General features: G+C 59.7%; 46 protein-coding genes (1 of these 46 only partly in view). 26 read left to right on the top strand and 20 right to left on the bottom strand.

The features are described from left to right. Nucleotides 1-48: 48 nt before the first annotated feature. The 3 genes from feaR to paaY all read right to left on the bottom strand — a co-directional run bounded on the left by feaR (nucleotide 49) and on the right by paaY (nucleotide 2,735). Entirely contained in the window at nucleotides 49-963 is a 915-nt protein-coding gene (feaR, locus tag KGB25_RS14250; RefSeq protein WP_008038301.1) for a transcriptional regulator FeaR, read from the bottom strand. 86 nt (nucleotides 964-1,049) lie between these two features. Next, on the bottom strand, nucleotides 1,050-1,973 hold the full coding sequence (gene paaX, locus KGB25_RS14245) for a phenylacetic acid degradation operon negative regulatory protein PaaX (RefSeq protein WP_008025283.1): 924 nt from the start codon (nucleotides 1,971-1,973) through the stop codon (nucleotides 1,050-1,052). Between the two features lie 165 nt (nucleotides 1,974-2,138). After that, nucleotides 2,139-2,735 carry a phenylacetic acid degradation protein PaaY gene (paaY, locus tag KGB25_RS14240; protein WP_192228906.1) on the bottom strand — a complete coding sequence of 199 codons (597 nt, stop codon included), beginning with the start codon at nucleotides 2,733-2,735 and terminating at the stop codon, nucleotides 2,139-2,141. Between the two features lie 360 nt (nucleotides 2,736-3,095). On the opposite strand from paaY, the gene paaF reads away from it, so the two are divergent. The 6 genes from paaF (at nucleotide 3,096) to paaK (ending at nucleotide 9,303) form a co-directional block, all read left to right on the top strand. Further along, nucleotides 3,096-3,869 (top strand): 2,3-dehydroadipyl-CoA hydratase PaaF, encoded by a 774-nt coding sequence (paaF, locus tag KGB25_RS14235; RefSeq protein WP_223435374.1) that lies wholly within the window; start codon nucleotides 3,096-3,098, stop codon nucleotides 3,867-3,869. Nucleotides 3,870-3,919: 50 nt separating this feature from the next. Continuing rightward, the gene (gene paaG, locus KGB25_RS14230) at nucleotides 3,920-4,711 is read left to right on the top strand and encodes a 2-(1,2-epoxy-1,2-dihydrophenyl)acetyl-CoA isomerase PaaG (RefSeq protein ID WP_008038297.1); all 792 of its coding nucleotides are present in this window, start codon (nucleotides 3,920-3,922) and stop codon (nucleotides 4,709-4,711) included. Between the two features lie 3 nt (nucleotides 4,712-4,714). Next, a complete protein-coding gene (paaH, locus tag KGB25_RS14225) occupies nucleotides 4,715-6,232 on the top strand; it encodes a 3-hydroxyacyl-CoA dehydrogenase PaaH (RefSeq protein WP_223435372.1) in 1,518 nt (505 codons plus the stop codon). Beyond that, a complete protein-coding gene (paaI, locus tag KGB25_RS14220) occupies nucleotides 6,225-6,674 on the top strand; it encodes a hydroxyphenylacetyl-CoA thioesterase PaaI (protein WP_008025274.1) in 450 nt (149 codons plus the stop codon). The genes paaH and paaI overlap by 8 nt, the downstream gene beginning before the upstream one ends. After that, the gene (gene pcaF, locus KGB25_RS14215) at nucleotides 6,667-7,878 is read left to right on the top strand and encodes a 3-oxoadipyl-CoA thiolase (RefSeq protein WP_192228902.1); all 1,212 of its coding nucleotides are present in this window, start codon (nucleotides 6,667-6,669) and stop codon (nucleotides 7,876-7,878) included. The genes paaI and pcaF overlap by 8 nt, the downstream gene beginning before the upstream one ends. Nucleotides 7,879-7,977: 99 nt before the next feature. Further along, a complete protein-coding gene (gene paaK, locus KGB25_RS14210; protein WP_008025272.1) occupies nucleotides 7,978-9,303 on the top strand; it encodes a phenylacetate--CoA ligase PaaK in 1,326 nt (441 codons plus the stop codon). A gap of 610 nt (nucleotides 9,304-9,913) precedes the next feature. Here paaK and KGB25_RS14205 read toward each other — a convergent pair. After that, nucleotides 9,914-10,450, bottom strand: a complete 537-nt coding sequence (locus KGB25_RS14205) for a hypothetical protein (RefSeq protein WP_223435367.1) — start codon at nucleotides 10,448-10,450, stop codon at nucleotides 9,914-9,916. A gap of 221 nt (nucleotides 10,451-10,671) precedes the next feature. Between KGB25_RS14205 and paaA the strand changes: the two genes are divergently transcribed. The 11 genes from paaA (at nucleotide 10,672) to KGB25_RS14150 (ending at nucleotide 24,047) form a co-directional block, all read left to right on the top strand. After that, entirely contained in the window at nucleotides 10,672-11,661 is a 990-nt protein-coding gene (gene paaA, locus KGB25_RS14200; RefSeq protein ID WP_008032385.1) for a 1,2-phenylacetyl-CoA epoxidase subunit PaaA, read from the top strand. Between the two features lie 28 nt (nucleotides 11,662-11,689). Beyond that, nucleotides 11,690-11,971 (top strand): 1,2-phenylacetyl-CoA epoxidase subunit PaaB, encoded by a 282-nt coding sequence (gene paaB / locus KGB25_RS14195; RefSeq protein ID WP_007943393.1) that lies wholly within the window; start codon nucleotides 11,690-11,692, stop codon nucleotides 11,969-11,971. Nucleotides 11,972-11,979: 8 nt separating this feature from the next. Continuing rightward, complete coding sequence (paaC, locus tag KGB25_RS14190; protein ID WP_008032384.1) at nucleotides 11,980-12,741, top strand: 1,2-phenylacetyl-CoA epoxidase subunit PaaC; 762 nt, start codon at nucleotides 11,980-11,982, stop codon at nucleotides 12,739-12,741. After that, a complete protein-coding gene (gene paaD / locus KGB25_RS14185; RefSeq protein ID WP_008032381.1) occupies nucleotides 12,728-13,261 on the top strand; it encodes a 1,2-phenylacetyl-CoA epoxidase subunit PaaD in 534 nt (177 codons plus the stop codon). The genes paaC and paaD overlap by 14 nt, the downstream gene beginning before the upstream one ends. Before the next feature lie 33 nt (nucleotides 13,262-13,294). Then, nucleotides 13,295-14,371: a 1,2-phenylacetyl-CoA epoxidase subunit PaaE gene (gene paaE, locus KGB25_RS14180; RefSeq protein ID WP_008032379.1), complete on the top strand. Its 1,077-nt coding sequence runs from the start codon at nucleotides 13,295-13,297 to the stop codon at nucleotides 14,369-14,371. Between the two features lie 177 nt (nucleotides 14,372-14,548). After that, entirely contained in the window at nucleotides 14,549-14,857 is a 309-nt protein-coding gene (locus tag KGB25_RS14175) for a DUF485 domain-containing protein (protein ID WP_008032377.1), read from the top strand. After that, nucleotides 14,854-16,500 carry a cation acetate symporter gene (locus tag KGB25_RS14170; protein WP_008032374.1) on the top strand — a complete coding sequence of 549 codons (1,647 nt, stop codon included), beginning with the start codon at nucleotides 14,854-14,856 and terminating at the stop codon, nucleotides 16,498-16,500. Before KGB25_RS14175 ends, KGB25_RS14170 begins: the two co-directional genes overlap by 4 nt. A gap of 32 nt (nucleotides 16,501-16,532) precedes the next feature. Then, on the top strand, nucleotides 16,533-17,786 hold the full coding sequence (locus tag KGB25_RS14165; RefSeq protein ID WP_008044140.1) for an OprD family porin: 1,254 nt from the start codon (nucleotides 16,533-16,535) through the stop codon (nucleotides 17,784-17,786). 58 nt (nucleotides 17,787-17,844) lie between these two features. Beyond that, a complete protein-coding gene (paaZ, locus tag KGB25_RS14160; protein ID WP_223435364.1) occupies nucleotides 17,845-19,899 on the top strand; it encodes a phenylacetic acid degradation bifunctional protein PaaZ in 2,055 nt (684 codons plus the stop codon). 1,437 nt (nucleotides 19,900-21,336) lie between these two features. Continuing rightward, nucleotides 21,337-22,458 carry an HlyD family secretion protein gene (locus KGB25_RS14155; protein WP_223435359.1) on the top strand — a complete coding sequence of 374 codons (1,122 nt, stop codon included), beginning with the start codon at nucleotides 21,337-21,339 and terminating at the stop codon, nucleotides 22,456-22,458. Continuing rightward, complete coding sequence (locus tag KGB25_RS14150) at nucleotides 22,455-24,047, top strand: DHA2 family efflux MFS transporter permease subunit (protein WP_223435358.1); 1,593 nt, start codon at nucleotides 22,455-22,457, stop codon at nucleotides 24,045-24,047. Before KGB25_RS14155 ends, KGB25_RS14150 begins: the two co-directional genes overlap by 4 nt. Here the strand turns inward: KGB25_RS14150 and KGB25_RS14145 are convergent, their stop codons facing one another. Continuing rightward, entirely contained in the window at nucleotides 24,048-24,488 is a 441-nt protein-coding gene (locus tag KGB25_RS14145; RefSeq protein WP_223435355.1) for a carboxymuconolactone decarboxylase family protein, read from the bottom strand. It abuts the gene before it with no gap. 303 nt (nucleotides 24,489-24,791) lie between these two features. On the opposite strand from KGB25_RS14145, the gene KGB25_RS14140 reads away from it, so the two are divergent. The 3 genes from KGB25_RS14140 to KGB25_RS14130 all read left to right on the top strand — a co-directional run bounded on the left by KGB25_RS14140 (nucleotide 24,792) and on the right by KGB25_RS14130 (nucleotide 28,788). Then, entirely contained in the window at nucleotides 24,792-25,298 is a 507-nt protein-coding gene (locus KGB25_RS14140; RefSeq protein ID WP_008040017.1) for a sigma-70 family RNA polymerase sigma factor, read from the top strand. Beyond that, nucleotides 25,298-26,257, top strand: a complete 960-nt coding sequence (locus KGB25_RS14135) for a FecR domain-containing protein (protein ID WP_223435353.1) — start codon at nucleotides 25,298-25,300, stop codon at nucleotides 26,255-26,257. The genes KGB25_RS14140 and KGB25_RS14135 overlap by 1 nt, the downstream gene beginning before the upstream one ends. A 101-nt stretch (nucleotides 26,258-26,358) precedes the next feature. Further along, complete coding sequence (locus KGB25_RS14130) at nucleotides 26,359-28,788, top strand: TonB-dependent receptor (RefSeq protein WP_223435348.1); 2,430 nt, start codon at nucleotides 26,359-26,361, stop codon at nucleotides 28,786-28,788. Nucleotides 28,789-28,909: 121 nt separating this feature from the next. Here KGB25_RS14130 and KGB25_RS14125 read toward each other — a convergent pair whose 3' ends face one another. The 8 genes from KGB25_RS14125 to KGB25_RS14090 all read right to left on the bottom strand — a co-directional run bounded on the left by KGB25_RS14125 (nucleotide 28,910) and on the right by KGB25_RS14090 (nucleotide 37,054). Continuing rightward, nucleotides 28,910-29,212: a cyclic nucleotide-binding domain-containing protein gene (locus KGB25_RS14125; protein ID WP_263286215.1), complete on the bottom strand. Its 303-nt coding sequence runs from the start codon at nucleotides 29,210-29,212 to the stop codon at nucleotides 28,910-28,912. A gap of 133 nt (nucleotides 29,213-29,345) precedes the next feature. Then, entirely contained in the window at nucleotides 29,346-29,810 is a 465-nt protein-coding gene (locus KGB25_RS14120; RefSeq protein WP_223435338.1) for a hypothetical protein, read from the bottom strand. Between the two features lie 31 nt (nucleotides 29,811-29,841). Continuing rightward, a complete protein-coding gene (locus KGB25_RS14115; protein ID WP_223435337.1) occupies nucleotides 29,842-31,209 on the bottom strand; it encodes a hypothetical protein in 1,368 nt (455 codons plus the stop codon). A gap of 1 nt (nucleotide 31,210) precedes the next feature. Beyond that, the gene (locus tag KGB25_RS14110) at nucleotides 31,211-32,326 is read right to left on the bottom strand and encodes an AAA family ATPase (RefSeq protein ID WP_223435335.1); all 1,116 of its coding nucleotides are present in this window, start codon (nucleotides 32,324-32,326) and stop codon (nucleotides 31,211-31,213) included. 13 nt (nucleotides 32,327-32,339) lie between these two features. Further along, complete coding sequence (locus KGB25_RS14105) at nucleotides 32,340-33,665, bottom strand: serine/threonine protein kinase (RefSeq protein ID WP_223435327.1); 1,326 nt, start codon at nucleotides 33,663-33,665, stop codon at nucleotides 32,340-32,342. A 145-nt stretch (nucleotides 33,666-33,810) separates the two neighbouring features. Then, the gene (locus tag KGB25_RS14100) at nucleotides 33,811-35,253 is read right to left on the bottom strand and encodes a mechanosensitive ion channel domain-containing protein (RefSeq protein ID WP_192228888.1); all 1,443 of its coding nucleotides are present in this window, start codon (nucleotides 35,251-35,253) and stop codon (nucleotides 33,811-33,813) included. Nucleotides 35,254-35,434: 181 nt separating this feature from the next. Then, on the bottom strand, nucleotides 35,435-36,061 hold the full coding sequence (ycaC, locus tag KGB25_RS14095) for an isochorismate family cysteine hydrolase YcaC (protein WP_008032356.1): 627 nt from the start codon (nucleotides 36,059-36,061) through the stop codon (nucleotides 35,435-35,437). Nucleotides 36,062-36,187: 126 nt separating this feature from the next. Further along, nucleotides 36,188-37,054: a pirin family protein gene (locus KGB25_RS14090; protein ID WP_192228887.1), complete on the bottom strand. Its 867-nt coding sequence runs from the start codon at nucleotides 37,052-37,054 to the stop codon at nucleotides 36,188-36,190. A 105-nt stretch (nucleotides 37,055-37,159) separates the two neighbouring features. Between KGB25_RS14090 and KGB25_RS14085 the strand changes: the two genes are divergently transcribed. The 3 genes from KGB25_RS14085 to dkgB all read left to right on the top strand — a co-directional run bounded on the left by KGB25_RS14085 (nucleotide 37,160) and on the right by dkgB (nucleotide 39,871). Beyond that, nucleotides 37,160-38,068, top strand: a complete 909-nt coding sequence (locus KGB25_RS14085) for a LysR substrate-binding domain-containing protein (protein WP_008032353.1) — start codon at nucleotides 37,160-37,162, stop codon at nucleotides 38,066-38,068. A gap of 223 nt (nucleotides 38,069-38,291) precedes the next feature. Beyond that, on the top strand, nucleotides 38,292-38,831 hold the full coding sequence (locus tag KGB25_RS14080; RefSeq protein WP_008032351.1) for a PaaI family thioesterase: 540 nt from the start codon (nucleotides 38,292-38,294) through the stop codon (nucleotides 38,829-38,831). 236 nt (nucleotides 38,832-39,067) lie between these two features. Next, complete coding sequence (dkgB, locus tag KGB25_RS14075) at nucleotides 39,068-39,871, top strand: 2,5-didehydrogluconate reductase DkgB (protein WP_207286037.1); 804 nt, start codon at nucleotides 39,068-39,070, stop codon at nucleotides 39,869-39,871. Nucleotides 39,872-39,874: 3 nt separating this feature from the next. Here the strand turns inward: dkgB and KGB25_RS14070 are convergent, their stop codons facing one another. From KGB25_RS14070 to KGB25_RS14040, 7 genes are all read right to left on the bottom strand, one after another. Next, nucleotides 39,875-43,117, bottom strand: a complete 3,243-nt coding sequence (locus KGB25_RS14070; protein ID WP_223435321.1) for a transporter substrate-binding domain-containing protein — start codon at nucleotides 43,115-43,117, stop codon at nucleotides 39,875-39,877. Further along, nucleotides 43,118-43,744: a response regulator transcription factor gene (locus KGB25_RS14065; RefSeq protein WP_008039990.1), complete on the bottom strand. Its 627-nt coding sequence runs from the start codon at nucleotides 43,742-43,744 to the stop codon at nucleotides 43,118-43,120. A 110-nt stretch (nucleotides 43,745-43,854) separates the two neighbouring features. Beyond that, nucleotides 43,855-44,253, bottom strand: coding sequence for a chemotaxis protein CheY (locus KGB25_RS14060; protein WP_223435318.1), 399 nt, complete (start codon nucleotides 44,251-44,253; stop codon nucleotides 43,855-43,857). A gap of 123 nt (nucleotides 44,254-44,376) precedes the next feature. Then, complete coding sequence (locus tag KGB25_RS14055) at nucleotides 44,377-45,093, bottom strand: MgtC/SapB family protein (RefSeq protein WP_008032341.1); 717 nt, start codon at nucleotides 45,091-45,093, stop codon at nucleotides 44,377-44,379. 152 nt (nucleotides 45,094-45,245) lie between these two features. Beyond that, the gene (mgtA, locus tag KGB25_RS14050; protein ID WP_223414210.1) at nucleotides 45,246-47,948 is read right to left on the bottom strand and encodes a magnesium-translocating P-type ATPase; all 2,703 of its coding nucleotides are present in this window, start codon (nucleotides 47,946-47,948) and stop codon (nucleotides 45,246-45,248) included. A 491-nt stretch (nucleotides 47,949-48,439) separates the two neighbouring features. Then, entirely contained in the window at nucleotides 48,440-49,777 is a 1,338-nt protein-coding gene (locus KGB25_RS14045) for a lysine N(6)-hydroxylase/L-ornithine N(5)-oxygenase family protein (protein WP_008039987.1), read from the bottom strand. 149 nt (nucleotides 49,778-49,926) lie between these two features. Continuing rightward, nucleotides 49,927-50,406 (bottom strand): sigma-70 family RNA polymerase sigma factor, encoded by a 480-nt coding sequence (locus tag KGB25_RS14040; protein WP_223435317.1) that lies wholly within the window; start codon nucleotides 50,404-50,406, stop codon nucleotides 49,927-49,929. A 428-nt stretch (nucleotides 50,407-50,834) separates the two neighbouring features. Here KGB25_RS14040 and KGB25_RS14035 point away from each other — a divergent pair, with 428 nt between their 5' ends. The 3 genes in view from KGB25_RS14035 to KGB25_RS14025 are tightly spaced (at most 7 nt apart) and all read left to right on the top strand, a layout consistent with a single transcriptional unit that may run on beyond the window. After that, nucleotides 50,835-52,007 (top strand): efflux RND transporter periplasmic adaptor subunit, encoded by a 1,173-nt coding sequence (locus KGB25_RS14035; protein WP_223435315.1) that lies wholly within the window; start codon nucleotides 50,835-50,837, stop codon nucleotides 52,005-52,007. Beyond that, entirely contained in the window at nucleotides 52,008-53,981 is a 1,974-nt protein-coding gene (locus KGB25_RS14030) for a MacB family efflux pump subunit (protein WP_223435311.1), read from the top strand. 7 nt (nucleotides 53,982-53,988) lie between these two features. Further along, nucleotides 53,989-54,446, top strand: partial view of an efflux transporter outer membrane subunit gene (locus KGB25_RS14025; RefSeq protein WP_223435307.1) — the start only. Its footprint extends 937 nt past the window's final position; 458 of the gene's 1,395 nt are visible here — the first part of the coding sequence; it begins with the start codon at nucleotides 53,989-53,991; the stop codon falls past the right edge of the window.

Genomic DNA, 54,446 nt, shown 5'->3' with positions numbered 1-54,446 from the left:
TCATAGCCGCCATCGCCGGCAAGCCGGGCTCCTACAAAAGCAATTCGGTCAGGCGTGTTTTTTGCGGTACTCACCGGGCGAAATGCCGAAGCGCGATTTGAACGCGGTGGAGAAGTAGCTCGAATCAGAAAAGCCCCACGAATACCCCAGCACCGACAACTTCTGCTCGGTACGCGTTTGGCGCAGGGACTCCGCGCACAAATCCAGCCGCCGATTCTTGATGTACCGCGCCACCACCAATCCCTTCTTGGCAAACATCCGGTACAAACCACGCGTCGACATTCCCACCTCGCGCGCCAGCCATTCGGGGCAGAGGTCTTCCGAGCGGATGTGCTCATCGATGAAGCCCAGGGTCTTGCGAAAGAGGCGCTCATGCACGTCCGCGCATGCTTCGCTGTGGCTGATGGCCGGGCGCAGCAGGCTGACAATCGCCTCCAGCGTCGCTTCGCTTTCTGCCCGACTCAGGCATTGCTGGTGCGTGGCGTCCAGAATCAGGCGGTGCGAGAGCATCGCGATGGGGGATGTCGCGGCGATCCGGTGACCGCACTGGACCGGATTGAAGCGCAGGGTTTGCTCGACCAGTTGCGACGGCAGAATCAATGACAGCTGCCGGGAGTTTTCACTGTAGGTAAAGTCGCTGGGGCGCGAGGCGTCGATCAGCGTGATATCCCCGGCCGACAGCAACACCTTGCTGTCGCCCTGAGCCATGCCGGCGCTGCCATCGAGCTGAAACACCGCAAAGTATTTACCGTCCTCGCCCGCCGCCACTTCGTGAGGCGTGCGGTACAGCCGTGCCTGGCGGGCATCGACAAAACTGAGCTTCAGCGCGCCGTCCTGGTGCTCGCGGATCTGTCCGGCAAACTCATCACCCAGAGGTTGCGCATTGAAGGCGCCACAGATCTGGTTGATCTGATGAATCCACTGATCGAAGCCATCACGGCGCTGTGCAATTGAAGAAATCATGTCGGGCCTCACGCAGGCTTGTTTTTATTATCTACGCCAATCCACGGGTTCTCCTGAACAGTGCCGCTCCTACGCAAACAGACGGGTTATTTAAGCCCGCCAAAGCGCCGATAAAAGCTTTCGCCCACGTCCGGCAACGGACCATCGGCGGTTTCCAGTGCAGTGTTCAACCACTCTTCGGCCTTGGCGTAGATCAGCCGGTAAATGTTGCGGCACAACTGGCGGGCGGCGCGTCCTTCCCAATCGCCGGGCAACAACTCGTCCGGCAATTGCGGGTCACGCAGCAGCAGTTTGCGGTACTCGTGAATAAGCAGGACCCGTGCCAGGAAGCAGTCCGACGGTTGCAGGTTTTCCTGCTCGCGAAGCGCTTGCCAGAGCGGTCGGAACAGTTGGATGAACTCGCTGTAATGGGCCGCCAGCTCCTCGATGTTCCAGCTCTCGCGCACCTGCAAACGCAGGGCCTTTGAGGCAAGCACGTCTTGTGCGGTGGTTTCGAAGACGATGGTGTCTTCCTGGGCACCCAGGTCGAGCAAGGTCGCGTTGACGTCGGCCCGATCACTGCGCGGGCAGGCCAGCACGGCGGGCGAGATCGCACCAAAACCTTGCCACTCCAGTTCTTCGCGCACTTGTTTGCGCTTGTCCTGGGTCAGTTGCGTGAGCATCACCAGGCACCACGAACCGTCCCAGGCCGGAACGGTGGAGCTGTAGACCCGCTTGAAAGCTTTGTCGAAACGCCGACGGCCGGCGCCGGTCAGGCTGTAGTAGCTGCGACGCCCGACTTTTTCGGCGGTCAGCCAGCCTTCCTTGGTCAGGCGAAAAATCGAGGTGCGGATCAGCCGTTCATTGATGCCGATGGGCTCGAGCAACTGAATCAGGCTGCCCAGCCACACCGTGCCGCCGTGGGGTTCGATGGCATCCCCGTACAGCGTGATGATCAAGGAACTGGCGCGGATCGGCGTCTGCTCCTGGAAGCGGGTAATCAGATGGTTCAAGGGTGTCAGGGACGACATGGGCGTACCGAGCTGAAAAAAGAAAAGGAATATACCGAATGTCCGCCGGTTAATTGCAAATCCTGTAGGAGCCAGCTTGCTGGCGATGGCGGAGTATCAGTCGACATTAATGTTTCTGATATACCGCCATCGCCAGCAAGCTGGCTCCTACAGGGGGTTGCGTGTTCATGAAGAACTGCCTTTTGGCCGCAGGCCGCTGTCGCTGATACGCGGGCGGTCGGGCTCCGGTTCGGTCAGCGGCTCGCAGACTTGCATCTGCTCAAGGCAACGCTTGGCCAGTTGCTGATACTCGCGAGTGCCCGCCTGCTTCCACGACACCTCTTCATCGCTGAGGCTGCGCTTGACGCTGGCCGGCGCGCCCATGATCAGCGACTGCTCGGGGCCTTCGAAACCGGCCTTGACGAAGGCCGCCGCCGAGACGAATGAGCGAGCACCGATGCGCGCATTATCCATCACCACCGCATTCATCCCCACCAACGCGTCGGCACCAATCCGGCAGCCGTGCAACACCGCGCCATGGCCGATGTGGCCGTTGCGCTCGACCACGGTGTCGCTGTCCGGGAAACCGTGCATCACGCAGGTGTCCTGCAGATTGGCGCCCTCCTCCAGCACGATCCGGCCGAAGTCACCACGCAGACTCGCCAGCGGACCGACGTAGCAATGGGGACCGATGATCACGTCGCCGATCAGCACGGCGGACGGATGAACGTAAGCGCTGGGGTCAACCACCGGAGTCAGGCCATCGAGGCTGTAGCAAGTCATGGGGCGTTTCCTTATTAGAGCATTCACAAAGCGATGCCGATGTAGACTCATTTTGTATCACATCACTTTTACATTAACAAAGCACAAAAACCGTATCACTTACAAAGCCACTGGCCCGCCGCGTCTATTTAGACGACAAAACCCCGGCTAAAACCAATAAAACAGGCGCATCCAGCGCTTGATCAAAGCCATTCAAACCACAACCATAAAACCACAAACCCGACGATAGGACACATTAAATCTATTTTTGTATTGCATTTACGTATCACGTTATAGGTATACTCCGGCAAAACCGGCCTACGCGCCGATCCAATAATGAGCCGGCATTACAGCCGAGCGTGCACCGTGAGGGCATCCGCCATGCCTCTAACCCTTGCTGTCGAATTCCTCGAACCGGGCGTCCGCCTGATTACCTTGCAGCGTCCGCAAGCGCTGAATGCCCTGACCACCCAATTGCTGGGTGAACTGGCGGACGAACTGACGGCCGCGCAAGCCGATGCCGAGACTCGCGTCGTGGTCCTGACCGGTAGCCGCAAAGCCTTCGCGGCCGGTGCCGACATCAAGGAAATGGCCGAGCGCAATCTGGTCGGCATCCTCGACGACCCGCGCCAGGCGTCGTGGCAAACCATCACCCGCTTCAACAAACCGCTGATCGCCGCCGTCAACGGCTTCGCCCTCGGCGGTGGCTGCGAACTGGCGATGCACGCCGACATCATCATCGCCGGCGAGGACGCACGTTTCGGCCAGCCGGAAATCAACCTCGGGATCATGCCCGGTGCCGGCGGCACTCAACGTTTGCTGCGCGCCGTCGGCAAATCCATGGCCATGCAGATGGTCCTGACCGGTGAGCCGATCGACGCCCGCCAGGCCCAGCGCGCCGGGCTGGTCAGCGAAGTCACCCAACCGGAATTCACCGTCGAGCGTGCACTGCAGATCGCCCGCAGCATTGCCACGAAAGCACCGCTGGCGGTGCGCCTGGCCAAGGAAGCGCTGCTCAAGGCGATGGACACCGACCTCGCCAGCGGCCTGCGTTTCGAGCGCCACGCCTTCACCGTGCTGGCCGGCACCCGCGACCGCGACGAAGGCATAGCGGCCTTTCAGCAAAAGCGCACGCCGACCTTCACTGGCCAGTAATCCGGCCATCGATAACGAATTCGAACGACCTCCCAGAGAACGCCAAGACCATGAACTTCGAACACATCCTGTTTTCCATCGAGGCCGGCGTTGCCCTGCTGAGCCTCAATCGCCCGGACCAACTCAACAGCTTCAACACGCAGATGCACGGCGAAGTGAAGGAAGCGCTCAAGCAGGTTCGGCAGAACCCGGACGTGCGCGTACTGCTGCTGACCGGTGAAGGTCGCGGTTTCTGCGCCGGGCAAGACCTCAGCGACCGCAATGTCGCGCCGGGCAGCGCCGTGCCGGATCTGGGTGAGTCCATCGAGAAGTTCTACAACCCGCTGATCCGCCAATTGCGCGACCTGCCGCTGCCGGTGATCTGCGCGGTCAACGGCGTGGCGGCCGGCGCTGGCGCCAACATTCCACTGGCTTGCGACCTGGTATTGGCAGCGCGTTCGGCGAGCTTCATCCAGGCCTTCTGCAAGATCGGTTTGATCCCGGATTCCGGCGGCACCTGGACCTTGCCGCGCCTGGTCGGCATGGCCCGCGCCAAGGCGCTGGCCTTGCTCGGTAATCGCCTGAGCGCCGAGCAAGCCGAGCAATGGGGGCTGATCTACCGCGTGGTGGATGACGCCGAATTGCGCAATGAAGCCCTGACCCTCGCCCGCCATCTGGCCACGCAACCGACGTACGGCCTGGCGCTGATCAAGCGCAGCCTCAACGCCAGCCTGAGCAACACCTTCGACGAACAACTGGAGCTGGAAAAAGACCTGCAACGCCTGGCCGGGCGCAGCGAGGATTACCGTGAAGGCGTCAGCGCTTTCATGGAAAAACGCAGCCCAAGCTTCAAGGGGCGCTGAGTCATGACCGCACTGAACACTAACGCGCGCATCGCGGTGATCGGCGCCGGGGCCATGGGCGCAGGCATTGCCCAGGTCGCGGCGCAGGCCGGTCATCCGGTGTTGCTGCTGGACAATCGCCCCGGCGCTGCGGCCCAGGCCATTGAAGGCATTGATCGACAACTGGGCAAACGGGTCGAGAACGGCAAACTGTCCGCCGAGTCGCGCAGCGCAACGATTGCGCGCCTGCACGCCGTGGAAGCCATCGAAGCGCTGGCCGAGTGCGAGTTGATCATCGAAGCCATCGTCGAAAACCTTGAGGTCAAACGCGCGCTCTTCCGCCAGCTGGAAGGCATCTGTGGTGAGCACTGCATTCTGGCGAGCAACACCTCGTCGCTGTCGATCACCAGCATCGCCGCGCAGCTGAACCATCCGCAACGCTTGCTCGGCTTGCACTTCTTCAACCCGGCGCCGGTCATGGCGCTGGTGGAAATCGTTTCCGGGCTGGCCAGCGATCCGGCATTGGCCGAGTGCCTGTACGACACCGCCAAAGCCTGGGGCAAAAAACCCGTACACACCCGCTCTACGCCAGGCTTTATCGTCAACCGCGTCGCCCGTCCGTTCTACGCCGAAAGCCTGCGCCTGCTGCAGGAAGGCGCGGCGGATTGCCCGACGCTGGATGCGCTGATGCGCGAGGCCGGTGGTTTTGCGATGGGCGCCTTCGAACTGACCGACCTGATCGGCCATGACGTCAACTATGCCGTGACCTGTTCGGTGTTTGATGCCTATTACGGTGACACACGTTTTCTGCCTTCGCTGATTCAGAAGGAATTGGTCGACGCCGGGCGCCTGGGTCGCAAAAGCGGCCATGGTTTCTACCGTTATGGCGAGGATGCCTCGCGACCACAGCCGACCTCTATCAGCAGCGATCACCCGGTTGAAACCTGCGTCGTGGAAGGTGATCTCGGCATCGCCAACGCGTTGATTGCGCGCCTGCGCGAACATCAGATCAACGTCATTCAGCGCGATGGCCAAGGCCTGTTGAAAGTCGGCGATGCCGTGCTGGCGCTTAGCGACGGGCGCATGGCCTGTCAGCGGGCGAAAGAAGACGGGCTGCGCAATCTGATCCTGCTGGACCTGGCCTTCGACTACGGCAAGGCCAGCCGCATCGCCATCAGTTGCTCGGCAGACATCACCCCTTCGGCACTCGAACACGGCGTCGCACTGCTGCAACGCGCTGGATTCACCGTCAGCCAACTCAGCGACAGCCCCGCACTCGCGGTGTTGCGCACGGTGGCGATGCTCGCCAACGAAGCCGCCGACGCCGTGCTGCAAGGCGTGGCCTCGGCCGCCGACATCGATCTGGCGATGCGCGCCGGGGTCAATTACCCGCAAGGCCCGCTGGCCTGGGCCGACGCCATTGGCCTTGCGCACATCCTCAACGTGCTGGAAAACCTGCAAACGAGCTACGGCGAACAACGCTATCGACCGTCGCTGCTGTTGCGCCGCCGCGTCGCTGAAGGGAGGACGTTCCATGACTAATCACGAAGCAATGAACCTGGCCAGCAACTGCGCACAAACGATGTTCAAGCGCGACGCCGCGAGCCAGGCCATGGGCATGCGTCTGCTCTCGGCGGCACCGGGCTGCGCCCGCGTCGGCATGAGCGTGCGCGCCGACATGATTCAGGGCCACGGCACTTGCCACGGCGGTTACCTGTTCGCCCTCGCCGACTCGGCGTTTGCCTTTGCCTGCAACAGCTACAACGAAGCCACCGTGGCCATCGGTTGCAGCATCGACTACATCGCCCCGGCACGCCTGGGCGACACCTTGACCGCCGATTGCACCGAGCAGAGCCGCTCCGGTCGCACCGGCAACTACGACGTGCGGATTGAAAACCAACTGGGCCAGCTGATCGCGCTGTTCCATGGCAAATCCTACAAAGTGCGCGGCGCTGTGCTCGCGCAGGAGACCCCGAATGAATGACGCCTTGATCATCGACGCCGTGCGGACCCCGATCGGCCGCTACGCCGGTGCCTTGAGCAGCGTACGCGCCGACGACCTCGGTGCAGTGCCGTTGCGCGAACTGCTGCGCCGCCACCCGCAGGTCAACTGGAATGCCGTGGATGATGTGATCTACGGCTGCGCCAACCAGGCCGGCGAAGACAACCGCAACGTCGCGCGCATGTCGGCGCTGTTGGCCGGGTTGCCGGTCAGCGTGCCGGGCACCACGCTCAACCGCTTGTGCGGTTCCGGGCTGGATGCCATCGGCACCGCAGCGCGGGCGATTCGTTGCGGCGAAGCCGGGCTGATGCTGGTCGGCGGCGTCGAATCGATGTCCCGCGCGCCGTTGGTCATGGGCAAGGCCGAACAGGCCTTCTCCCGGGATGCGCAGGTCTACGACACCACCATCGGCTGGCGCTTCGTCAATCCGCTGATGAAAAAAACCTACGGCATCGACTCGATGCCGGAAACCGCCGAGAACGTCGCCGAGCAGTTCAACATCTCCCGCGCCGACCAGGATGCCTTTGCCCTGCGCAGCCAGCAACGTGCCGGCGCGGCCCAGGCCAGTGGGCGTCTGGCCAAGGAAATCGTCGCGGTGGAAATCCCGCAGCGCAAAGGCCCGGCCAAAGTCGTCGAGCATGACGAACACCCACGCGGCGACACCACGCTTGAGCAGTTGCAGAAACTCGGCACGCCGTTTCGCGAAGGTGGCAGCGTCACCGCCGGCAATGCCTCCGGGGTCAATGACGGCGCTTGCGCGCTGTTGCTGGCCAGTCCGGCGGTCGCCAAACGCCACGGCCTGAAGGCTCGCGGCCGGGTTGTGGCCATGGCCACTGCCGGCGTCGAGCCGCGCATCATGGGCATCGGCCCGGTGCCAGCGACGCGCAAAGTGCTGGAACTGGCCAACCTGAGCCTCGCCGACATGGACGTGATCGAACTCAATGAAGCCTTCGCCGCGCAAGGCCTGGCGGTGTTGCGTGAACTGGGTTTGAGCGACACCGACCCGCGGGTCAACCCGAATGGCGGCGCCATCGCCCTCGGCCACCCATTGGGCATGAGCGGTGCACGGCTGGTGACCACCGCCCTGCACGAACTGGAAGAACGTCAGGGCCGCTACGCGTTGTGCACCATGTGCATCGGCGTCGGCCAGGGCATTGCGCTGATCATTGAGCGCTTGTCCGACTAAAGAATCGCGATTCCCGGGGAGCCTAGAGGTATCCTTGGGGCATGCACTCAAAGCCCGGCTGCGGCCGGGCTGAAACACAAAAATAATTCGAGTGAAGTTATGAACATGCCAATTGCCAAAGCCGTGCTTGATCCCGTGCTGGACCCGCTGGAAACCGCCAGCATTGACGAACTCCGTCAGCACCAGCTGGAACGCCTGCGCTGGAGCCTCAACCACGCCTACAAAAACGTGCCGCTGTACCGTCAGCGTTTCGATGCACTGGGCGTGCACCCGGATGACATCAAGTCCCTGGAAGACCTGGCGAAGTTTCCGTTCACCACCAAATCCGACCTGCGCGACAACTACCCCTATGGCATGTTTGCCGTGCCGATGCAGGACGTGGTGCGCCTGCACGCATCCAGCGGCACCACTGGCAAACCGACCGTCGTCGGTTACACGCAGAACGACATCGACACCTGGGCCAACGTGGTCGCGCGCTCGATCCGCGCAGCCGGTGGCCGACGTGGCGACAAAGTGCACATTTCCTATGGCTACGGCCTGTTCACCGGCGGTCTCGGCGCGCACTACGGCGCCGAACGCCTGGGTTGCACGGTGATTCCGATGTCCGGCGGCCAGACTGAAAAGCAAGTGCAACTGATCAAGGATTTCCAGCCGGACATCATCATGGTCACGCCGTCGTACATGCTCAACATCGCCGATGAAATCGAGCGCCAGGGCATCGACCCGCACAAACTGGCCCTGCGCCTGGGCATCTTCGGTGCCGAGCCGTGGACCGGCGAACTGCGCAGCGCCATCGAGAACCGTTTGGGCATCACCGCACTGGACATCTACGGACTCTCGGAAATCATGGGGCCGGGCGTCGCCATGGAATGCGCCGAAACCAAGGACGGGCCGACGATCTGGGAAGACCACTTCTACCCGGAAATCATCGACCCGGTCACCGGTGAAGTGCTGCCGGACGGGCAGATGGGCGAACTGGTGTTCACGTCCCTGAGCAAGGAAGCCTTGCCGATGATCCGCTACCGCACCCGCGACCTGACGCGCCTGCTGCCGGGCACTGCGCGGCCGATGCGGCGGATCGACAAGATCACCGGGCGTAGCGATGACATGTTGATCATTCGCGGGGTTAACGTGTTTCCGACGCAGATCGAGGAGCAGGTGCTGAAAATCAAACAGCTTTCAGAGTGTTATGAGATTCATCTGTATCGCAACGGGAACCTGGACAGCGTGGATGTGCATGTCGAGTTGAAGGCTGAGCACCAGCATTTGAGCGATGAGCAGCAGAGGGCTGTTTGTGGCGAGTTGAGCAAGCACATCAAGACGTATATCGGGATCAGTTCGCGGATTGTTTTGCAGCCTCTGCATTCGATCAAGCGCTCTGAGGGCAAGGCTTGTCACGTAATGGACAAACGCCCGAAAGCATGACTGCTGCACCCTTTAAGCCCCGCTTTTGCGGGGCTTTTTTTTGGTGTGCGCGCACGAATCCTGTGGGAGCGAGCCTGCTCGCGAAGGCTTTATAGGCAGCCCGATTCTCGCGGATGTACACGGTCCTTGTAGGAGCCGGCTTGCCGGCGATGGCTATATGAGGGTGTACATATCCATTCCTGCGGTAACGGCCGCTAATGGTTTCGCCCTTACGGCGAGTCACTTGGAGAAGCGCCAAGTAACCAAGCGCTCTTGCCCCTGTCGTTCGGTGCCTCGCTCCGGTCCTGCTCCGTGGGCCCGCCGCCATCGGCCATCCATGGCCGGGGGCGGCTAACCCGGCATCCATGCCGGGTTGCCCACTGCGCAGAACCTGCGCTCGGCCTCTCGAGGGGGCGCTCAGATCAAGAGCTGAAGGCGAGCTAACGCTCGGCCTGATGAGTGGTGGAAATCAAAAGCGTATGGGATTCCCTGTAGGAGCCGGCTTGCCGGCGAAAAGCGTCCGGACGACGCGTTCATTCAGACAGCACGCGTAATCGTTGACGACCATCGCTGCGATGCGGCGACCCGACAAGCCAGCTCCTACAGGGTCATGTGAACCACAACGAACGAGTCAGAGATTACGCGAGAGCGCTCTTGTGACGACGCGTCTGGCAGTGGCGCGCCTGTCCAGCATGTAGATGTGGTTATCCAGCTCAGGCACCAGTCGTGCTTTGCGCTTGTCGTCGAACTTTCCCACTGTCATTAAATAGATCATCGGCAGCACGATCCCTCCCCACCACTGGCCGGACAGCAAAAAGATGAAGGGCCACGGGATCAACAGAACCGCCAAAATCCACCCGTTGGCGCGCATAGTCGGGATCAATTCCTGGTAGAGAAAATCACTCGATTCCAAGTCGAAACTGAGGGAAAGATTGTGATTGCGCAGAAGCACGGGGTACATGTCTTCCTTGTGTGAACTTCCGGCGTAGATCACGTAAACCTTATGACCTTTGCGTAAATGGAAATCTTCAAAAGCATATTCCAGACGGAGCTCATCGCCTCCCTTCGTTCTGATCCATACCACACGACGGCTCGGCGTATTGCTGATCACCACCCCATGCTCGATGTGAAAATGAATCCTGACCTTACCGAAGGTGAAATCCTGCATGCCCACTCCTTGAAATTCCGTCACCGACGGCGAGTCGCCCAGTCGGTAAGCGGCGGATGCTACTAAGGCGCCATCAGACTGTCCAGAAACCGGACTTGCTCCGTACGTCGAAAGCGATACAAAAAAACATACGACACGATATTTTGTGTTTGATATTAAATTCTGTATCGCTTATAAAGTTCTCCATGCCCTCGATCAGATTCAAGGCGGGAGACCCCCCAATGTACGCACAGCTCGTAGAAACCGGCGTTAAGCGCATCAAGGACCTGTCGGAAATGTCCGAACAGGAACGCGCCTTCCAGGAAAAAATCGATTCAGAAATCAAGATCGAAGCGAAAAACTGGATGCCTGATGCCTATCGCCAGACCCTGATCCGGCAGATCTCGCAGCACGCCCACTCGGAAATCGTCGGCATGCTGCCCGAAGGCAACTGGGTCACCCGCGCACCATCGCTCAAACGCAAACTGCAATTGATGGCCAAGATTCAGGACGAAGCCGGCCACGGCCTGTACCTGTACAGCGCCATGGAAACCCTCGGCGCCGACCGCGACGAAGAAATCGCCAAGCTGCACAGCGGCAAGGCCAAGTACTCGAGCATCTTCAACTACCCAACCCTGAACTGGGCCGACATGGGCGCAGTGGGCTGGCTGGTTGACGGCGCCGCGATCGTCAATCAGGTGGTGTTGCAACGCACCTCATACGGTCCCTACTCCCGGGCCATGGTGCGCATCTGCAAAGAAGAAAGTTTCCACCAGCGCCAAGGCTACGAAATCCTTCTGACCATGATGCGCCACGGCAATCAGGCGCAAAAAGACATGGTCCAGGACGCGATCAACCGCCTGTGGTGGCCGTCGCTGATGATGTTCGGCCCGAGCGACGAGCACTCGCCGAACAGCGCCCAGTCCATGGCCTGGAAAATCAAACGCCAGAGCAACGACGAACTACGCCAGCGCTTCATCGACCAGACCATCCCGCAACTCGAATTGCTCGGTTGCACCTGCCCCGATCCGGACCTGAAGTGGAACGCCGAACGCGGCCATTACGACTTCGGTGAAATCCAGTGGAGCGAGTTCTACGAAGTGCTCAAGGGCAACGGCCCGTGCAACCAGGAACGCGTCGCCACTCGCCGCAAAGCCATTGAAGACGGCGCCTGGGTCCGCGAAGCCGCAGTTGCCCACGCCCGCAAAAAACAAAACAAGAACGCCGCCTGATTCGGCCACCTGATCTGGAGACACCGCCATGTCCGAATGGACCCTTTTCGAAGTCTTCGTGCGCAGCAAGCACGGCCTCAACCACAAGCACGTCGGCAGCGTGCATGCCGCCGACACCACCATGGCCATCGAGAACGCGCGTGAGTTGTACACCCGTCGCAGCGAAGGCGTGAGCCTGTGGGTCGTGCCGTCGGCACTGATCACCGCCTCGTCGCCGGATGAAAAAGACCCGCTGTTCGACCCGTCGGACGACAAGGTTTATCGCCATGCCAGCTTCTACGAGCTGCCGGCCGAAGTCGGGCACATGTGAGGTCGACCATGAATAACAACACCGATCTGATCGAATACCTGCTGCGCCTCGGCGACAGCGCCCTGATCCAGGGCCAGCGCCTGTGCCAATGGTGCGGCAAGGCGCCTGCGCTGGAAGAAGAACTGGCGCTGATGAACGTCGGCCTCGACCTCGTCGGCCAGGCGCGCAACTGGCTGGAATACGCCGCTGAACTGCTGGGCGACGATCGCGATGCCGATCACCTGGCGTTCCGTCGCGATGAGCGCGCCTATCGCAACCTGCTGCTGGTGGAACAACCCAACGGCGATTACGCGGTGACCATCCTCAAGCAGTTCCTGTATGACGCCTGGCACCTGGAAGTGCTTAAAGGTCTGAGCCAGTCCAGCGATGAGCGCATCGCCGGGATCGCTGCCAAAGCCGTAAAGGAAGTCACCTATCACCTGCGCCGCTCCAGCGAGTGGGTCGAGCGTCTGGGCGACGGCACCGAGGAAAGCCACAAGCGCATGCTCGCAGCGATCCCTGAGGTCTGGCGCTTTACCGTGGAACTGATCGCCGCCGATGACAGCGAACAGCGTCTGTGCGAAGCCGGCATCACCCCGGACATCGCCACCGTCGCCGCCGCGTGGCAAGCCAGGGTCAACGAGATTTTCGCCAGCGCCACCCTGCCCGTGCCTGCCGCGCCGAGCTATTTCTACCTGAATGCGCGCAAGGGTCTGCACACCGAACACCTCGGCATCCTGTTGGCGGAGATGCAATTCCTGCCACGAGCGTACCCCGATGCAACCTGGTGAGCTGATCGCCAGCGACCTCGGCGCCCGGCCGGCCCAACCGACCGACTTGGCCGCCGCGTGGGCGACCCTGGCGCAGGTCATGGACCCGGAAGTGCCGGTGGTCAGCGTGGTCGACCTCGGCATCGTGCGCGATCTCGACTGGCAAGCCGGCCACTTGCACGTGGTGGTCACGCCGACCTACTCCGGCTGCCCCGCCACCGAGGTGATTGAAAGCGACATCCGCGATGCGCTGGAGCTTGCCGGCTTCAGGGCACCGCAACTGGAACGCAAATTGACCCCGGCGTGGACCACCGACTGGATCACCGACATCGGCCGCGAACGCCTGCGCGCTTATGGCATCGCACCGCCCGACGGCAGCACCAGCAAACGCAGCCTGCTCGGCGAAAGCCCGGTGATCGTCTGCCCGCAATGCGGCAGTGCGCACACCGAAGTGCTCAGCGAGTTCGGTTCCACCGCGTGCAAGGCGTTGTACCGCTGCGTCGATTGCCGCGAGCCGTTCGACTATTTCAAGTGCATCTGAGCGGCGATCGGCCGTCCCAGCTGGAGAACAATAATGAGCAAATTTCACAGCCTGACCATCAAGGACGTGCGCGCCGAAACCCGTGACGCGGTGTCCATCGCCTTCGATATTCCGCAGCACCTGCAAGACAGTTTTCACTTCACCCAGGGCCAGCACCTGGTGATGCGCACACAGATGGATGGCGAAGAAGTGCGTCGTTCGTATTCGATCTGCACCGGCGTCAATGACGGCGAACTGCGCGTCGCGATCAAGCGTGTGGCCGGCGGGCGTTTCTCCGCATTCGCCAATGAGCAGCTCAAGGCCGGGCATAGCCTGGAAGTGATGCCGCCGGCCGGGCACTTCTGCGTCGAGCTCGACCCACAACGCCACGGTCATTACCTGGCCGTGGCGGCGGGCAGCGGCATCACGCCGATCCTGTCGATCATCAAGACCACCCTGCAAACCGAACCGCACAGCCGCGTCACGCTGCTTTATGGCAACCGTTCAAGTTCCGGCGCGCTGTTCCGTGAACAGCTCGAAGATTTGAAAAACCGCTACTTGCAGCGTCTGAACCTGATCTTCGTGTTCAGCCGCGAGCAGCAGGATGTCGACCTGTACAACGGCCGGATCAACGCCGAGAAATGCGAGCAACTGTTCTCCCGCTGGCTCGATGTCAAAGCCCTCGATGCGGCATTCATCTGTGGCCCGCAGGAGATGACCGAAACCGTGCGCGACAGCCTCAAGGCCAAAGGCATGGCACCGGAGCGCATCCATTTCGAACTGTTCGCCGCCGCTGGCAGCCAGCAAAAACGCGAGGCCCGCGAGGCAGCGCGCCAGGTGGATGCGGCGGTCAGCCAGATCACCGTCATCAGCGACGGCCGCGCGCTGGCCTTCGACCTGCCGCGCAACAGCCAGAGCATCCTCGATGCCGGCAACGCCCAGGGCGCCGAATTGCCTTACTCGTGCAAGGCCGGCGTGTGCTCGACGTGCAAATGCAAGGTCATCGAAGGCGAAGTGGAAATGGACAGCAACCACGCCCTGGAAGACTACGAAGTGGCTGCCGGTTACGTGCTGTCGTGCCAGGCGTATCCGGTCAGCGACAAAGTCATCCTGGATTTCGACCAACTCTGATTATCCGGCAAACACGGAACCTGTAGGAGCGAGGCTTGCCCGCGAAGACTGACCATCAGACGACATCAATGTTGAATCTGCCGGCCTCTTCGCGGGCAAGCCTCGCTCCTACAGGGACCGGGGCGCCCCCGAGAACCTGCTTCACCCCACAACAAAAACAACAACAGAGAGCGTGCCATGACACCCACAGACGTAGAACTCATCCGCCAGCACCCCGATTTCATCCAGCTGGTTCGTCGCAAACAAAACCTGTACTGGTCGCTGTCGCTGATCATGCTGGTGATCTATTTCGGCTTCGTGTTGCTGGTGGCGTTCTCCCCCGCCACCCTCGGCCAATCCTTGAGCGGCGGCGTGACCTCGGTGGGCATGCTGGTCGGTGTGGTGATTGTGGTATTGGCCTTCGCGCTGACCGGTTTCTACGTCTATCGCGCCAACAACGTGATTGATCCGCTCAACGAAAAGCTGAAACAGGAGTGCGCCCGATGAGCCGTCTCCTGGCGTTGTTCCTGTTGCCGCTGGCAGCAGTCACCGACTTCGCGGTCGCCGCCGACGGCGCGTCCCGCCCATTGAACTGGAACGCCATCGGCATGTTCCTGGTGTTCGTGCTGTTCACCCTCGGCGTCACGCGCTGGGCCGCATTGCGTACCCGCTCCGCCAGCGACTTCTACACCGCAGGCGGTGGCATGACTGGCTTCCAGAACGGCCTGGCGATTGCCGGCGACATGATCTCGGCGGCGTCCTTCCTCGGCATCTCGGCGATGATGTTTCTCAATGGCTACGACGGCTTGCTCTACGCCCTGGGCGTGTTGGCGGGCTGGCCGATCATCCTGTTCCTGATCGCTGAGCGCCTGCGCAACCTCGGTAAATATACGTTCGCCGACGTGGTTTCTTATCGCCTGGAACAAACCCCGGTGCGCCTGACCTCGGCCTTCGGCACCCTGACTGTCGCGTTGATGTACCTGGTGGCGCAGATGGTCGGTGCCGGTAAATTGATCGAGTTGCTGTTCGGCATCGACTACCTCTACGCGGTGATGCTGGTCGGTGTGTTGATGGTGTTCTACGTGACCTTCGGCGGCATGCTCGCCACCACGTGGGTGCAGATCATCAAAGCGGTGATGCTGCTGTTCGGCACCACGTTCATGGCGTTCATGGTGCTCAAGCATTTCGGTTTCAGCACCGAAGCGATGTTCGCCGGCGCCACTGCCGTGCACGCCAAGGGCAGCGCGATCATGGCGCCCGGTGGCTTGCTGTCGAACCCGATCGATGCGATCTCGCTAGGGCTGGGCATGATGTTCGGCACCGCCGGCCTGCCGCATATCCTGATGCGTTTCTTCACCGTCAGCGATGCCAAGGAAGCGCGTAAAAGCGTGTTCTACGCCACCGGTTTCATCGGCTACTTCTACTTGCTGCTGATCATCGTCGGCTTCGGCGCCATCGTCATGGTCGGCACCGATCCTGCGTTCCGCGATGCCAGCGGCGCGATCATCGGCGGCGGCAACATGATCGCCGTGCACCTGGCACAAGCCGTGGGCGGCAACCTGTTCCTCGGCTTCATCTCGGCAGTCGCGTTCGCCACCATTCTGGCGGTGGTTGCAGGGTTGGCGTTGTCCGGCGCCTCGGCGGTGTCCCACGATTTGTATGCCTGCGTGATGCGCAAGGGCCAGGCCACCGAGCAGCAGGAAATCCGCGTCTCGCGCATAGCCACGCTGTGCATCGGCGTGCTGGCGATCATCCTCGGCCTGCTGTTCGAATCGCAGAACATTGCGTTCCTTTCCGGCCTGGTGCTGGCCATCGCCGCGTCGGTGAATTTCCCGGTGCTGTTCCTTTCGATGTACTGGAAAGGCCTGACCACTCGCGGCGCGGTCACCGGCAGCCTGACGGGGCTGGTCTCGGCGATTGTCCTGCTGGTGCTGAGCCCGGCGGTGTGGGTCAACGTGTTGCATCACGACAAGGCGCTGTTCCCGTACTCCAACCCGGCGCTGTTTTCCATGAGCCTCGCGTTTTTCAGTGCCTGGCTGTTTTCGGTCACCGACACCTCGCCGCGAGCGGCCCTTGAGCGCGGCCGCTACCTGGCGCAGTTCATCCGTTCGATGACCGGCATCGGTGCCTCCGGCGCCAGCAAGCACTAATCACGACCGACTGATGGCAGGGAATAAAAACAATGAAGCCCGCACGTTCTGCACCCTACGAATCACTGTTTTCGCTGGCCGCCGTATTGAGCCTGCCCATGGTCGCCCCCAGCGCCATGGCCGACTTCATCGACGACAGCAAGGCCCGCATTGAAATGCGCAACCACTACATCAATCGCGATTTCCGTCAGGACAACGCGGCGCAATCCAAGGCTGAAGAATGGGCGCAGGGTTTCACTGCACGCATCGAGTCCGGGTTCACCGACGGCACTTTAGGCTTCGGTCTCGATGCGTTGGGGGAGCTGGGATTGAAACTCGACTCCAGCCCGGATCGCCGTGGCACCGGGCTGCTGCCTTTCGGTCCGAAAAGCCATGAGCCGGCGGACGAGTTCAGCGAGCTGGGGCTGACCGGCAAGCTGCGGGTATCGAAAAGCGTGTTGAAGCTCGGCACCCTGCAACCCTTGCTGCCGGTGGCGACTTACAACGACACCCGCCTGCTCGGTTCGACGTTCGAAGGTGGCTTGCTGACCAGCCAGGAAATCAATGGCCTGACGCTGAATACCGGGCGCCTGACCAAGGCCAACCTGCGGGATTCCTCCAGCAACGATGACATCGGTTACGCCGCCGCCAGCAGTGATCACTTCGACTTTGCCGGCGGCAGCTACGCGTTCAGTCCACAACTGAACCTGAGCTACTACTACGGCAAGCTCGATCAGATTTATCGCCAGCAGTTTGTCGGGTTGGTGCATACCCAGCCGCTGGGCAACGGTTTCAATCTGCGCAGCGACTTGCGCTATTTCGACAGCCGAGGCGACGGCGCCGAACGCGCCGGACGGATCGACAACCGCAACTTCAACAGCATGTTCACCGTGTCCCACGGTGCCCACAAGGTCAGCGCCACGTACCAGCAGTTGTCCGGCGACAGTGCCTTTCCGTTCCTCAACGGCGGCGATCCGTACGTGGTCAACCTGGTGACCTTCAACACCTACACCCGCGCCGACGAGGACTCCTGGCAGTTGCGTTACGACTACGACTTCGCGGCGCAAGGCATTCCCGGCCTGACCTTCATGACCCGCTACACCGACGGTCGCCACGTCAAGGCCGGCACCGTCGACAACGGCCGTGAGCGCGAGCGCGACACCGACATCAGTTACGTCATCCAGAGCGGCGTGTTCAAGGACGTCAGCCTGCGCTGGCGCAACGTGACCTTCCGCTCCGGCAATGGCCTGAACACCGCCCTCGATGAAAACCGGCTGATCGTCGGTTACACCGTGGCGCTTTGGTAATCCCTGAAGGGCGCGGTTACCGCCGCGCCAACACCTTTCACAACCTGGAGGAATCGTGATGTCTCACGCCCCTACCCTGCAAAGTTTCATCGCCGGTCGCTGGATCGGCCAACACGGTGCCCAGGTGCTGCGCAGCGCCATCGACGGCCACGAGATTGCACGCACCCACGAGGAACGTCCGGACTTCGCCGAAGCCGTCGAGCACGGTCGTCGCCAAGGCATCAGCGGCTTGATGGCGCTGGACTTCCAGCAACGGGCGCAACGTCTCAAGGCACTGGCCTTGTACCTGAGCGAGCGCAAGGAACAGCTTTACGCGATCTCCCACCACAGCGGCGCCACCCGCGCCGACAGCTGGATCGATATCGAGGGCGGCAACAGCACGCTGTTCACCTACGCCAGCCTCGGCTCGCGGGAACTGCCGTCGGGCAACATCGTCCACGAAGGCCCGGCGATGCAGCTGAGCAAGCTCGGCACCTTCGCCGGCACGCACATTCTGGTGCCGCGCGGTGGTCTGGCGGTGCACATCAATGCGTTCAACTTCCCGATCTGGGGCATGCTGGAAAAGTTCGCGCCGAGCTTTCTCGCCGGCATGCCGTGCATCGTCAAACCGGCCAGCGCCACCAGCTACCTGACCGAAGCCGTGGTGCGGCTGATGGACGAATCCGGCTTGCTGCCGGCGGGCAGCCTGCAACTGATCATCGGCAGCACCGGTGACTTGCTCGACCGTCTGCAAGGCCAGGACGTGGTGACGTTCACCGGTTCCGCCGACACTGCCGCGAAGTTGCGGGTCAATCCGAACCTGATCCGCAACTCGGTGCCGTTTAACGCCGAAGCTGACTCGCTGAACTGCGCGATCCTCGCCCCGGACGTGACCCCGGACGACGAAGAGTTCGAGCTGTTCATCAAGGAAGTCGCACGGGAAATGACCACCAAGGCCGGGCAGAAATGCACCGCCATCCGCCGCGCTATCGTGCCGGCCAAACACATCGATGCCGTCGCGACCCGTTTGCGCGACCGCCTGAAGAAAGTCGTGGTCGGCGACCCGTCGGTGGAAGGCGTGCGCATGGGTGCACTGGCCTCTCACGATCAGCAAAAGGACGTCGCCGAGCGTCTGGAAAGCCTGTTGCAAAGCAGCGACCTGCTGTTCGGCGCTCGCGACGGTTTTGAACCGCGTGGCGAAAACGTCAGCCAGGGTGCGTTCTTCGCGCCGACCCTGTTGCAGGCCCGCGACCCGCACGCTGAAGGCGGCGCGCACGACATCGAAGCGTTCGGCCCGGTCAGCACGCTGATGGCCTACGACGACCTCGACGAAGCACTGGTCCTGGCCGCGCGCGGCAAAGGCAGCCTGGTGGCGAGTCTGATCACCAAGGATCCGCAGATCGCCGCCAAAGCCATTCCTGTCGCGGCAGCCTGGCACGGTCGCTTGCTGGTGCTGGACCGCGAATCCGCCGCAGAATCCACCGGCCACGGCTCGCCCCTGCCACAACTCAAGCATGGCGGACCGGGTCGTGCCGGTGGCGGTGAAGAGCTCGGTGGTCTGCGCGCGGTAAAACACTACCTGCAACGCGCCGCCGTGCAAGGCTCGCCGACCATGCTCGCCGCCGTCACCGGTGAATACGTGCGCGGCGCCAAGGTCATCGAGACCGAGGTGCATCCGTTCCGCCGGTTCTTCCAGGACCTGCAGATCGGCGAGTCGCTGCTGACCCACCGTCGCACCGTGACCGAGGCCGATCTGGTGAACTTCGGTTGCCTGTCCGGCGATCACTTCTACATGCACTTCGACGAGATCGCCGCCAAGGAATCGCAGTTCGGCAAACGCATCGCCCACGGTTACTTCGTGCTGTCGGCGGCGGCCGGTCTGTTCGTCTCCCCGGCACCGGGCCCGGTGCTGGCCAACTACGGCCTGGATACGTTGCGCTTCATCAACCCGGTGGGCATCGGCGACACCATCCAGGCGCGCCTGACCTGCAAACGCAAAATCGATCAAGGCAAAAAGAGCCCGCAAGGCATTCCGCAGGGCGTGGTGGCGTGGGACGTGGAAGTCACCAACCAGCTGGGTGAACTGGTCGCCAGTTACGACATCCTCACCTTGGTCGTCAAACGCGAGGATTAACGCAGTCCTGTAGGAGCCGGCTTGCCGGCGATGACGGCCGCATGATCGATGCAAGTCCAAAGGCCCCATCGCCAGCAAGCTGGCTCCTACAGGGGGTTTGTGTGAACGCCAGTTTCAACGTTCACACCGATCCACTGTAGGAGCTGGCTTGCCGGCGATGACGTCCGCATGATCGATGCAAATCCAAAGGCCCCATCGCCAGCAAGCCGGCTCCTACAAGGGTTTTGCGTGAACGCCAGCCTCAACGTTCACACCGATCCACTGTAGGAGCTGGCTTGCCGGCGATGACATCCGCATGATCGATGCAAATCCAAAGGCCCCATCGCCGGCAAGCCGGCTCCTACAAGGGTTTTGCGTGAACGCCAGTTTCAACGTTCACACCGATCCACTGTAGGAGCTGGCTTGCCGGCGATGACGGCCTGAGGATCGATGCAAATCCAAGGGCCTCATCGCCGGCAAGCCGGCTCCTACAAGGGTTTTGTGTGAACGCCAGCCTCAACGTTCACACCGATCCACTGTAGGAGCTGGCTTGCTGGCGATGACGGTCGCATGATCGATGCACATCCAAGGGCCTCATCGCCGGCAAGCTGGCTCCTACAAGGGTTTTGTGTGAACGCCAGTTTCAACGTTCACATCGATCCACTGTAGGAGCTGGCTTGCCGGCGATGGCGGTCGCATGATCGATGCACATCCAAGGGCCTCATCGCCGGCAAGCCGGCTCCTACAAGGGTTTTGCGTGAACGCCAGTTTCAACGTTCACACCGATCCACTGTAGGAGCCGGCTTGCCGGCGATGTCGTCCGCATGATTGATGCACATCCCAAGGCCCCATCGCCGGCAAGCTGGCTCCTACAAGGGTTTTGTGTGAACGCCAGTTTCAACGTTCACACCGATCCACTGTAGGAGCTGGCTTGCCGGCGATGGCGTCCGCATGATCGATGCAAGTCCAAGGGCCTCATCGCCGGCAAGCCGGCTCCTACAAGGGTTTTGTGTGAACGCCAGTTTCAACGTTCACATCGATCCACTGTAGGAGCTGGCTTGCCGGCGATGGCGTCCGCATGATCGATGCAAGTCCAAAGGCCCCATCGCCAGCAAGCCGGCTCCTACAAGGGTTTTGTGTGAACGCCAGTCTCAACGTTCACACCGATCCACTGTAGGAGCCGGCTTGCCGGCGATGGCGGCTGCATGATCGATGCAAGTCCAAAGGCCTCATCGCCGGCAAGGGGCTTTCTGCGAGTTCCTGTTACAGCGCCTTCGCACTGGGTTTTTGCCAGTGACTGTGCGTTTATTGCCTTCTTCAGGAACATGACCGGCATCACCCCTGGCCACTGGCGAAAATAAGCACCTGACGATCGGCAGCAGAAATTAATTGCGACCAAATATTACATGCGTCATATTACGCACGTAATTAAACGCCGATTCCCACAGGTAATCCTCCATGACCAGCATGCCCAGCCTTGAACCCGACGTTGCCGTTGCGGTGAGCACGCCCAAGCCTCCCCTGCTCAAGCGCCTGATCCTGCTGACGCTGGCCATTGCGGCCCTGGTATGTGCAGGCTTTTACGCCGCCCATTGGTGGACTGCCGGGCGTTTCATCGAAGAAACCGACGACGCCTACATTGGCGGCGACGTGACGGTGATCGGGCCGAAGGTCGCGGGTTACATCGAAGAAGTGCTGGTCAGCGACAATCAGAAAGTGAAGGCCGGCGATGTGTTGATCCGCCTCGATTCCCGTGACTACCGCGCCAACCTGGCCAAGGCCGAAGGCGCGGTGGCCGCGCAAGAGGCCTTGTTGGCCAACCTCGACGCCACCGAACAACTGCAACACGCAGTGATCGGTCAGGCCCGCGCAGGAATCGATGCCACCGGCGCTGAAACGGCCCGCTCGCGGGACGACAATGCACGCTACAAACGCCTGGTCGGCAGCAACGCTGTCTCCGTTGAAAGTGCGCAACGGGCCGACGCCACCTTCAAGACCGCCCAGGCGCTGAGTGCTCGGGCTCAGGCTGAACTGCTGGCGGCGCAACGTCAATTGAACGTGATCGACACTCAGAAACAGCAAGCACGTGCCGCGCTGATGCAGGCCAAGGCCGAACGAGACCTGGCGCAATTGAACGTCGGCTACACCGAGTTGCGCGCACCGATGGATGGCGTGATCGGCAATCGCCGGGCTCGGGTCGGTGCGTATGCGCAGGCCGGTTCGCAGCAGTTGTCAGTGGTGCCGGCCAGCGGGCTGTGGGTCGATGCCAACTTCAAGGAAGACCAACTGGCGCACATGACACCGGGCCAACCGGTGATCATTCACGCCGACGTGCTCTCGGGGCAGGTATTCCACGGGCACCTCGACAGCCTCGCGCCGGCCAGCGGTTCGCAGTTCAGCGTGTTGCCACCGGAAAACGCCACCGGCAACTTCACCAAAATCGTGCAGCGAGTGCCAGTGCGGATCGTGCTCGATCCTGCCGACGGCGTGCTTGGGCATCTGCGTCCGGGCCTGTCGGTGACCGCTGAAGTCGACACACGCAAGGAGCCTGAAACGCCTGCCGTGGCCAGCGCGCCATGAACCGCGCCCTCGCCGCCCCCGCGCAGCCGTTCAACGCCGCGAACATGGCGACGGCGACCAAGGTGTTCGCCTTCGCCACCATGTGCATCGGCATGTTCATTGCCCTGCTGGATATCCAGATCGTTTCGGCTTCATTGCGCGATATCGGTGGCGGACTTTCGGCAGGCACTGACGAAACGGCGTGGGTGCAGACCAGCTACCTGATCGCCGAAATCATCGTGATTCCGCTGTCCGGCTGGCTCTCCCGCGTGTTCTCGACCCGCTGGCTGTTCTGCGCATCCGCGGTGGGTTTCACCCTGGCCAGCCTGCTCTGCGGCGCGGCCTGGAACATTCAGAGCATGATCGCCTTCCGCGCCCTGCAAGGGTTTCTTGGCGGCTCGATGATCCCGCTGGTGTTCACCACGGCGTTCTTTTTCTTCACCGGCAAACAACGGGTGATCGCCGCCGCGACCATCGGCGCAGTGGCGTCCTTGGCACCGACACTGGGACCGGTGATTGGTGGCTGGATCACCGACGTTTCCTCCTGGCACTGGCTGTTCTACATCAATCTGGTGCCGGGGATTTTTGTTGCGGTAGCGGTGCCGATGCTGGTGAAAATCGATCAGCCGGAACTGTCGCTGCTCAAGGGCGCCGACTATTTGAGCATGGTGTTTCTGGCACTGTTTCTCGGCTGCCTGGAATACACCCTCGAAGAAGGCCCGCGCTGGAACTGGTTCAGTGACCGCACGATTCTGACCACCGCATGGATCAGCGGCCTGGCGGGCCTGGCGTTCATCGGCCGGACCTTGCACGTGGCCAACCCGATCGTCGATTTGCGCGCTCTCAAAGACCGCAACTTCGCCCTCGGCTGCTTCTTCTCGTTTGTCACCGGGATCGGCCTGTTTGCCACGATTTACCTGACGCCGCTGTTTCTCGGCCGGGTGCGGGGTTATGGCGCGCTGGACATTGGTCTGGCGGTTTTCTCCACCGGGGTGTTCCAGATCATGGCGATTCCGCTGTACGCCTTTCTGGCCAACCGCATCGATCTGCGCTGGGTCATGATGACCGGCCTTGGGTTATTCGCTTTGTCGATGTGGGATTTCAGCCCGATCACCCATGACTGGGGAGGCAAGGAATTGATGCTGCCGCAAGCGCTACGCGGAATTGCCCAGCAATTGGCGGTGCCACCGGCGGTCACCTTGACCCTCGGCGGTCTGGCGCCGGCGCGACTCAAACACGCTTCCGGGCTGTTCAACCTGATGCGAAACCTGGGCGGAGCCATTGGCATCGCTGCCTGCGCGACGATCCTCAATGACCGCACCAACCTGCACTTCACACGATTGGCGGAAAACCTCAACAGCACCAACGAAGCCCTGAATCAATGGTTGTCACAAGTCGGCAACAACTTCGCCACGCTCGGCCAAAGCGGTGACGTGGGCGTCACCGCCAGCCTGCACCAGTTATGGCTGCTGACCTACCGCGAAGCGCAGACGCAAACCTACGGCGATGCGTTTCTGATGATCATGGTCTGCTTCATCATCGCCACGGCGATGGTGCCCTTGATGCGCAAGGTGCAACCACCGGCCGCGCCGTCAGCGGACGCTCACTGATCAGGCCTGAGGCGTTTTACGGAAGCCTACGGCCAAACGATTCCAGCTGTTGATGGTGGAAATCGCCACGGTCAGGTCGACCATTTCCTTGGGGCTGAACTGCGCAGCGACCACGTCGTAATCTTCGTCCGGAGCGTGGGTCAGGCTCAGTTGGGTCAGGGACTCGGTCCAGAGCAACGCAGCACGTTCGCGGTCGGTGAAGAACGGCGCCTCGCGCCAGGCGGTCACGGCAAACAGGCGACGCGGGGTTTCGCCGCCCTTGATTGCATCGGCGGTGTGCATGTCGATGCAGAAGGCGCAGCCGTTGATTTGCGATGCACGCAGCTTGACCAGTTCGATCAGGGTCTTTTCCAGCGGCAGCTTCGAAACGGCGGTTTCCAGGGCGATCATGGCTTTGAGGGCATCAGGGGACGCGGTGTAGAAATCGATACGAGGTTTCATGGCAGGCTCCAGGAGCAAGTGGGGGTGGAGCTAAGTTAGTCCCGCAGGCCGGCTGCTGGAATATCCAATTTCTCAGAAGTCGAGTAGACCGCCGCCCCCCTTGTAGGAGCCGGCTTGCTGGCGATGCGGGCAACTCGGAGCAAATTGATGAGTGAGGTGATGCTATCGCCAGCAAGCCGGCTCCTACAGGGGGGCGAAAAATAGTCTGTCGGGCTGATTGCCAGCACTCGGTCCTCGCCACTAGAATGCGATCAATTCTTAATTGCATCAGGCCAGGACGCCGGAAAAGAGTATCAGTCCCCCATGTCGTCAGCCGACCAGCCTTTGAACCAGCAAATCCATACCCTCTACAGCGAACACCACGGTTGGCTGCAGGGATGGCTGCAGCGAAAACTCGGCAATCGCTGCGACGCGGCGGACCTGGCCCACGATACGTTCCTGCGTTTGCTGACCCGGCAAGTCGTCAAGCCCTGGGGCAGCGAGCCCCGGGCACTGCTGACGCACATCGCCAAGGGCCTGGTGATTGATCGCTGGCGTCGACAGGACATCGAACGCGCCTATCTGGAGACCATTGCCCACCTGCCGGCCGCCGAGGTGCCGTCACCGGAAACCCGCCTGCTGATTCTCGAAACCCTGATGCGCATCGAGGCGCTGTTGCGCGAATTGCCGGCCATCACTCGCGAAACCTTCCTGCTGTCACAGATCGAAGGGTTGACCTACAACCAGATCGCCGCACGCCTGAATGTGTCGCTGATTACCGTCAAACGGCACATGCGCACCGCGTTCATTGCCTGCCTGAGTGTCGCCTGATGAATTCGTCGATGATCAACCCGCTCATTCTCGGCGAAGCTGCCGACTGGCTGGTGCAGTTGCATTCAGGCAGCGCGACGCCGTCCGACCATCACGCCATTGCCCAATGGCGCAATCGCAGTGCCGAGCATGCGCTGGCCTGGCAACGGGCCGAAGCGCTGCTCGGAGAATTTCGCAGCGTGCCGGCCAACCTGGCCATCCAGACCCTGCAGCGAGCGGCACGCAAGGATGGTCTGAGCCGCCGCCAGACCCTCACGCGTATTGGCTTGCTGCTGATGGCCGGCCCCTTGGGCATCGCCTCGCAACACGTGTCCTGGCAACAATGGACCGCCGATCAGCGCACGGCAGTGGGCGAACAGAAAAACCTGCAACTGCCCGATGGCAGTCAGGTGCTGCTCAACACCGAAAGTGCGGTGGACATTGCCTTTACCCCGCGCGAACGCCGAGTGGTGCTGCTGGATGGCGAAGTGTTGATCAGCACCGCCAAGGACCCCGGTGCCCGGCCCTTTATCGTCGAAACCCCGCAAGGCATCGCACGTGCGCTGGGTACGCGGTTTTGCGTGCGCATCACTGGCTCGCGAAGCCAGGTGTCGGTGCTCGAAGGGCTGGTGGAAGTCACGCCGCAGTTGCTCCAGCAGAGCACGACGCTCAAGGCCGGTGAGCGTCAGAGCTTCAAGCTCAATCGCCTCGACCCGCTCGAACCTTTCGACACCAGCGCCCTGGCCTGGGACAAGGGCATGTTGCTGGCGAGCAATATGCGCCTGGACGAATTGCTCGGCGAATTGAGCCGCTATCGCCCCGGCGTGTTGCGTTGTCATGCGGATGTCGCGGGGTTGCGGGTGTCGGGGGCGTTTTCCCTGCGTGACACCGATGCCAGCCTGCGTCTGCTCAGCGATACGCTGCCACTGAAAATCAGCAACCTGACCCGCTACTGGCTGTCGGTCGAGCCGCGGGCCTGAGTGCGCTGAAAAACTATTTCACAGTCCCCTGATACCTTTCCGCGTTTCGTTCGGTGTGTGGATAGACCTCTTCAATTCCACGCGCTCGACAGGAACGCCGAATGACTTCAACACCGCTGCACCGCCCCGCCGATTTCCCGCTCAAGGCCCTGAGCCTGAGCATTGCCCTGGCCTTTACCGCGATGCTGCCGATCAACAGCCATGCCGCTGACACCGTCAGCGAAAGTGCCAGCCGCAACGTCGATATCGGGCCGGGCTTGCTCAGTCATACCCTGGCGCAATTCGCCGTGGCGGTCGGCGTGCCGTTGTCGTTCGATCCGGCGCAACTGGGCAATCGCCAGAGTCCGGGATTGCAAGGCAACTACAGCGTGCAATCGGGCTTCGCGCAATTGCTTGAAGGCAGCGGTTTCGAGTTGATCAGCACGGGCGGAAACGGTTACACCGTGGCGCCGCGAGTCGCTGCCAACGGTGCGCTGGAGCTGGGCGCCACCAGCGTCAGCGCCCTGCGCGACGACAACGCGGACACCTACGGTGGCGGTCAGGTCGCCAAGGTTGCGCAGATCGGCATGCTCGGTAACCAGGCCTTGAAAGACCTGCCCTTCAGCGTCACCAGCTACACCGCCAAAACCATCGCCGACCAGCAAGCGCAGACCGTGGGCGATGTGTTGCTCAACGACGCTTCGGTGCGGCAGTCCGCCGGCTTTGGCAACTTCTCCCAGGTGTTCGTGATCCGCGGTTTGCCGCTGCTGTCCGATGACATTTCCTATAACGGTCTTTACGGCATCCTGCCCCGGCAGATCATCGCCACCGAAGCGCTGGAACGGGTCGAGTTGTTCAAGGGACCGAACGCTTTTGTGAATGGTGTTACGCCCAGCGGCAGCGGGATTGGCGGCGGCGTCAACCTGCAACCCAAACGCGCCAACGATGTGCCGACCCGCAGCGTCACCCTCGATTACAGCGACGATGGCCGGGTCGGCGGGCATCTGGACCTGGGCCAGCGCTTTGGCGAAGACAACCGATTCGGCGCGCGGGTCAATCTGCTGCAACGCGAAGGCGCCACCGCCGTCGATGACGAAGACCGTCGCTCGTCGCTGATCAGCGTCGGCCTGGACTACCGAGGTGATCGCCTGCGGGTGTCGACGGACCTGGGCTATCAGAAACAGGTGATCAATCAGGGCCGCTCGGTGATCTATGTCGATTCGACCTTGAGCAAAGCGCCCAAGGTGCCGGATGCCAACGCCGGTTACGCACAGAGCTGGAGCTACTCGCAACTGGAAGACACCTTCGGCATGGCCCGCGCCGAGTACGACCTCAGTGACAACTGGACCGCCTATGTGTCCGGCGGCGCCAAACACACGCGGGAGAACGGCGTGTATTCGTCGCTGACCGTCACCGACCTCAACGGTAATGCCCGGGGCGGCATGCTCTACTCGCCTCACGACGAGGACAACAAAAGCCTGATGACCGGCCTCAACGGCCACTTGAACACCGGGCCGATCAGTCACCAATTGAACCTGGGCCTCGCGGGTATCTGGGGCCAGCAACGCTCGGCGTTCGAAACCATAGGAACCGCCACGCGCTACAGCACCAACCTCTACGACGTCACGGACAAACCGCGCCCAAGCCCCACATCGTTTGCCAGCGACATTCACGACCCGCGCATCGTCGGCAAGAACACCCTGCGCAGCGCGGCGGTGTCCGACACCCTGGGTTTCATCGATGATCGCGTCTTGCTCACCCTCGGCGTACGGCGCCAGACACTCAACGTCGACGGCTGGAACACCACCACCGGCGCGCGCACTTCAAGTTATGAAGAGTCGATCAGCACGCCGGTCTATGGCCTGGTGATCAAGCCGTGGGAACACGTTTCGTTCTACGCCAACCGCATCGAAGGCCTGGCCAAGGGCCCGACGCCGCCGACCAGCGCGATCAACCGCGACGAGACCTTCGCCCCGGTGCGCAGCAAGCAAATCGAAGCCGGCGTGCGCCTGGACATGGACACCTATGGCGCGAGCCTGGGCGTGTACCGCATCGAACAACCGTCGAGCTACACACAGGACGGGATCTTCCGGGTCGATGGCGAGCAGCAAAACAAAGGCGTGGAGTTGAACGTCTATGGCGAGCCGCTTGATGGCCTGCGCCTGCTGAGCGGCGCGACGCTGATGAAGACCGAAATCGAAGGCAGCACCAACGGGGTCAACGACGGCAACCGCGCTGTCGGCGTACCGCGTTTTCAACTCAACGTCGGGGCGGATTGGGACGTACCGGGAATTGAAGGCGCAGCGCTCAGTGCGCGGATGCTGCGCACCGGCGGGCAATACCTGAACGCCGCCAACACCCAGAGCATTCCGGCGTGGAACCGCTTTGATGTGGGGTCGCGGTATGCCTTCAAGATGGACGAGAAGTACATCACCTTGCGCGCCAATCTGGAGAACGTGGCGAACAAGGCGTATTGGGCCTCGGCGAATGGCGGGTACCTGACGCAGGGTACGCCGCGGACGCTGAAGGTGTCGGCGACGCTGGATTTCTGATTGTTTGTGGTGAGGCCAATATAGCCTTCGCGGGCAAGCCTCGCTCCTACAGGTACAACTCATCCCCCTGTAGGAGCGAGGCTTGCCCGCGAACCGCGAAGCGGCCATCCAACACCAACCACTAAGCCCGACTGCGCAACCACTGCAAAAACCCCTTCTTCTCCACCACCTTCGGCGTTTCCTGGGTCAACGTCTGTGCCTTGTGCAAACGGAAATCCAGCAACGCCTTCATCGCTTCGCCGATGTCATGCCGCGCATCCAGGCACGGTTTGAGGTAATCCTTTTCGATCCGGTACAGGCTGCAAGCGGTCTTGGCGCTGAAGTCCGCCGGCAGCGCCGTGTCCGACAAGATCCCGCCCTCGCCGATCACCTCGCCCGGCCCATGCGCCCGGATTAATACTGCCCCCGAAACGAAGCTACACAAAGCTTGAAAATGGGTAGGCTCATTGGATAAAAGCTAAATAAACCCGCAAATAAAAAAAACAAACCAACAATAGAACTCTTGTCAATCACAAAAAGTAAAAACAGAACAACCAGAACAGCAAACTCTAAAAAACCTATAACTCCGGCAAAAGTAAAACAGGGATAGCTACATATGCATTACAATAAAGCATTAGCTCATTTCCGCTTGTATAAGCGGACGACAAATCCAGCTCTGTATACTCGGCCCTATCAAGATAAGCGCTTACCTCCGCCAGTTTAACTCCATCATTAAGCAACAATAACATATCGGCAAATTTTTTCGACCAACAAAAAGAATAGCCACCCAACGGGATTACTCTTACAACATGATCAAAAGTAGCCCCATAGCCTCTGGCGACATCTAATTGAGGAGTAACAAAAACAGCCTGACTTCGATACTTAACACCAAATTTCTCAAAAAACCATTCATCTGCTGCGTTGTGCAACTCAATATTTGTGTCACGAGGCTTACGATTTTTACGGGTCATAACAATCATCGGATGATCCAAAGGAAAATTATCAGACACACCTCTATAAAACGCCAGCTTTTCAAAACTCATAAAATCAGTACTCACTAATGACACTGGATTTTTAATAAAAATCTTTGCGTGTTCGTTTCGCCGAGCCACGTGAGTAGCTATCAGTCTTCTGCCCACCTAGATCTTCATCTACTACTTTCAATGCATCCAATAGCAATGAACGTATTCTATTACTCTTAACCAAACTCTCACTTCTCCTATGAGATTGACCTTGTTCGTCAACATCATCATTCCCCATAATCACAGAATAGAGATCAACTCCTGGAAGTAGAGAAACTATCATAGCTCTCTTTTGACTTGGCTTTACCATAGACGCTTTTAGAGTAAGACGAGAAAGCACCTCAAGTTCCTCAATTGAGATGTCGCATGCAGGCCTCATTTCGAAATTAAATGGCGCCACGATATCTCTAAACAACTTCTGCCCAACCCCTGACAGAACAGAACGCCAGTCAAACTTACTTGAAGAACTAGAAAATACACCATACCAGAACAACGCCAACGGATATTCGTTAGACATCTTCGCTAAAATAGTGCTATGAGATAACGAGCCAGGAAGTATCGCGTTACAGAAAAAAGCAACGCATATAGCGTCTATATCCGCCCCTAGCCCAGATTGACTTACACATTTAGCAACATCATTAAACGCATAAATTCTATTATCATATGCGCCGGAAAAAGCGGGTGTATAATTTGAAAGCCCCGGATAACAAGCTTCCAGACAACTTACAAAATCCCCCTCTCTCATACCTCCATTTAAATACCGCGAAACATCATACTCCAAAGAACTAACTACAGCTCCATCTTTCGAAGCCCAGTATTTCCCCTGAAGGAGATTATTAGCCCAAAGCACCACCCTAGAAAGTTCGATCGAAACTTTAGTTCCCGACAGTTCATGCATTCGCGACCACTTGTAGGCAACCTTTGAAAGATCATAACCTGGATAAATAGCTGCAGTCCTAGCCAAACAGTATGAGAGTGTCTTTTTGCAGCTTAGATAACCTATAGATGCAGGTTCCTTATCCCTAGCTAAAAAGCCAGCACATAATGCTTCACCGATCGCCATACCAACAGACAAAGATAGCTTCTTTATAGAATCATCAGATTTAACCTTACTTTGCCTATTAGAAGCACCTACCCCTCCCTCTAATATAAGGTCTTCTTCTATAATGTGAGCATATGCCGAAATAGGCGAATAACTTGAATAAAAAGTAGAGACATCCGCGAAGAAACCTTCAAAATCGTTATTATAAGGGATTATAGCGGATGGAAAATCCAATACATCTCTAGCCTTCGACCAATAACAGCCATGCCTATCATGCGCTCGAACTTCCACACTAGAAAAAAGATCATCCGAACTGCGGCTTTCACTTCGACCGGAAGAGAAAATCTCAGACAAATTTTGACTTTTGTAATTTAACATATCAACCTCCAAACAAATCATCAAACTCAGGATCTTCTACCGGAGCAGATAACTTTGCAATTGCACCATCCAGATAAGGAGGTATGGAGCCCGTATAATAAAGGCTGACGGATGTTTTAGCTCTAAGTATCCCAGTATAAACCAGTCGCTTTTGGACTGCCCGCATAGAGCTTAACTCTTCGCATCCTCCTATATGTACAGCTCGAAATTCCCAGCCCTTACAGCCATGCAAAGTATCGATCCAGACCCTCTCCAACCCCGAAAAACCAGATAACTTCAACGCCTCTCTAAACTTATCTAACTGTATATTTTTTGGAAACATTACACCGATACGCTCATCTGGATACAGGCTAAGCTGAGCCTCAAGCTTACGTATAATCAAACCAACTTGTTCAGCAAAAGAAGCACACTCGAATGGCACCAATGAAGAAGGCCTAATATTTTCAGGATATTTGCACTCCCCCTGAATCGGTGGAAAGTTAGCTGAATCTCTTAATACAGCGTCAGCCACTATACAGAGATTCAGACCACTTCTATAATGATATTTTAATATCACAATATTTCCATCAACTAGCGACTCCAACATTCCAGCTTCAACTTTTACATCATAAATTGATTGTCGCGAGTCAGCAGCAAGTACTAAATTTTCCGCTAACTGCCTAAAAACCAACAGCTCAGTGTGAATATAATCTTGCGCTTCATCAACCAGCACAACAGGATAAATACCCCTTATATCACGCTCATCAATTAAAGCTTTAACCTTCCCAGCAAGCATATGTCGATCATCAACAAAATTCCCTGTCAGTTCATACTCAACACCGTACTCGGATAGAAGCTCTTTAAACAACTGCATTGCTGTAACAACCGAGTCAGGAGGAATACCGTACTGAACGCACCCCTCACGCACAAACACCTTCAAACTACCGGTAAATACAACTATCTTAAACTCCCCCACACTCTTTAACTTCAACCATTTGGCGCGCAGCAACAATATATTTGTTTTTCCCGACCCAGCTGGCCCTTTTATTATAAAGCTAGAAGTAGCTGGTATTCCTAGAACAGCCTGCTTCTGCATCTCATCCATATGAGATTCGCCGATCCAAAAAGCGTGAGCCATAGAAAACTCCTTTTTATTCCTTAGGAACCACATGATCTGCAATTTGCAACAACGCTATGAGTGCCAACCTGCTCGCAGACTCAACAGTAAAGTTCTCTGTCCAAATAGCATCATAAATTTGATGACCGCACGCAGTTGCCTGGATTGACAAATCGAAGCACAACTCTGACTCGTTAGACGGAGCAAGTCGCACCTTCACATCAATCACATCAACAAACATTAGCCGAGTATCTACCTCAAAACAAAATCCCAGCAAATACTCCATCTCTGAAATTGAAACTTGACTAGTACTGAATTTCGGAAATATCTGCTCACCCAATAGAAACTGCCGTATCTCACGAAACAGTTTATTCTGGAGATCCCAAATATCACGTTTCAACCTCGAGTTCAGTGGAACAATATGCCTGCCCTCTTTTAAACTTACCAACTCATCATTACGAATTTGCCGAACTCTTATTGCCTGCCGACTTTGTAGCAAATCATCATCAATGGGGTCAGGCGCTTTAAATGAGTCCCAACTTACGATTCTACCTCGTTCACGCCAGTCTTTTATCAAACAACTTTTAGCCAGCTGCACTATCCAAGAAGCACATTCATCGGAGCTAATTTCCGGCGAACTATCTCTAACAGCATCATAAAGGCAGGCTCTTGGCGAGTCCATACCTGAAAAAAGCGGCTTCCCCATAATCATGTCATGTAGGGTAGCGCCAATCTGATAAAATGTAATTGCACGCCAAGCTTCATTGCTGGAGCTCACCTCATCCCGCCAAACAAATTCAGGAGGACTATAACGCACGGTTGCAACAAACTCATCGCCGGATACTCTTCCCCCCCCCTGTTCTTCAGGCGCTTTATAAATGATCCCAAGATCTAACAATGTCAGCTTTGTAAACCCCTCATTTACTACGATGTTCGCTGGCTTAATATCCCTATGGTACAGCCCTTTACTTTCTAAAAATCTTGCTCCTTCAGCAAGCTGCCCTAGCAACAATGGAATTGTTTCTGGCGGCAGTATTTTTACTACCTTATCTAGAGATTGACCCGAAACATACTCCATTACGAGATACAAAGTTTTTAGCTCGGCATCCATACCACCGGCAAAAATCTCAACTAGATTTGGATGATGTTTCCCCCCAATCAACTCAAGTTGAAGCACTAGCCTTTCTTCAGCGCCTGCCACACCATACTTCTCTAAAACCTCAGGAAAAAAAAGTTTTATTGCTACTTTTGTGCTTCCCTTTTCTCCGAGATACACTATTCCATCTGCACCAGCGCCAAGAACTTCTAAAAGCTGCCAACCTTGAACTACAGTACCAATCAATTTTCTAACATCGATCATATTTTGACCTCAGTTTGCACTCCATGCAGGCCAAAAAAAATAGTTGGCCAATTTATGCGAACTAACAATGCAACTAAACACATTTCCGCCGTAGTGCACAGTATTGATCAGTGCCAGATAAGGCAATAATAAATATTACATAACCTCACGCCCGACTGCGCAACCACTGCAAAAACCCCTTCTTCTCCACCACCTTCGGCGTTTCCTGGGTCAACGTCTGTGCCTTGTGCAAACGGAAATCCAGCAACGCCTTCATCGCTTCGCCGATGTCATGCCGCGCATCCAGGCACGGTTTGAGGTAGTCCTTTTCGATCCGGTACAGGCTGCAAGCGGTCTTGGCGCTGAAGTCCGCCGGCAGCGCCGTGTCCGACAGGATCCCGCCCTCGCCGATCACCTCGCCCGGCCCCATGCGCCCGGACTCGAACTTGCCCCCGGCGCGGCTCAGCGCCACCGAGACCACGCCGGATTCGATGATGAACAGATGATCGCTGACCTCCCCCGCCGGCAGGATCATTTCCCCGGCACGGAAGTTTTGCAGGGTCATGTGCTGGCTGAAGGTTTCTTTCTCTTCCTGACGCAAAGTCGAAAAAATCGCCGAGCTTTCCAGCAACGCCCGTGGCCGCGACAGGTTCACCGGTGCATTCGATTCGACGCTGGACAACAGGCTCACGCCCGACGCTTGCAAGTGCCGGAACGCCAGATCGAACAGCAGATTGCGCACCATGCGTTTCTGGTCCATCGAGACCACGAAGCCGCTGATTTCGTATTCCACGCCGGTGGCGCTCGAACCTTTGAGCGCGACACACGGCGCCGGCTTGGCCAGCAGGTATCGGCACCCCTCCATCGCCCGCTCCAGCGCATCGATCACCGTTTGCGGACGTGCGTGCGGGCTCAACTGCAAGCTGATCGACACGCCGAAAATGTCACTCGGCCGGCTGAAGTTGATGATCTTGGCCTTGGCCGCCAGCGAGTTGGGGATCACCGCCATGCTGCCCTGGGACGTTTGCAGGCGCGTGGCGCGCCAATCGATGTCGGTGACCCTACCTTCGGTGCCGTCGATGGAGATCCAGTCATCCAGTTGATAGGGTTTGGTGGTGTTGAGGACGATCCCCGAGAACACGTCGCTGAGGGTGCTTTGCAACGCCAGGCCGACGATGATCGCCAACGCGCCGGACGTCGCCAGCACGCCTTTGACCGGCAGGTCGAGCACGTACGCCAGGGCCGCGATGATCGCGATCAGGAAAATCACCGCGCCCAGCAAATCCTGGAGCAGGCGACCGGTGTGCCCGACCCGTTGCATCATCCCTGCGCCGATCAACACCGTCAGGGTGCGCGCGCCGAACAGCCACCAGCCAATCTGCAAGCCGGTCGCCGCCAGGTGCAACGGCACGTTGTCCGCCCAGGGCGCGGGCTCCAGAGGGTTCAGGCCTTCGTTGAACAACAGGATGCTGAACAACGTGAAAATCAGCAGCCGCACCAACAGTTTCCAGTTGCTGCCACTGGCACTGATCAAGCGCCACAGCCCCAGATCGATGATGATCAGGATCAGGGCACAGACCAGCGGGTGATTGGTAAGCAGTGACAGCATCAAGCAACTCCAGCCATGTACGGATGGGCACAGTGTAGGAGCAAACGCAGGCTTGAGAACAACACAAAAACCTGTAGGAGCCGGCTTGCTGGCGATGGCGGTCTGACAGTCACTCAATTGTTGACTGCTCTACCGCTATCGCCAGCAAGCCGGCTCCTACAGGGGTGATGTGTGTCAGTGATTATTTGCTATTGGTCAGCGTGTTGTAGCTGGTCATCAGGTTGCGGTAGTCCGGGATGTGGTTGGAGAACAGGGTCGCCAGGCCTTCCACGTCGTTGCGCCAGTCGCGATGCAGCTCGCAGGCCAGGCCGAACCAGGTCATCAATTGCGCGCCGGAAGACGACATGCGGTCCCAGGCCGATTGGCGGGTCAGCTCGTTGAACGTGCCGGAAGCGTCCGTCACCACAAACACGTCAAAACCTTCCGCCAGTGCCGACAGCGCCGGGAATGCCACGCACACCTCGGTCACCACGCCGGCGATGATCAGTTGCTTCTTGCCGGTGGCCTTGATCGCCTTGACGAAGTCTTCGTTGTCCCAGGCATTGATCTGGCCAGGACGGGCAATGTAAGGCGCATCCGGAAACAGCGCTTTGAGCTCGGGCACCAGCGGGCCGTTGGGGCCGGTTTCGAAACTGGTGGTGAGGATGGTCGGCAATTTGAAGTACTTGGCCAGGTCGGCCAGGGCCAGCACGTTGTTCTTGAAACGGTCCGGTTCGATGTCCCGCACCAGAGACAGCAGGCCAGCCTGATGATCCACCAACAGAACGGCGGCGTTATCCTTGTCGAGACGTTTGTAAGAAGTAGTCATGGGGTCATCCTCGGTTTTAATCGATGCCGAACAGTTCGGCGTGGGGGTGTTTTGATTGATCATTCAGACGCGGCCAGACAAGCGTAGTCAGTCAAGCCTGGCGCGGTGCAACCATCTATCCGTGTATCAACCGCTCATCCGTCCAAACCGGCCCGATTGAAAATCGGCAAAGGCCTGGTGAATCTCTTGCTCGCTGTTCATCACGAACGGGCCGTGGCCGACGATGGGTTCGTCGATCGGCTCGCCGCTGAGCAGCAACACGACGGCGTCGTTATTGGCTTCCAGGCTGAGCTGGTGACCGTTGCGTTCGAACAACGCCAACTGCCCTTCGCGCACCAGTTCCAGGCCGTTGACCTGAACCGTGCCACGCAGCACCACCAGTGCGGTGTTGCGACCTTCATGCAGATCGAGGGTCAGCAACTTGCCGCCGTTGAGGCGCAAGTCCCAGACATCGACCGGGGTGAATGTCCGCGCCGGGCCGGTGTGGCCGTCGAATTCGCCAGCGATCAGGCGCAGGCTGCCGGCCTCGTCCTTGAGCGGGATGCTCGGAATGTCACCGTCGAGAATCGTCTGGTAACCGGCGTCGGCCATTTTGTCTTTGGCCGGCAGGTTGACCCACAGCTGGACCATTTCCAGGGTGCCGCCGGTTTTGGCGAAGCCTTCGGAGTGGAACTCTTCGTGGAGAATCCCCGAGGCGGCGGTCATCCATTGCACATCGCCCGGGCCGATCTTGCCGCCGCTGCCGGTGGAGTCGCGGTGCTCCAGTTCGCCCTTATAAACGATAGTCACGGTTTCGAAACCGCGGTGCGGATGCTGACCAACGCCACGACGCTCGGTGGTCGGGGTGAATTCAGCAGGGCCGGCGTGATCCAGCAGCAAAAACGGGCTGATGTGTTTGCCCAGGTTGTCGTAGGAAAACAGCGTACGAACCGGAAAACCGTCGCCGACCCAATGGGTCCGTGGGCTGGTGTAGATGCCGATGATGTTTTTCATGCTGCCTCCGAAATCTGTGGTTTGACGCGATGGACAAAGCTTAAAACCGAACCCTTTGGTGCGCTAGACTGCAAAAATCAGCCTTAGCGTTCTATATGGAGAACGATGGTGGAAGACCTCAACACCCTCTACTACTTCACCCAAGTGGTGGAACATCAGGGTTTCGCTGCGGCCGGGCGGGCGCTGGACATGCCCAAATCGAAGCTCAGCCGACGCATCGCCGAGCTCGAAGAGCGCCTCGGTGTACGTCTGTTGCACCGCACCAGCCGGCATTGTTCGCTGACAGAAATCGGCCAGGCGTATTACCAGCGTTGCCTGGCCATGCGCGTGGAAGCGGAAAGCGCCGCCGAACTGATCGAGCGCAACCGCTCCGAACCGCAAGGCCTGGTGCGCATCAGTTGCCCGACCGCGTTGCTCAACTCCTGGGTCGGGCCGATGCTGACCCGCTACATGCTCAAATACCCGCTGGTGGAGTTGTTCATCGAGAGCACCAACCGCCGGGTCGACCTGATCCACGAGGGTTTCGACATTGCCTTGCGCGTGCGCTTTCCGCCGCTGGAAAACACCGACATGGTGATGAAGGTGCTGGGCAACAGCACCCAATGCCTGGTGGGTAGCCCGGCCTTTGCCGAACGCTTGTCGACGCCCGCCTCCCCGGCCGACCTTAGCGGTTTGCCCAGCGTGCATTGGGGCGCGGCGCAGCGTGAATATCAGTGGGAATTGTTCGGTGCGAACGGCGCCAGCGCGCTGATTCGACACGCGCCACGCATGGTCACCGATGACTTGCTGGCCCTGCGCCACGCGGTGCTCGCGGGGATTGGCGTCGCGCACCTGCCCAGCGTGGTGGTGCGCGATGACATTGCCGCCGGACGCCTCGTCGAACTGGTGCCGGGCTGGGCGCCCAAGTGCGGGATCGTCCATGCGATCTTCCCCTCTCGCCGTGGGTTACTGCCGTCGGTGCGGACGTTGATTGACTTTCTCGGTGAGGAATTCACCCACAGCGACATCGCCTAGCCCTTTTTTTGCCGACACGGACGAACCTGTAGGAGCGAGCTTGCTCGCGAAAAACGTGAGAGCTCCGCGGGGTGTCAGACTGGCTGCGTTACCGTTGACCTCCATCGCGAGCAGGCTCGCTCCTACAGCGCCGATGAGTGGGGGCTGGCGGAGTATTTATTTCGGACATAATATTAGCGCAGATTACAACCATAATATCTGCGCCCGTCCGAGGACACTGAACATGCAAAGCCCCAACCGAGAAGCCACCCTCGCCCAATGGATCGTTCAGGAAGACGCCATGCGCGCACGTCTGGCCGGGCCCGGCAGCCTGTCGTTGGCCGAGGTCAGCGCGCTGTCACCGGCCGAGTTCTTCGAGGGCATCGGCAACGGTGAACTGCCCTCGCCGCCGATTGGCACGCTGATGGACTTCATCCCTATCGAATGGTCGGCCGGGCTGTTCATCTTCCAGGGCACGCCGGACGCCCGGCATTACAACCCGCTGGGCAGCGTGCATGGTGGCTATGCGGCGACCTTGCTGGATTCGTGCATGGGCTGCGCGATTCATACGCAGCTGAAAAAGGGCCAGGGGTATACGACGCTGGATCTGCGCATCAGTTATGTCCGCGCGTTGACCGGCGCCAGCGGACCGGTGCGGGCCGAGGGCAAGATTGTGCACCTGGGGCGTTCGACGGCGCTGGCCGAGGGGCGGATTTATGATGTGGATGGGCGGTTGTATGCGACGGGGTCGACCACCTGCATGATTCTTGAGGCTCGGGGGTAAGGTTTTAGACCGAGTCGTTGCCTTCGCGGGCAAGCCTCGCTCCTACAGGGGGAGCGGCGCACTTTTGTAGGAGCGAGGCTTGCCCGCGAAGGGGCCAGACCGGACACCATCAATTTCGCAGACATCCCACTATTCATGACTTGCGGTAAACATTGCTTTGCCCATCCAGCGGTTTTTCTCAAGGATGCAGGCACGGATACTCGTGCCCATTCCCACTGCAACCCCTGGAGTCATTGATGTCTATTCCCGCATTCGGTCTTGGTACGTTTCGCTTGCAAGGCCAGGTGGTCATTGATTCGGTGAGCACTGGCCTGGAACTGGGCTACCGCGCCATCGATACCGCGCAAATCTACGAGAACGAAGCCGAGGTCGGCGAGGCCATCGCGGCCAGCGGCATTGCCCGTGAAGAGCTGTTCATCACCAGCAAGATCTGGGTCGCCAACTTCGCCAAGGACCGCTTGATCGACAGCCTCAAAGAGAGCCTGCAAAAACTGCAGACCGACTACCTCGACCTGACACTGATCCACTGGCCATCGCCGGAAAACCAGGTGCCGGTCGAAGAATTCATGGGCGCGTTGCTCGAAGCCAAAAAACTCGGATTGACCCGGCAGATTGGCGTCTCCAACTTCACCGTCGACCTGATGAAGCAAGCCATCGCCGCCATCGGTGCCGAGCACATCGCCACCAACCAGATCGAATTGCACCCGTACCTGCAAAACCGCAAGGTCGTCGAGTTCGCGCAGAACCAGGATATCCAGATCACCTCCTACATGACCCTGGCATACGGCGAAGTGCTGAAAGACCCGGTCATCCAGCAGATTGCCGAGCGCCTGCAAGCAACGCCTGCGCAAGTCACCCTGGCCTGGGCCATGCAATCGGGTTACGCGGTGATCCCGTCATCCACCAAACGCGCCAACCTGGAAAGCAACCTCAAGGCCTGCGCCCTGACCCTGAGCGACGCCGACATGGCACTGATCGCCGGCCTTGAACGCGCCCACCGCCTGACCAGCCCCAAAGGCATCGCGCCGAACTGGGATTAAGCGTCAGCCTCGCGCCAGCTGTTCGTCGAGGCGCCTCATGGTCTTAGCCAGCTGATCGACGGCTTTGTCGATCAGCTCTGGATGGCCATCACCGCAGGCACGCTCGAGGTCTTCGCAGCATTCGATCAGACTGACCGCCCGCACCATCAGCGCCCCGCCCTTGATGCGGTGCGCCAACTTACGCAGGGCATGCTGTTCGCCACTGGCGTGGGCCTTGAGCAACTCATCCCGATCCGTGCGATTGGTCGCGGCCAGGTCGCTCAACAGTTGATTGATCAGCTCGTCGTCCTTGCCGACGTAGCGCTCCAGACCGCTCAAGTCGATGTCGGCGGTTGAGGGTGTTTCGATTTCGAGGGGCGGCACCGCGCCATCGGCAAACCTGGACGCCAACCAGACGCCCAGATCCGCCAGGCGGATCGGTTTGAACAGGCAGTCGTCCATCCCCGCTTCCAGGCAACGGGCCTTCTCCTCGGGCTGCGCATTGGCGGTCAACCCCAGAATCAGGATCGGTTGCAATCCCTGAGTCCGCTCTTCATCGCGGATGGCCCCGGCCAACTCATAACCGCTGAGCACCGGCATGTTGCAGTCGGTAATCAGCACTTCAACATCATACTCGCGCCATCGATCAAGACCTTGCTGGCCATCCTCGGCGTCCATCACCCGGTGGCCCAGGTAGCTCAACTGCCGTGAGAGCAGCAATCGATTGGCCGGGTAATCATCGACCACCAGAATGGTCAGCGGCCGGGTCTGCGCCTGTTCCTCAAGGTCAGGTAACTCACTGGACGGCAACGGTTGCAACGCGGGCAGATCCAGACAGACATCAATCCGCGTGCCCTTCCCCAACACGCTGGCAAGCTGCAATTGACCGCCCATCATTTCGCACAACGTGCGGCTGATCACCAGCCCCAGACCCGAGCCGTTTCGACCTGTTTGCTGGCTGTTTTGCGCCTGCACAAACGGGCTGAACAGTCGCTGCCGATCGAACTCGCTGATACCGATGCCGGTGTCTTCAATGCGCACCGAGACCGCCAGTTGCCCGGCCGCACGGGGCTCGACCCGCAGCGTCAGGCGCACTTCACCTTCTTGGGTGAACTTGATCGCGTTGCTCAGCAGATTGGACAGCACCTGCTTGAAGCGCGTGGGGTCGATCAACACGTCGGCGTCGCTGTGCTCGCCCAGCTCGACGCGCCACTCCAGGTTCTTCTGCCGGGCTAGGCCTTCAAACACCCGGCACACCGATTCGACCAGCGTGCGCAGGTTGGCCCGTTCCGGCGTCAGGGACAAATGCCCGGACTCGATGCGGGCGATGTCCAGGATGTCGCCAATCAACGCCAGCAATTGTTGCCCGGCATTGGCCGCCACCTCGATTGCCGGCCGGTCGGTGACGCCTTCATCCGCTCGCTTCAGCGCCAGTTCGAGCATGCCAAGCAGCGCATTCATCGGCGTGCGGATCTCATGGCTCATGGTCGCCAGAAACGTGGTCTTGGCACGGTTCGCCTCATCCGCCGCGTCCTTGGCGTCCTGCAGTTGCCTGAGCAATTGCTGACGCAGGCGGATTTGCCGGCGCTGCCAGGCGATCCAGGCCAGCGCCAACAACAGCAAGGCGCCGGCACCGACAAAGGCCTGGAGAATGTCCTGCCGGTGACGCAGCCAGAAGCTCTGTTCAACCATCAGGTCATTGCGCCAATAACCGGTCATTTCATCGATTTCTTCAGGGGAGATACTCAGCAGCGCCTTGTCCAGGATCGAATGCAGCTCAACGGCCTCGCGACCGGTCGCCAGGGTGCTGCGGGCCGGATCGGTGCCGACGGTGCTGGTCACTTGCAGGCGGTCGCGGTATTGCCGGGAAATCATGATCCGGGCACCGATCAACGAGTTGATGGCGCCGTCCGTCCTGCCCTGGGCGACCATTTCCATCCCGTCTGCGGTCAACGGCGCAGTAACCAGTTCGACCTGCGGGAAATGCTGGCGAATGAATTCGCCGGCACTGTTGCCCTGGGTGATGGCCAGTTTTTTTCCCGCCATCTCATCCAGTGTCTGCGGGCTGTCGGATGCGATGCGGGTCACCAGCACATTCGGGCTGGTCAGAAACGGCCGGGTAAATCGCAGTTCTGTTTCACGCTCAATGCTGGGGCTGATCCCGGCGACCACGTCAACATGACCGCTCCTGATCCACTCGAACAATTCGGCCACTGACCGGGTTGGCTGAATGTCGAATTTCAAGCCTGTACGTAAACTGATTTTCGCCAGCACATCGATGCTGATGCCCCGGTAATTGCCCCCGTCATCGACGAAGGAAATCGGCATGAGGTTTTGGTTGATCGCCACTCGTACGCGTGGATGATTATTGAGCCAGCGTTGCTCGGCGACACTGAAGTGCAGGGCTTGCGTGCCGGCAATGGAAGCCCCGCTGCCGCCCCATCGCCGCAGGATATTCATTCGTTCATTGGTCGGGATCGCCGCCAGTGCCCGATTGACGATGCGTTGCAACTGGAGGTTGTCGAGGTTCATCGCAAACGCAAAACGCCCGGACTCCATACGGGAGAAATCCGCCAGTTGAACGTTGTTGAGGTAATTTTTGCTGATCAGGTGATTGACGCTGATGGCGTCCCCCAGATAGGCGTCAGACTGACCAAACGCAACGGCACCCACCGCGCCCAGCGTCGAAGGGAACAGCTGCACATTCGCCTTGGGATAAAAAGCCTGCACTTGCTGTTCGGGCAAATAGTGGTACAGCATCGCCAGCCGTTTACCGGTAAGGTCCGGGTCCAGTGGCAGGGATGAATCGGTGCGCGTGACCAGCACCGGTTGATCATCGGCATAGGCACTGGACATCCGCAGTTGTGGATCCTCGACCTCATAACGGTTGGCCGTTCCCAACAGGTCAGCCGCCCCTTCCTTGATCGCACGCACCGCCTCGTCCCGCGATGCATAGCGGTGAACATCGATCTCAACGTTCAATAGCTGTTTGAGCAGCCCGGCATAGTCAGCCGTCAGCCCTTCGTAGTCGGTGCCGGTGGTGGTGATGTCGAAGGGCGGATAATCCGGCGCCGAGACGGCCAGTACCAGCCGTCCTTTCTGGCGCAGCACACGCGAATCGGCATCCGACAGTTTGACGTCGTAGCCGTCCACGCTGGAGCGTCCGAGCAGGGTCAGTGATTGCGGCTGTGCGCAAGCAGTCGATACCCACAAACAGACCGGGAGTACGAGGTAAATCAGCCGACGCAATTGCCGAGAGGTACTCACTCAAATCAGACCGTTACGCTGGGCGGTCTCTCTCAAGTGAACCTTGGACTCCACATTGAGTTTTTCCGTCAAACGGGTTTTGTAGGTGCTGATGGTCTTGTGGCTCAGGTTCAAGAGTTTGGCGATTTCCTTGTTGCTTAATCCCTCGGCCAGGTACCGGAATATGGTCAGTTCACGGTCGGAGAGCTTGTCGATCCTCTCCATCTCGCTGAGTTGCATTGTGCTCAACGACACCGAACTCGACGGCAACTTGGCGAAATAGGTGTAACCGGCCATCACCGCCAGCACTGCCTCGTGCAAATGCTTCAAGTCGTTGGCCTTGGAAACATAAGCCCTGGCGCTGGCACGCATGCAGCGGTCCTGATAAAACCTTGGATCTTGCCCGGTGAAAACCAGTACTCGACAACGCTCGTCACTGGCCTGAATGCGGGCCAACACTTCCAGCCCGCCGAGACGGGGCATCATCAGATCCAGCACCACCAGATCGGGTTGATGCTTACGGATCGCTGAAAAGACCTCGTTGCCGTTGGATACCTTATGAATCAGTTTGAATCCCAGCTGTGTAAGCAGCATCGCGACTGCAGTGCACACCACCGGATGATCGTCTGCTATTACCGCTGACTTCATGGCAACTCCCTGTGCAGATACAAGACGATTGGGTAATGAATGCCCATGGGGCAGCCCCCGGCTACACGCAGCAGCTGCGCGAAGACTCTTGCACGGAAACACGTGCCCGACTACCTGACAGAAATGACAGTACCGACGAACGGTAGCTGTGGATCAACGGTCGCCATCAGCCGTTGAATGCACGCCAGATCGGGTAACGCAGCATCACTCACCTGAACCTTTTGCTGCCCGCAAGCCGGGGTCGGCGGCCCGTCATAGATCAAGGCGTGGTGAACCTGTGGGTGATCGAGGAAGAAGTCGCACAGGTCCAGTGCCCCGTCCGCCAACGCGGCATTGATGACCACCAGGTCGAAAGGCACGCCACCGTACTCGGTCAGGGTCAGCAGTTCGACAAGGCTTTGCACGGGGGCCACGCGGTAATAGTCGAGCCGGTTGAACAGGCGCTCGATTCTCATCCGCTGAAAATGCTGCTCGTCGGCAATCAGGATACGTAACGCTTTGTTCGGCAACCGGGGCCCCCAGGAGGGTTTCAGATTCGTGAGGCCGCAAGGCTACGGAAGAGCCAACGAGCTTTCTGTAGGACTATTCCTAAAACCCGAGACATTTATTCCGTTGCCAGAGCGGATTCAACGCTATTCCGTCGTACTCGGACTCCAGAATGCCTGCACCACCAGCGTCGATGTCGAAATCCGCGCCACCAGCGCATCCAATTCGTCGCCGTCCACGGACGTCGTCGCGAGGGTCGCCTCCACTTCGATTTCATCTGCGCCGAACGCGTGTACATCAACATCGCTCGCCGGGTAATTGCTGCGCTCAAGTTCCGCTTCCAGCAGCGCCAGCACGGCTTTTTGTTGGGAACGGCGGGCGATCACGTAAACGATGTTGGTGACCTCAGCCGAAATCACATCCAGCGGCTGACGGTTGATGTTGTTGACGATCGGCCGCAGCAAGGTATTGGCCGCGAGTACGAACAGCGTACCGAGCAAGGCCTCCAGGACCAGATCAGCCCCTGCGCAGGCACCGACCGCCGCCGAAGCCCACAGCGTTGCCGCGGTGTTGAGGCCACGCACGTTGCCCTCTTCGCGCATGATCACCCCGGCACCGAGGAAGCCGATGCCGGAGACCACGTAGGCGACTACCCGCACCGCGCCTTCGGCCCCGCCGAGGCGGTTGGCCATGTCGACGAAAATCGCCGCCCCCACCGCGACCAGCACGTTGGTGCGCAGGCCGGCGGTGCGTTGGCGGTATTGGCGCTCGAAGCCGATCAGGCCACCGAGGATGAAGGCCGCGCTGAGGCTGACCAGGGTGTCGACCAGGGAGGTCAGGTTGATGTTGTTGAGTGCTTGCATGAATGTTTTCCTGAATCTTCAGCCGTAATACGATTCCCTGTAGGAGCAAGGCTTGCCCGCGAAGAACGATGACGCGGTTTGCTTTGGAAATGAGGCACGCCCTTCGCGGGCAAGTCGGATCGCCGCACCGCTCGCTCCTACATCTGGCAGCATTACTGCCAGCCAAACCGGCGGATGTAGAAGCCCTTCACCGCCTGGGTGAGCGCCATGTACGCCAGCAGAATCACCGGCAAAAACACAAAGTACAGCGACGGCAGCGCCTGCAATTTGAAGTAGTGCGCCAAGGGTCCCATCGGCAGGAAAATCCCCACGGCCATGATGATTCCAGTCATCACCAGCAGCGGCATGGCGGCGCGGCTTTGCAGGAACGGAATCTTCGGCGTGCGAATCATGTGCACGATCAGCGTCTGGGTCAGCAGCCCGACCACGAACCAGCCGGACTGGAACAGGGTCTGGTGGTCCGGGGTATTGGCGTCGAACACGTACCACATCAAGGCAAACGTCGTGATGTCGAAGATCGAACTGATCGGGCCAAAGAACAGCATGAAACGCCCGACATCCGCCGGTTGCCAGCGCTGCGGTTGCTTGAGCATTTCTTCGTCGACGTTATCGAACGGGATGGCGATCTGCGAAATGTCATAGAGCAGGTTCTGCACCAGCAGGTGCATCGGCAGCATCGGCAGGAACGGGATGAACGCGCTGGCCACCAGCACCGAGAACACGTTGCCGAAGTTCGAACTCGCGGTCATCTTGATGTACTTGAGCATGTTGGCGAAGGTCCGCCGCCCCTCCAGCACGCCCTCCTCCAGGACCATCAGGCTTTTCTCCAGCAGGATGATGTCCGCCGCTTCCTTGGCGATGTCCACGGCGCTGTCCACCGAAATGCCGATGTCGGCGGTGCGCAGCGCCGGGGCGTCGTTGATGCCATCGCCCATGAACCCGACCACGTGGCCGTTGCCTTTGAGCAGACGGACGATGCGTTCCTTGTGCGACGGCGTCAGTTTGGCGAAGACGTTGGTGGTCTCCACGGCCACCGCCAGTTCGGCGTCGGTCATGCGCTCGATGTCGTTGCCCATCAACAGGCCTTGCTGCTCCAGGCCGACTTCGCGGCAGATCTTCGCGGTCACCAGTTCGTTGTCGCCGGTCAGCACTTTCACCGCCACGCCATGCGCGGCCAGCGCTTTCAAGGCCGGCGCGGTGCTTTCCTTCGGTGGATCGAGAAACGCCACGTAACCGATCAGCGTCAGGGCCTGTTCGTCCGCCAGGCTGTAAGTGTCGCGCCCCTCGATCATTGGCCGCGCGGCAACCGCCACCACCCGCAGCCCCTCGGCATTGAACGAGGCGGTGACCTGACGAATCCGCGCCAGCAGTTCATCGCTCAGTGCTTCATCGCGTTCGCCGTGACGCACCCGCGTGCACACCGCCAACACCTCTTCCACAGCACCTTTGCAGATCAACAGATGCGGTTGACCGCGCTCGGCAACTACCACCGACATGCGCCGCCGGGTGAAGTCGAACGGGATCTCGTCGACTTTGTGAAACGCCGTGCCGACTTTCAGTTCACGGTGGATTTCGACGTGTTCGAGCACCGCCACGTCCAGCAGGTTTTTCAGGCCGGTCTGGTAGTAGCTGTTGAGGTAGGCCATTTCCAGCACGTCGTCGGAGTCGTTGCCCCAGACGTCGACGTTGCGCGCCAGAAAGATTTTGTCCTGGGTCAGGGTGCCGGTCTTGTCCGTGCACAGCACGTCCATGGCGCCGAAGTTCTGGATCGCGTCGAGGCGCTTGACGATGACTTTTTTGCGCGACAGGAACACCGCACCTTTTGCCAGCGTCGAGGTGACGATCATCGGCAGCATTTCCGGGGTCAGGCCCACGGCAATCGACAGTGCGAACAGCAGCGCTTCGGTCCAGTCGCCTTTGGTGAACCCATTGATGAACAGCACCAGCGGCGCCATGACGAACATGAAGCGGATCAGCAACCAGCTGACTTTGTTGACCCCGGTCTGGAACGACGTCGGCGCGCGATCGGTGGCGCCGACCCGCTGGGCCAGCGCGCCAAAATAGGTGCTGTTGCCCGTGGTCAGAATCACCGCGATCGCCGTGCCGGACACGACGTTGGTGCCCATGAACAGGATGTTGTCCAGATCCAGCGGATTGCTGGTGTCGCTGTCCTGCTGGTGGCGGAATTTTTCCACCGGCATCGATTCGCCGGTCATCGCCGCCTGGCTGACGAACAGGTCCTTGGCGCTGAGCACCCGGCAATCGGCGGGAATCATGTCGCCGGCCGAGAGCACGATCAGATCGCCCGGCACCAGTTGTTTTATGGGGACTTCGGTGCGCAGGGCATCGCGACGCATCACCGTGGCGGTGTTGCTGACCATCGCCTTGAGCGCGTCGGCCGCCTGGTTGGATTTGGTTTCCTGCCAGAAGCGCAGCAAGGTCGAGAGCACCACCATCGAGAAAATCACGATGGCGGCTTTCATGTCCTCGGTCAGCCACGAGATGACCGCGAGCAATGTCAGCAGCAGGTTGAACGGGTTTTTGTAGCAGTGCCACAGGTGAGTCCACCACGGCAGCGGTTGCTCGTGCTCGACTTCGTTGAGGCCGAATTGCACGCGCAGTGCATCGGCTTCGGCTTCGCTCAGGCCGTCGGTGTGGCTGCCGAGGTTGTGCAGCAGTTGGCCGGTGTCGCTGTTGGCGGCGCTCACCAGAGTTTGCGCCAAAGTGGGCGGCACCTCGCGGCTGACCGTGGTGTCGGTGAAGGTTTCCAGCAGCGCCAGGCGACGGAAGTGTCGGGCGATGTGACGGGTGCGCAGGAATCCGGCAAAGAATTCTTTGAGCAGGTTCAGGTTCATGGCAGTTCCCCCAGGGTCAGCCGGGAAACCTTCCAGCAGGCGTGTCGGTGCACCGCGATGACGACAAAAAGTCGAACATCACGCACGGTTCAGCGTCGATGAGAGGACGTCGGGACACGGACCAGGACTGGCCGCGATCGGGATGCCGCTGCTCGCTATCAGGCGAGACAACGGCACAAAAAGTTGCGCGTTATCTTGCCGGGTTGTTGCCGGTTATCGAAACCGGCCGACTACTGTCACTCGAACAAGTACCCACTGTGGGTCTCCGCTATTGATGAAAACGCGCGAAGCTTACGCCCCGATTTCTGGAGAGTAAACGATGCATTGGCAAGTCGTCGGGGAATTGCCGGGATCTTCAGGAAGGGTTCAGGATTAGGCATTTTTGGTGTCTTTGAGGACGCCATCGCCGGCAAGCCGGCTCCTACAAGGGAATGCGATCAACTGTAGGAGCCGGCTTGCCGGCGATGGCGGCGTGACAGACGCCGAATACCTTAACTGGCAGTCGCCAACAGCAGGTCCACCACCGAACGGCCATGCCCACGGTGCTTGCCATGGTCATACAAAGACCCGGCAATCTCGTCCGCGCGAATCGGCAGGATCGACAACAGGGTGTCGCTCAAACCATGGCTCGCCTGACAGAAGCCCTGCATGTAGATGCCGGCCTTGCAGCGTTCGTCGGTGATCAGCTTGTAGTTGCGGTCCACCTCAAAATCACCGAGGTACTGCTCCAGCGGAGCCAGCAGTTTGCGGTGCATCTGACGCTCATAACCGGTGGCCAGTACCACCGCGTCGTAATGCCGAACCGTGACTTCGCCGGTGGCGTTGTTGCGCACTGCCAGTTCGATGCCGCGCTCGGTGGCGGTGGCTTTTTCAATAGTGGTCAGGGTGCGGAAGGCATGACGGGCGATGCCCGAGACTTTCTGGCGATAGAAGATCCCGTAGATGCGTTCGATCAGGTCAATGTCCACCACCGAATAGTTGGTGTTGTGGTACTCGTTGACCAGACGCTCGCGCTCGCTGCTCGCCTGCTGGAACACCAGGTCGGTGAACTCCGGCGAGAACACTTCGTTGACGAACGGGCTGTCGTCCGCCGGTTTCAGCGCCGAGCCGCGCAGGATCATGTCGACCTGCACCGACGGGAAGCTGTCGTTCAAATCGATGAAGGCTTCCGCCGCGCTCTGTCCGCCGCCGATGATCGCGATGCTCATCGGTTGATTGTTCACGCACGGCTGCTTGGCCATCTGCGCCAGGTACTGCGAGTGGTGGAACACCCGACCATCATCCTTCAGCGCCTTGAACGCTTCGGGAATGCGCGGCGTACCACCGGCGCTGACCACCACCGAACGAGCGGTGCGCACGTGTTGCTGGCCCTGGGTATCGCGGGAGATCACGCGCAACGCTTCGACCTGCTGGTTGTGCAGCACCGGCTCGATGGTCAGCACCTCTTCGCCGTAACGGCTCTGCTCGGCGAATTGCCCGGCGACCCAGCACAGGTAGTCGTTGTATTCCATGCGGCACGGATAGAAGGTGCCGAGGTTGATGAAATCCACCAGACGACCGTGGTGCTTGAGGTAGTTGACGAAGGAATACGGGCTGGTCGGATTGCGCAGGGTCACCAGGTCCTTGAGGAAGGAAATCTGCAATTCGCTCTGGGTCACCAGAGTGTTGCCGTGCCAGCGATAGTCCGCCTGCTTGTCGAGAAACAGTACATCCAGCTCGCCCTGGCTCGGCCCGCGCTCTTGCAGTGCGATGGCCAGCGCCAGGTTCGAAGGGCCGAAACCGACGCCGATCAGGTCGTGAACGATGGGCGATGCAATTGCCTGTGTCATTTCCAGTGTCCTCTGGATGAACCCCTCAACAGTGGGGCGTAAGCCTAAGTGACCTGACCAGCCTTGAGCAGGACAGCAGGTCGTCTGTTGATAGGGAACGAGGACAATGAAACAAAATTTAATATTGTTTTTTTACCCAGCGGAGAAGATCAGTGGGCATCCCACTGGCGCATCCGCACGCGGCAATGCTTCATCGCATTGACGATGTGCTTCTCGACCAACGCCCGGGAAATCCCCAGGCGTTCGGCGATTTCCGGGTGCGACAGGCCATCGATCTTGCGCAGCAGGAAACTCTCGCGGCACAGCCGTGGCAATTCCGCCAGGGCACGCTGGAGCATTTCCAGGCGCTGGCCGTGGTCGAGGCTGTTGTGCGGGGACGGGATGAAATAGCGTTCTTCGTTGTCGAGCACTTCCAGCGATTCGACCTGACGCAAGGCATTGCGCCGATGGTCGTCGATCACCAGATTGAGCGCGGTGCGATAAAGGAATGCCCGGGGCTGCTCGATCGGCGTGTCGCTGGAACGTTCCAGAACCCGCACATAAGCGTCATGCACCACATCTTCGGCCACCTGACGGTTGCCCAGCTTGGCGTTGAGGAAACACACCAGCTCGCGATAGTAGTTTTCCAACCATGACTCCCGGCCGCAGGGGTGCGGTTTCTTTCCTTGAGCCACCGCAACGACCGCCGAAATGGGCAGTGGCACGATAGTGGCAGTTCGAGGTGCGTAATTTATAGTAATTCTCATATAGATTTAAAGTATTGCTTCATCTTGCCCGACAAATAGTCGCGAACCTGTAGGAGCGAGCCTGCTCGCGAAGGACTTGAGGGCGACGCGTTTATTCAGGAAGAAACGCGTTATCGGTGACGTCCATCGCGAGCAGGCTCGCTCCTACAGGGGTGATTGTGTCGGCTTGTGTCCGCGCCTAAATTCCCCGCCGCTTTCCTCGTATAAAGGACAGCTCCCCGTCTCTGTCGGCTTCCCGACAGCGTTCAACTGTTGCCGGATTTTGTGCGCAGGCTGAGCGACGGGCCGATATCCATTGGCCGGAACCCTGCATGAAACGTCCCCGACACACCCGACGCGCCCTGCTTGTAGCACTTTGTCTGATCCCCGTTATCGCCGTGGCTGCCTGGCAGGTCATCCCGCCCGGCCGAGACAAATTCGCCACCGTACAAGTCAGTCGGGGTGACATCGAAAGCAGCGTCACGGCGCTGGGCACCCTGCAACCTCGACGCTACGTCGACGTCGGTGCGCAGGCGTCCGGGCAGATCCAGAAGATCCATGTGGAAGTCGGTGATGTGATCAAGGAAGGCCAGTTGCTGGTGGAAATCGATCCGTCCACGCAACAGGCCAAACTCGACGCCGGGCGTTTTTCCGTGGAAAACCTCAAGGCGCAACTCGAGGAACAACGGGCACAGCACGAGCTGGCCCGGCAAAAGTTCCAGCGCCAGCAGAACCTCAAGGCCGGCGGCGCCACCCGCGAAGAAGACGTGCAAACTGCCCAGGCTGAACTGCGCGCCACCCAAGCACGCATCGACATGTTCCAGGCGCAGATCCGCCAGGCCCAGGCCAGCCTGCGCAGCGATCAGGCCGAACTCGGTTACACGCGCATTTACGCGCCGATGTCCGGCACCGTGGTCGCACTCGACGCCCGGGTCGGCCAGACCCTCAACGCGCAACAGCAAACTCCGTTGATTCTGCGCATCGCCAAGTTGTCGCCGATGACGGTCTGGGCCGAAGTCTCGGAAGCCGACATCGGCCACGTCAAACCCGGCATGACGGCCTGGTTCACCACCCTCAGCGGTGGCAAGCGGCGCTGGAGCAGCACCGTGCGGCAAATCCTGCCGGTACCGCCCAAGCCTCTGGACCAGACCAGCCAGGGCGGTGGCAGCCCGACCAGTTCGAGCAAAAGCGGCAGCGCTCGCGTGGTGCTGTACACCGTGCTGCTCGACGTCGATAACGCCGACAACGCGCTGATGGCGGAAATGACCACACAAGTGTTCTTCGTGTCCGACCAGGCGAAAGACGTGCTCACGGCGCCCATCGCTGCGCTGCAAGGCGGCACGCAACCGAACATCCAGACCGCTCAGGTCGTCGCCAAAAACGGCCGCATCGAGCAACGCGAGGTGCGCACCGGCATCAGCGACCGCCTGCGGGTGCAAATCCTCGACGGCTTGCAGGAAGGCGATCACCTGTTGATCGGCCCGGTCGACGGGAGTGGCGGCTAGATGCTGACGCCCCTGATCGACCTGCAGGACATCCGCAAATCCTACGGCGGCGGCGATTCACCTGAAGTTCACGTGTTGCGCGGTATCGACCTGTCGATCCATGCCGGGGAGTTCGTGGCGATTGTTGGCGCGTCCGGTTCCGGCAAGTCGACGCTGATGAACATCCTCGGTTGCCTCGACCGCCCGACGTCCGGTGAATACCGCTTCGCCGGGGAAAACGTCGCCGGGCTCGACAGCGATGAACTGGCCTGGCTGCGCCGCGAAGCCTTTGGTTTTGTGTTCCAGGGCTATCACCTGATTCCGTCCGGCTCGGCCCAGGAAAACGTCGAGATGCCGGCGATCTACGCAGGCACCCCGGCCGCCGAACGCCACGCCCGCGCTGCCGCCCTGCTCGACCGCCTCGGCCTCGCCTCACGCACCGGCAACCGCCCGCACCAACTCTCCGGCGGCCAGCAACAACGCGTATCCATCGCTCGCGCCTTGATGAACGGCGGCCACATCATCCTCGCCGACGAACCCACCGGCGCCCTCGACAGCCACAGCGGTGCCGAGGTGATGACGTTGCTGGATGAACTGGCGAGCCAGGGCCACGTGGTGATCCTCATCACCCACGACCGCGAAGTCGCGGCCCGGGCCAAACGCATCATCGAAATCCGCGACGGGCTGATCATCAGCGACAGCGCCCACGACAACCCCGACGTACAAACCTCAGCCAACCCCGGCGCCCTGCAAGCCGTGGATTTGCGCAAGCGCCTGAGCGAAGGCGCGGAGGCCACGGGGGCCTGGAAAGGCGAACTGGTGGACGCCGTACACGCGGCCTGGCGGGTGATGTGGATCAACAAGTTTCGCACCGCGCTGACCCTGCTCGGGATCATCATCGGCGTTGCGTCGGTGGTGGTGATGCTCGCCGTCGGTGAAGGCAGCAAGCGTCAGGTGATGGCGCAGATGGGCGCGTTCGGCTCGAACATCATTTACCTCAGCGGCTCGGCACCGAACCCGCGAACACCGCTGGGCATCATCACCCTCGATGACGTCGCGGCGGTCGGCAGCCTGCCGCAGGTGACGCGCATCATGCCGGTCAACGGCCAGGAGGCCGGGGTGCGCTTCGGCAACCTCGATCACTTGAGCTACGTCGGCGGCAACGACACCAACTTCCCGGCGATCTTCAATTGGCCGGTGGTGGAAGGCAGCTATTTCACCCAGGACGATGAACGCAACGCGGCGGCCGTCGCAGTGATCGGGCACAAGGTGCGGAGCAAATTGCTCAAGGACGTGGCCAACCCGATCGGCCAGTACATCCTGATCGAAAACGTGCCGTTCCAGGTGGTTGGCGTGCTTGCGGAAAAAGGTGCCAGCTCCGGTGACACCGACAGCGACGACCGCATCGCCATCCCGTATTCCGCCGCGAGTGTGCGGCTGTTCGGCACCCACAACCCCGAGTACGTGGCCATCGCCGCGGCCGATGCGCGCAAGGTCAAAGAGACGGAAACCGCCATCGAGCAGTTGATGTTGCGCCTGCACGACGGCAAAAAGGATTTCGAACTGACCAACAACGCCGCAATGATTCAGGCCGAAGCGCGCACGCAAAATACCCTGTCGCTGATGCTCGGTTCGATCGCCGCGATTTCGCTGTTGGTGGGCGGGATTGGCGTGATGAACATCATGCTCATGACTGTGCGCGAACGCACCCGCGAGATCGGCATCCGCATGGCCACCGGCGCCCGCCAGCGCGACATCCTGCGGCAGTTCCTCACCGAAGCGGTGATGCTCTCGGTGGTCGGCGGCCTCGCCGGCATTGCCCTGGCGCTGATCGTCGGCGGCGTGCTGATTCTCAGCGAAGTGGCCGTCGCGTTCTCTTTGATAGCGGTACTCGGTGCCTTCGGCTGCGCCCTGGTCACCGGTGTTGTCTTCGGCTTCATGCCGGCCCGCAAAGCTGCCCGGCTCGACCCGGTCACGGCCCTTACCAGTGAATGATCGATCTATGAAAGCGCCACTCAGCCTGCTGACCCTCTGCGTGTTACTCAGCGCGTGCGCCACCCCGGACTCGCGCCCGGACAGCGGCCTGCAGCCACCGCCCACCTGGCACTCGGCACACCATGAAAACGCCTTGATGCAGAACGCCCAGTGGTGGACGCACTTTGGCAGCCCGCAGCTCGATCAACTGATTGAACAGGCCCGCGTCGGCAGTTATGACCTGGCGGCCGCACTGGCCCGAGTGCGTCAAGCGCAAGCCACCACCGTGATTGCCGGCGGTTCGCTGTTGCCGGAAGTGAAGGCCGCGGGGAACGCCAATCGCCAGAAGCTGATGCGCGGCAACGGCTACAGCCAACTGGACGCCGACAACAGCAACAAGGCGGTGGATTACTTCGACGCCAGCCTCAGCGCCAGTTATGAAATCGATTTCTGGGGCGGCCAGCGCGCTTCCCGCGACAGTGCGCA

This window comes from Pseudomonas sp. BF-RE-21, from assembly GCF_019947305.1.
Taxonomy (GTDB): Bacteria; Pseudomonadota; Gammaproteobacteria; order Pseudomonadales; family Pseudomonadaceae; genus Aquipseudomonas; species Aquipseudomonas migulae.
Note: the sequence above shows the minus strand (reverse complement) of the source record. Positions and strands in the feature narration are given on the sequence as shown.

Coding starts and splice junctions, on each gene's coding strand:
- KGB25_RS14135 (WP_223435353.1), top strand. CDS start 25,298: ATGAATTCGTCGATGATCAACCCGCTCATTCTCGGCGAAGCTGCCGAC.
- KGB25_RS14170 (WP_008032374.1), top strand. CDS start 14,854: ATGAGCCGTCTCCTGGCGTTGTTCCTGTTGCCGCTGGCAGCAGTCACC.
- ycaC (WP_008032356.1), bottom strand. CDS start 36,061: ATGACTACTTCTTACAAACGTCTCGACAAGGATAACGCCGCCGTTCTG.
- KGB25_RS14145 (WP_223435355.1), bottom strand. CDS start 24,488: ATGAAACCTCGTATCGATTTCTACACCGCGTCCCCTGATGCCCTCAAA.
- KGB25_RS14090 (WP_192228887.1), bottom strand. CDS start 37,054: ATGAAAAACATCATCGGCATCTACACCAGCCCACGGACCCATTGGGTC.
- paaZ (WP_223435364.1), top strand. CDS start 17,845: ATGTCTCACGCCCCTACCCTGCAAAGTTTCATCGCCGGTCGCTGGATC.
- KGB25_RS14120 (WP_223435338.1), bottom strand. CDS start 29,810: ATGAGTTTTGAAAAGCTGGCGTTTTATAGAGGTGTGTCTGATAATTTT.
- paaI (WP_008025274.1), top strand. CDS start 6,225: ATGACTAATCACGAAGCAATGAACCTGGCCAGCAACTGCGCACAAACG.
- paaX (WP_008025283.1), bottom strand. CDS start 1,973: ATGTCGTCCCTGACACCCTTGAACCATCTGATTACCCGCTTCCAGGAG.
- KGB25_RS14130 (WP_223435348.1), top strand. CDS start 26,359: ATGACTTCAACACCGCTGCACCGCCCCGCCGATTTCCCGCTCAAGGCC.
- dkgB (WP_207286037.1), top strand. CDS start 39,068: ATGTCTATTCCCGCATTCGGTCTTGGTACGTTTCGCTTGCAAGGCCAG.
- KGB25_RS14140 (WP_008040017.1), top strand. CDS start 24,792: ATGTCGTCAGCCGACCAGCCTTTGAACCAGCAAATCCATACCCTCTAC.
- paaA (WP_008032385.1), top strand. CDS start 10,672: ATGTACGCACAGCTCGTAGAAACCGGCGTTAAGCGCATCAAGGACCTG.
- KGB25_RS14110 (WP_223435335.1), bottom strand. CDS start 32,326: ATGGCTCACGCTTTTTGGATCGGCGAATCTCATATGGATGAGATGCAG.
- KGB25_RS14150 (WP_223435358.1), top strand. CDS start 22,455: ATGAACCGCGCCCTCGCCGCCCCCGCGCAGCCGTTCAACGCCGCGAAC.
- feaR (WP_008038301.1), bottom strand. CDS start 963: ATGATTTCTTCAATTGCACAGCGCCGTGATGGCTTCGATCAGTGGATT.
- KGB25_RS14155 (WP_223435359.1), top strand. CDS start 21,337: ATGACCAGCATGCCCAGCCTTGAACCCGACGTTGCCGTTGCGGTGAGC.
- KGB25_RS14175 (WP_008032377.1), top strand. CDS start 14,549: ATGACACCCACAGACGTAGAACTCATCCGCCAGCACCCCGATTTCATC.
- KGB25_RS14055 (WP_008032341.1), bottom strand. CDS start 45,093: ATGCAAGCACTCAACAACATCAACCTGACCTCCCTGGTCGACACCCTG.
- KGB25_RS14035 (WP_223435315.1), top strand. CDS start 50,835: ATGAAACGTCCCCGACACACCCGACGCGCCCTGCTTGTAGCACTTTGT.
- KGB25_RS14065 (WP_008039990.1), bottom strand. CDS start 43,744: ATGAAGTCAGCGGTAATAGCAGACGATCATCCGGTGGTGTGCACTGCA.
- paaE (WP_008032379.1), top strand. CDS start 13,295: ATGAGCAAATTTCACAGCCTGACCATCAAGGACGTGCGCGCCGAAACC.
- paaF (WP_223435374.1), top strand. CDS start 3,096: ATGCCTCTAACCCTTGCTGTCGAATTCCTCGAACCGGGCGTCCGCCTG.
- paaB (WP_007943393.1), top strand. CDS start 11,690: ATGTCCGAATGGACCCTTTTCGAAGTCTTCGTGCGCAGCAAGCACGGC.
- KGB25_RS14080 (WP_008032351.1), top strand. CDS start 38,292: ATGCAAAGCCCCAACCGAGAAGCCACCCTCGCCCAATGGATCGTTCAG.
- KGB25_RS14030 (WP_223435311.1), top strand. CDS start 52,008: ATGCTGACGCCCCTGATCGACCTGCAGGACATCCGCAAATCCTACGGC.
- paaH (WP_223435372.1), top strand. CDS start 4,715: ATGACCGCACTGAACACTAACGCGCGCATCGCGGTGATCGGCGCCGGG.
- paaY (WP_192228906.1), bottom strand. CDS start 2,735: ATGACTTGCTACAGCCTCGATGGCCTGACTCCGGTGGTTGACCCCAGC.
- paaK (WP_008025272.1), top strand. CDS start 7,978: ATGAACATGCCAATTGCCAAAGCCGTGCTTGATCCCGTGCTGGACCCG.
- paaD (WP_008032381.1), top strand. CDS start 12,728: ATGCAACCTGGTGAGCTGATCGCCAGCGACCTCGGCGCCCGGCCGGCC.
- mgtA (WP_223414210.1), bottom strand. CDS start 47,948: ATGAACCTGAACCTGCTCAAAGAATTCTTTGCCGGATTCCTGCGCACC.
- KGB25_RS14205 (WP_223435367.1), bottom strand. CDS start 10,450: ATGCAGGATTTCACCTTCGGTAAGGTCAGGATTCATTTTCACATCGAG.
- KGB25_RS14165 (WP_008044140.1), top strand. CDS start 16,533: ATGAAGCCCGCACGTTCTGCACCCTACGAATCACTGTTTTCGCTGGCC.
- paaC (WP_008032384.1), top strand. CDS start 11,980: ATGAATAACAACACCGATCTGATCGAATACCTGCTGCGCCTCGGCGAC.
- paaG (WP_008038297.1), top strand. CDS start 3,920: ATGAACTTCGAACACATCCTGTTTTCCATCGAGGCCGGCGTTGCCCTG.
- pcaF (WP_192228902.1), top strand. CDS start 6,667: ATGAATGACGCCTTGATCATCGACGCCGTGCGGACCCCGATCGGCCGC.
- KGB25_RS14100 (WP_192228888.1), bottom strand. CDS start 35,253: ATGCTGTCACTGCTTACCAATCACCCGCTGGTCTGTGCCCTGATCCTG.
- KGB25_RS14085 (WP_008032353.1), top strand. CDS start 37,160: ATGGTGGAAGACCTCAACACCCTCTACTACTTCACCCAAGTGGTGGAA.
- KGB25_RS14115 (WP_223435337.1), bottom strand. CDS start 31,209: ATGTTAAATTACAAAAGTCAAAATTTGTCTGAGATTTTCTCTTCCGGT.
- KGB25_RS14045 (WP_008039987.1), bottom strand. CDS start 49,777: ATGACACAGGCAATTGCATCGCCCATCGTTCACGACCTGATCGGCGTC.
- KGB25_RS14105 (WP_223435327.1), bottom strand. CDS start 33,665: ATGATCGATGTTAGAAAATTGATTGGTACTGTAGTTCAAGGTTGGCAG.